The 57,671-nt window shown below is 40.0% G+C and carries 51 protein-coding genes and 3 pseudogenes (1 of these 54 running past the window's edge); 39 read left to right on the forward strand and 15 right to left on the reverse strand.

Annotation, left to right across the window (positions count from 1 at the left end):
* Nucleotides 1-229 (forward strand): hypothetical protein (locus SK629_RS03160; RefSeq protein ID WP_042900540.1); only part of this gene is annotated, 229 nt, incomplete at its 5' end.
* A complete protein-coding gene (locus SK629_RS03165) occupies nucleotides 219-569 on the forward strand; it encodes a type II toxin-antitoxin system RelE/ParE family toxin (RefSeq protein WP_042900542.1) in 351 nt (116 codons plus the stop codon). The genes SK629_RS03160 and SK629_RS03165, both read left to right, overlap by 11 nt.
* A gap of 61 nt (nucleotides 570-630) precedes the next feature.
* Here the strand turns inward: SK629_RS03165 and SK629_RS03170 are convergent, their stop codons facing one another.
* Nucleotides 631-1,482 carry a MurR/RpiR family transcriptional regulator gene (locus tag SK629_RS03170; protein ID WP_042900543.1) on the reverse strand — a complete coding sequence of 284 codons (852 nt, stop codon included), beginning with the start codon at nucleotides 1,480-1,482 and terminating at the stop codon, nucleotides 631-633.
* A gap of 192 nt (nucleotides 1,483-1,674) precedes the next feature.
* Here SK629_RS03170 and pbp2b point away from each other — a divergent pair, with 192 nt between their 5' ends.
* The 18 genes from pbp2b to SK629_RS03265 all read left to right on the forward strand — a co-directional run bounded on the left by pbp2b (nucleotide 1,675) and on the right by SK629_RS03265 (nucleotide 22,071).
* A complete protein-coding gene (gene pbp2b / locus SK629_RS03175; protein ID WP_080710192.1) occupies nucleotides 1,675-3,732 on the forward strand; it encodes a penicillin-binding protein PBP2B in 2,058 nt (685 codons plus the stop codon).
* A gap of 10 nt (nucleotides 3,733-3,742) precedes the next feature.
* Nucleotides 3,743-4,339, forward strand: coding sequence for a recombination mediator RecR (gene recR, locus SK629_RS03180; RefSeq protein WP_000966754.1), 597 nt, complete (start codon nucleotides 3,743-3,745; stop codon nucleotides 4,337-4,339).
* A gap of 177 nt (nucleotides 4,340-4,516) precedes the next feature.
* Entirely contained in the window at nucleotides 4,517-5,560 is a 1,044-nt protein-coding gene (locus SK629_RS03185; RefSeq protein WP_042900545.1) for a D-alanine--D-alanine ligase, read from the forward strand.
* An 84-nt stretch (nucleotides 5,561-5,644) separates the two neighbouring features.
* Nucleotides 5,645-7,018: a UDP-N-acetylmuramoyl-tripeptide--D-alanyl-D-alanine ligase gene (locus tag SK629_RS03190; RefSeq protein WP_042900546.1), complete on the forward strand. Its 1,374-nt coding sequence runs from the start codon at nucleotides 5,645-5,647 to the stop codon at nucleotides 7,016-7,018.
* Nucleotides 7,005-7,616, forward strand: coding sequence for an NUDIX hydrolase N-terminal domain-containing protein (locus SK629_RS03195; protein ID WP_042900547.1), 612 nt, complete (start codon nucleotides 7,005-7,007; stop codon nucleotides 7,614-7,616). The genes SK629_RS03190 and SK629_RS03195 overlap by 14 nt, the downstream gene beginning before the upstream one ends.
* Before the next feature lie 90 nt (nucleotides 7,617-7,706).
* Nucleotides 7,707-8,411 (forward strand): TIGR02206 family membrane protein, encoded by a 705-nt coding sequence (locus tag SK629_RS03200; RefSeq protein WP_042900548.1) that lies wholly within the window; start codon nucleotides 7,707-7,709, stop codon nucleotides 8,409-8,411.
* 214 nt (nucleotides 8,412-8,625) lie between these two features.
* On the forward strand, nucleotides 8,626-10,005 hold the full coding sequence (gene ftsA, locus SK629_RS03205; RefSeq protein ID WP_042900549.1) for a cell division protein FtsA: 1,380 nt from the start codon (nucleotides 8,626-8,628) through the stop codon (nucleotides 10,003-10,005).
* A gap of 17 nt (nucleotides 10,006-10,022) precedes the next feature.
* Nucleotides 10,023-11,276, forward strand: coding sequence for a cell division protein FtsZ (ftsZ, locus tag SK629_RS03210; protein ID WP_033683255.1), 1,254 nt, complete (start codon nucleotides 10,023-10,025; stop codon nucleotides 11,274-11,276).
* A gap of 4 nt (nucleotides 11,277-11,280) precedes the next feature.
* Nucleotides 11,281-11,952 (forward strand): YggS family pyridoxal phosphate-dependent enzyme, encoded by a 672-nt coding sequence (locus SK629_RS03215; protein WP_042900550.1) that lies wholly within the window; start codon nucleotides 11,281-11,283, stop codon nucleotides 11,950-11,952.
* A gap of 9 nt (nucleotides 11,953-11,961) precedes the next feature.
* On the forward strand, nucleotides 11,962-12,495 hold the full coding sequence (locus SK629_RS03220; protein WP_042900551.1) for a cell division protein SepF: 534 nt from the start codon (nucleotides 11,962-11,964) through the stop codon (nucleotides 12,493-12,495).
* Nucleotides 12,495-12,758: a YggT family protein gene (locus tag SK629_RS03225; protein ID WP_042900552.1), complete on the forward strand. Its 264-nt coding sequence runs from the start codon at nucleotides 12,495-12,497 to the stop codon at nucleotides 12,756-12,758. Before SK629_RS03220 ends, SK629_RS03225 begins: the two co-directional genes overlap by 1 nt.
* Nucleotides 12,755-13,540, forward strand: a complete 786-nt coding sequence (locus tag SK629_RS03230) for an RNA-binding protein (RefSeq protein WP_042900553.1) — start codon at nucleotides 12,755-12,757, stop codon at nucleotides 13,538-13,540. Before SK629_RS03225 ends, SK629_RS03230 begins: the two co-directional genes overlap by 4 nt.
* Nucleotides 13,541-13,548: 8 nt before the next feature.
* Complete coding sequence (locus tag SK629_RS03235; RefSeq protein WP_042900554.1) at nucleotides 13,549-14,424, forward strand: DivIVA domain-containing protein; 876 nt, start codon at nucleotides 13,549-13,551, stop codon at nucleotides 14,422-14,424.
* Between the two features lie 252 nt (nucleotides 14,425-14,676).
* Nucleotides 14,677-17,469: an isoleucine--tRNA ligase gene (gene ileS, locus SK629_RS03245; RefSeq protein WP_042900555.1), complete on the forward strand. Its 2,793-nt coding sequence runs from the start codon at nucleotides 14,677-14,679 to the stop codon at nucleotides 17,467-17,469.
* Between the two features lie 145 nt (nucleotides 17,470-17,614).
* Nucleotides 17,615-18,307, forward strand: coding sequence for a phosphoglycerate mutase (locus SK629_RS03250; protein WP_000240129.1), 693 nt, complete (start codon nucleotides 17,615-17,617; stop codon nucleotides 18,305-18,307).
* Between the two features lie 93 nt (nucleotides 18,308-18,400).
* The gene (locus SK629_RS12585) at nucleotides 18,401-18,658 is read left to right on the forward strand and encodes a hypothetical protein (protein WP_042900556.1); all 258 of its coding nucleotides are present in this window, start codon (nucleotides 18,401-18,403) and stop codon (nucleotides 18,656-18,658) included.
* A 1-nt stretch (nucleotide 18,659) separates the two neighbouring features.
* Nucleotides 18,660-19,361 carry an ABC transporter ATP-binding protein gene (locus SK629_RS03260; RefSeq protein ID WP_042900644.1) on the forward strand — a complete coding sequence of 234 codons (702 nt, stop codon included), beginning with the start codon at nucleotides 18,660-18,662 and terminating at the stop codon, nucleotides 19,359-19,361.
* A gap of 1 nt (nucleotide 19,362) precedes the next feature.
* Nucleotides 19,363-22,071, forward strand: coding sequence for an FtsX-like permease family protein (locus SK629_RS03265; RefSeq protein ID WP_042900557.1), 2,709 nt, complete (start codon nucleotides 19,363-19,365; stop codon nucleotides 22,069-22,071).
* Nucleotides 22,072-22,485: 414 nt separating this feature from the next.
* On the opposite strand, the pseudogene SK629_RS03270 reads toward SK629_RS03265, so the two are convergent.
* A pseudogene (locus SK629_RS03270) lies at nucleotides 22,486-23,352 on the reverse strand (helix-turn-helix domain-containing protein).
* A 154-nt stretch (nucleotides 23,353-23,506) separates the two neighbouring features.
* On the opposite strand from SK629_RS03270, the pseudogene SK629_RS12815 reads away from it, so the two are divergent.
* The 4 genes and pseudogenes from SK629_RS12815 to SK629_RS03290 all read left to right on the forward strand — a co-directional run.
* A pseudogene (locus SK629_RS12815) lies at nucleotides 23,507-23,676 on the forward strand (PhrA family quorum-sensing system peptide).
* A 356-nt stretch (nucleotides 23,677-24,032) separates the two neighbouring features.
* Nucleotides 24,033-26,048 (forward strand): bacteriocin-associated integral membrane family protein, encoded by a 2,016-nt coding sequence (locus SK629_RS03280; RefSeq protein WP_042900558.1) that lies wholly within the window; start codon nucleotides 24,033-24,035, stop codon nucleotides 26,046-26,048.
* A 1-nt stretch (nucleotide 26,049) separates the two neighbouring features.
* Nucleotides 26,050-26,682 carry an ABC transporter ATP-binding protein gene (locus tag SK629_RS03285; protein ID WP_042900559.1) on the forward strand — a complete coding sequence of 211 codons (633 nt, stop codon included), beginning with the start codon at nucleotides 26,050-26,052 and terminating at the stop codon, nucleotides 26,680-26,682.
* A 140-nt stretch (nucleotides 26,683-26,822) separates the two neighbouring features.
* A pseudogene (locus SK629_RS03290) lies at nucleotides 26,823-26,981 on the forward strand (competence protein ComA); the annotation flags it as partial.
* Between the two features lie 181 nt (nucleotides 26,982-27,162).
* Here SK629_RS03290 and tpx read toward each other — a convergent pair.
* The 4 genes from tpx to SK629_RS03310 form a co-directional block, all read right to left on the reverse strand.
* On the reverse strand, nucleotides 27,163-27,654 hold the full coding sequence (gene tpx, locus SK629_RS03295) for a thiol peroxidase (RefSeq protein ID WP_042900560.1): 492 nt from the start codon (nucleotides 27,652-27,654) through the stop codon (nucleotides 27,163-27,165).
* Nucleotides 27,655-27,776: 122 nt separating this feature from the next.
* Entirely contained in the window at nucleotides 27,777-28,706 is a 930-nt protein-coding gene (gene psaA, locus SK629_RS03300) for a metal ABC transporter substrate-binding lipoprotein/adhesin PsaA (protein WP_042900561.1), read from the reverse strand.
* 31 nt (nucleotides 28,707-28,737) lie between these two features.
* Nucleotides 28,738-29,586 carry a metal ABC transporter permease gene (locus tag SK629_RS03305; RefSeq protein WP_000559786.1) on the reverse strand — a complete coding sequence of 283 codons (849 nt, stop codon included), beginning with the start codon at nucleotides 29,584-29,586 and terminating at the stop codon, nucleotides 28,738-28,740.
* A complete protein-coding gene (locus SK629_RS03310; RefSeq protein ID WP_042900562.1) occupies nucleotides 29,583-30,305 on the reverse strand; it encodes a metal ABC transporter ATP-binding protein in 723 nt (240 codons plus the stop codon). Before SK629_RS03310 ends, SK629_RS03305 begins: the two co-directional genes overlap by 4 nt.
* Before the next feature lie 179 nt (nucleotides 30,306-30,484).
* On the opposite strand from SK629_RS03310, the gene pepO reads away from it, so the two are divergent.
* From pepO to SK629_RS12335, 3 genes are all read left to right on the forward strand, one after another.
* On the forward strand, nucleotides 30,485-32,377 hold the full coding sequence (gene pepO / locus SK629_RS03315) for an endopeptidase PepO (RefSeq protein WP_042900563.1): 1,893 nt from the start codon (nucleotides 30,485-30,487) through the stop codon (nucleotides 32,375-32,377).
* Nucleotides 32,378-32,559: 182 nt separating this feature from the next.
* The gene (locus SK629_RS03320) at nucleotides 32,560-33,201 is read left to right on the forward strand and encodes a recombinase family protein (RefSeq protein ID WP_000078992.1); all 642 of its coding nucleotides are present in this window, start codon (nucleotides 32,560-32,562) and stop codon (nucleotides 33,199-33,201) included.
* Nucleotides 33,202-33,611: 410 nt separating this feature from the next.
* Nucleotides 33,612-37,199 (forward strand): LPXTG cell wall anchor domain-containing protein, encoded by a 3,588-nt coding sequence (locus SK629_RS12335; RefSeq protein WP_050492342.1) that lies wholly within the window; start codon nucleotides 33,612-33,614, stop codon nucleotides 37,197-37,199.
* 138 nt (nucleotides 37,200-37,337) lie between these two features.
* Here SK629_RS12335 and SK629_RS12590 read toward each other — a convergent pair whose 3' ends face one another.
* The 3 genes from SK629_RS12590 to SK629_RS03345 form a co-directional block, all read right to left on the reverse strand.
* Complete coding sequence (locus SK629_RS12590; RefSeq protein WP_042900564.1) at nucleotides 37,338-37,529, reverse strand: hypothetical protein; 192 nt, start codon at nucleotides 37,527-37,529, stop codon at nucleotides 37,338-37,340.
* 37 nt (nucleotides 37,530-37,566) lie between these two features.
* Nucleotides 37,567-38,196, reverse strand: a complete 630-nt coding sequence (locus SK629_RS03340) for an MBL fold metallo-hydrolase (RefSeq protein ID WP_042900566.1) — start codon at nucleotides 38,194-38,196, stop codon at nucleotides 37,567-37,569.
* 143 nt (nucleotides 38,197-38,339) lie between these two features.
* A complete protein-coding gene (locus tag SK629_RS03345) occupies nucleotides 38,340-39,725 on the reverse strand; it encodes an N-acetylmuramoyl-L-alanine amidase (RefSeq protein ID WP_042900567.1) in 1,386 nt (461 codons plus the stop codon).
* 326 nt (nucleotides 39,726-40,051) lie between these two features.
* On the opposite strand from SK629_RS03345, the gene SK629_RS03350 reads away from it, so the two are divergent.
* Both SK629_RS03350 and dtd read left to right on the forward strand, forming a co-directional pair.
* Complete coding sequence (locus SK629_RS03350; RefSeq protein WP_042900568.1) at nucleotides 40,052-42,274, forward strand: RelA/SpoT family protein; 2,223 nt, start codon at nucleotides 40,052-40,054, stop codon at nucleotides 42,272-42,274.
* A 29-nt stretch (nucleotides 42,275-42,303) separates the two neighbouring features.
* Nucleotides 42,304-42,747, forward strand: coding sequence for a D-aminoacyl-tRNA deacylase (gene dtd, locus SK629_RS03355; RefSeq protein ID WP_042900569.1), 444 nt, complete (start codon nucleotides 42,304-42,306; stop codon nucleotides 42,745-42,747).
* Nucleotides 42,748-42,785: 38 nt separating this feature from the next.
* Here dtd and SK629_RS11275 read toward each other — a convergent pair whose 3' ends face one another.
* The 4 genes from SK629_RS11275 to SK629_RS03385 all read right to left on the reverse strand — a co-directional run bounded on the left by SK629_RS11275 (nucleotide 42,786) and on the right by SK629_RS03385 (nucleotide 45,229).
* Entirely contained in the window at nucleotides 42,786-43,199 is a 414-nt protein-coding gene (locus SK629_RS11275) for a hypothetical protein (RefSeq protein WP_080710193.1), read from the reverse strand.
* Nucleotides 43,200-43,217: 18 nt separating this feature from the next.
* Complete coding sequence (locus SK629_RS03370) at nucleotides 43,218-43,631, reverse strand: hypothetical protein (protein WP_042900570.1); 414 nt, start codon at nucleotides 43,629-43,631, stop codon at nucleotides 43,218-43,220.
* A 119-nt stretch (nucleotides 43,632-43,750) separates the two neighbouring features.
* The gene (locus SK629_RS03375; protein ID WP_042900572.1) at nucleotides 43,751-44,401 is read right to left on the reverse strand and encodes a nicotinamide mononucleotide transporter; all 651 of its coding nucleotides are present in this window, start codon (nucleotides 44,399-44,401) and stop codon (nucleotides 43,751-43,753) included.
* A gap of 177 nt (nucleotides 44,402-44,578) precedes the next feature.
* Complete coding sequence (locus SK629_RS03385) at nucleotides 44,579-45,229, reverse strand: metal-dependent transcriptional regulator (RefSeq protein ID WP_042900573.1); 651 nt, start codon at nucleotides 45,227-45,229, stop codon at nucleotides 44,579-44,581.
* 111 nt (nucleotides 45,230-45,340) lie between these two features.
* On the opposite strand from SK629_RS03385, the gene SK629_RS03390 reads away from it, so the two are divergent.
* Nucleotides 45,341-46,183 carry a metallophosphoesterase family protein gene (locus tag SK629_RS03390; protein ID WP_042900575.1) on the forward strand — a complete coding sequence of 281 codons (843 nt, stop codon included), beginning with the start codon at nucleotides 45,341-45,343 and terminating at the stop codon, nucleotides 46,181-46,183.
* Nucleotides 46,184-46,258: 75 nt separating this feature from the next.
* Entirely contained in the window at nucleotides 46,259-46,696 is a 438-nt protein-coding gene (locus SK629_RS03395) for an Rrf2 family transcriptional regulator (RefSeq protein ID WP_042900576.1), read from the forward strand.
* A 55-nt stretch (nucleotides 46,697-46,751) separates the two neighbouring features.
* Here SK629_RS03395 and SK629_RS03400 read toward each other — a convergent pair whose 3' ends face one another.
* Nucleotides 46,752-47,825 (reverse strand): DUF2974 domain-containing protein, encoded by a 1,074-nt coding sequence (locus SK629_RS03400; protein WP_042900578.1) that lies wholly within the window; start codon nucleotides 47,823-47,825, stop codon nucleotides 46,752-46,754.
* A 155-nt stretch (nucleotides 47,826-47,980) separates the two neighbouring features.
* Between SK629_RS03400 and SK629_RS03405 the strand changes: the two genes are divergently transcribed.
* The 8 genes from SK629_RS03405 (at nucleotide 47,981) to SK629_RS03435 (ending at nucleotide 55,538) form a co-directional block, all read left to right on the forward strand.
* Nucleotides 47,981-48,658, forward strand: coding sequence for a response regulator transcription factor (locus SK629_RS03405; protein ID WP_000548991.1), 678 nt, complete (start codon nucleotides 47,981-47,983; stop codon nucleotides 48,656-48,658).
* On the forward strand, nucleotides 48,651-49,625 hold the full coding sequence (locus SK629_RS03410) for a sensor histidine kinase (protein ID WP_042900579.1): 975 nt from the start codon (nucleotides 48,651-48,653) through the stop codon (nucleotides 49,623-49,625). Before SK629_RS03405 ends, SK629_RS03410 begins: the two co-directional genes overlap by 8 nt.
* Before the next feature lie 796 nt (nucleotides 49,626-50,421).
* Nucleotides 50,422-51,933 carry an ATP-binding cassette domain-containing protein gene (locus tag SK629_RS03415; RefSeq protein WP_042900580.1) on the forward strand — a complete coding sequence of 504 codons (1,512 nt, stop codon included), beginning with the start codon at nucleotides 50,422-50,424 and terminating at the stop codon, nucleotides 51,931-51,933.
* A gap of 290 nt (nucleotides 51,934-52,223) precedes the next feature.
* A complete protein-coding gene (locus tag SK629_RS03420) occupies nucleotides 52,224-53,273 on the forward strand; it encodes a DUF389 domain-containing protein (protein WP_000147503.1) in 1,050 nt (349 codons plus the stop codon).
* Nucleotides 53,274-53,586: 313 nt separating this feature from the next.
* The gene (locus tag SK629_RS11280; protein WP_004240734.1) at nucleotides 53,587-53,889 is read left to right on the forward strand and encodes a TMEM175 family protein; all 303 of its coding nucleotides are present in this window, start codon (nucleotides 53,587-53,589) and stop codon (nucleotides 53,887-53,889) included.
* On the forward strand, nucleotides 53,814-54,155 hold the full coding sequence (locus SK629_RS03425) for a hypothetical protein (RefSeq protein ID WP_000397556.1): 342 nt from the start codon (nucleotides 53,814-53,816) through the stop codon (nucleotides 54,153-54,155). The genes SK629_RS11280 and SK629_RS03425 overlap by 76 nt, the downstream gene beginning before the upstream one ends.
* 13 nt (nucleotides 54,156-54,168) lie before the next feature.
* Entirely contained in the window at nucleotides 54,169-54,492 is a 324-nt protein-coding gene (locus SK629_RS03430; protein ID WP_001253404.1) for a potassium channel family protein, read from the forward strand.
* Nucleotides 54,489-55,538 (forward strand): DUF389 domain-containing protein, encoded by a 1,050-nt coding sequence (locus tag SK629_RS03435; protein ID WP_000126416.1) that lies wholly within the window; start codon nucleotides 54,489-54,491, stop codon nucleotides 55,536-55,538. Before SK629_RS03430 ends, SK629_RS03435 begins: the two co-directional genes overlap by 4 nt.
* 239 nt (nucleotides 55,539-55,777) lie before the next feature.
* Here the strand turns inward: SK629_RS03435 and thrS are convergent, their stop codons facing one another.
* Nucleotides 55,778-57,671: the 3' portion of a threonine--tRNA ligase gene (gene thrS, locus SK629_RS03440; RefSeq protein ID WP_042900582.1), read on the reverse strand. 50 nt of this gene lie beyond the right edge of the window; 1,894 of the gene's 1,944 nt are visible here — the last part of the coding sequence; the start codon falls outside the window, past its right edge; it ends in the stop codon at nucleotides 55,778-55,780.

The following is a 57,671-nucleotide window of genomic DNA, read 5'->3' on the forward strand; positions in this document are numbered from 1 at the left end:
TGATGCTATGGAAGTGTTAAAAGAACAAAATCTCTCTCTTTCATCAGCACTCAGATTATTTTTAAAGAATGTTGTCGTAACAAATGAAGTAGATTTACTAAGTGAAGAGGAATTAGAGAAGGAGTATTTGTTTAGACAATTACAAGCAGAAGTTCAAGAAAGTTATGCCAAGATTGAGGCTGGAAATTACTTGACAGATGAGGATGTCGTGACACGCTATGGATTATAAAAAATATAGGATTTTGTATTCCCCTAGAGTGATTGATAGTCTGGATAAAATATATCAGTATATAGCAGAGGAAATTGGTTCTGTAGAGGCTGCGAGACGAAAAGTAGCGAATATTAGAAAAGATATTAATCGGCTGGAAATTTTCCCCCAAGCTGGATTCGATGCCGATGAAAAATTTGGGAAGAGATTAGATCCTCACTACCAAACGAGAGGATTGACCTTGAGTAAGGATTACATCGTATTCTATACAATTGTTGATGATACTGTCAGGCTTGCTTATCTACTCCCTTCAAAAAGTGATTACATGAAATTATTTAAGACCGAGTCAAGATATGACTGACTTAGAATCTAGATGAGTTATATTTAGTGACGAATAAAAATCCTAGTTTGGCATTGCCAAACTAGGATTTTCTAATTCTTCTTTGTCTTCGATAGCCGTTGAGTTTTTTATTTTCCCAGTAGCTATTGAATATTCTCTCTTTATTTTCTCGATTGATTTCTAAAAAGTAAGCATAAATTAAATCAATCCAAAAAAGCATTGGAAGTTGAGAGGAGATACGCTGAATATAGGATGATTGATTGTGACTAGCAACTAGTACAGTTTCAGTATACAGTTGGTTTTCTTTGTTTGGTACACTGGTAAAGAGAACTGTTTTTGCTCCCATTTCTTTAGCATCTAACAAGCTGTCCAGAATAGATTGAGTAGATCCAGATAGTGAAAAGCCTAGAACCAAGCAATTGTCATCCATGATACTAGTAGTCCAAGCAAAGCCATCTTGATCGGTTATGGCTTCACAGACAACTCCTAAACGCATAAAGCGTAATTTCATCTCACGAGCGACAAGGCCAGAGCTTCCAGTGCCAAAAAAATAGACTCTTTCAGCATCTTCTATCATATTAGCTATTCGTTCTATTTGATTTTCATTAATTAATTCTTGAGTTTGTTCTCGCATATTGCTATAGCTTCTGAGAACACCTTGGATAAGAGGATTATGGGTCGATAGCTGAAGATTTTGGTTATCAATTTGATGTTGGTATTGGAAAATAAATTCTCTATAGCCAGTAAAACCACACTTTTTAGCAAAACGGGTTAGAGCCGCCTGGGAAATATGAAGTTTCTGAGCAACGTTTTGTGATGATAAATCATCCTGTATCGTATCGACCTGTAAGAAATAGCGAGCAATTTCTTGCTCTAATTCAGTTAATTCATCAAAGTGGAGATCAATAATAGAGGGAATATCTTGATTGTTCATGGGATTCCTTTGTATGATTTATATTAAATTGAAAGTCAAAAATTTTCTATTGTTTGATATTATTATACCATATAAAATAATGATAATTAAATAAAAAAGAAAAGCTCTTTTAAAAATCAAATAAAGTGTTCCCATTTTCCATAATTTTCTTCTCAATTTGTGGTACAATGAAGAATGAGACTTTAAATAGAAATGAGACTGACTTGTATGAGAAAATTTGATAGCCATTCGATTCCGATTCGGCTTAATTTATTGTTTTCAATTGTTATTTTGCTCTTTATGACCATCATTGGTCGCCTGCTTTACATGCAGGTTTTGAACGAAGATTTTTATGAGACAAAACTAGCATCGGCAAGTAAAACAAAGGTGACAACTAGTTCGGCTCGTGGACAAATCTACGATGCAACAGGGAAACCTCTCGTCGAAAACACCATCAAGCAAGTTGTATCTTTTACAAGGAACAACAAGATGACGGCTGCAGATTTAAAAGAAACAGCCAAGAAGTTGCTAGCCTATGTGGGAGTTTCTTCTCCAACATTGACTGATCGACAGTTAGCAGACTATTACCTAGCAGATCAAGATGTTTATAAGAAGGCAGTGGAAAGTTTACCACGTGAGAAACGCCTTGATTCTGATGGGAATCAATTATCTGAGTCTGAGCTTTACAATAACACAGTAGAAAGCATAGATCCAAGTCAATTTACCTACTCGGATGACGAAAAGAAAGAAATTTACCTCTTTAGCCAACTCAATGCAGTAGAAAATTTTGCGACAGGAACCGTTGCGACAGATTCCTTGACAGATACACAGATTGCCTTGATAGCTTCGGCCTCTAAGAATTTACCTGGTATCAGTATTTCGACTTCGTGGGATCGAAAGGTTCTAGATACCTCACTTTCGTCTATAGTAGGAAGTGTATCTAGTGAAAAAGCTGGTCTACCAGCTGAAGAAGCAGATGCTTATATCAAAAAGGGTTATTCTCTAAACGACCGTGTTGGAACCTCTTATCTAGAAAAACAATATGAAGAAACCTTGCAAGGGAAACGCTCGGTGAAAGAAATCCATCTAGACAAGTATGGCAATATGGAAAGTGTCGAAAATGTCGAAGATGGTACCAAAGGGAACAATATTAAACTGACCATCGATTTGGCCTTCCAAGATAGCGTGGACAATCTGCTTAAGAGTTATTTCAATTCCGAACTGGGAAATGGAGGAGCCAGATATTCTGAAGGTGTTTATGCAGTTGCTTTGAACCCAAAAACAGGTGCAGTTTTGTCTATGTCAGGGCTAAAACATGACTTGAAAACGGGAGATTTAACGCCTGATTCCTTGGGAACAGTGACCAATGTCTTTGTCCCAGGTTCGGTTGTCAAGGCCGCAACCATCAGCTCTGGTTGGGAGAATGGAGTCTTGTCAGGGAACCAGACCTTGACAGACCAACCGATTGTCTTCCAAGGTTCAGCTCCGATTAATTCTTGGTACACTCAGGCCTACGGTTCATTTCCGATTACAGCTGTAGAAGCCTTGGAGTATTCATCTAATACCTACATGGTTCAAACGGCTTTGGGCATCATGGGTCAGACCTATCAACCCAATATGTTTGTTTTAACTAACAATTTAGAATCCGCTATGGGGAAACTTCGTTCGACATTTGCTGAATATGGTCTTGGAGCCTCAACAGGCATTGACCTTCCAGATGAGTCAACTGGTTTTATACCAAAAGAGTATAATTTTGCTAATTACATTACCAATGCATTTGGTCAGTTTGATAACTACACCCCAATGCAATTGGCCCAGTACGTTGGAACTATTGCCAACAACGGTGTTCGGATTGCACCTCACATTGTCGAGGGGATTTATGGAAACAACGAACAAGGTGGTTTAGGAAACTTAATCCAATATGTTGAAACCAAGGAAATGAATAAAATTAATATTTCTGAGTCTGATGTTTCCATCCTCCAACAAGGATTTTATCAAGTTTCACATGGTGGGAGTACTCTGACGACAGGTCGTGCCTTTTCCAATGGTGCAGCTGTATCCATTAGTGGGAAAACAGGTACCGCCGAAAGTTATGTTGCGGGAGGTCAAAAAGCCGACAACACCAACGCCGTGGCCTATGCCCCATCAGATAATCCTCAAATCGCTGTAGCTGTTGTCTTTCCACATAACACCAATCTTACAAATGGTGTCGGACCTTCCATTGCGCGCGACATTATCAACCTCTATAACCAATATCATCCAATGAATTAGAAAGGAATATATGCTTTATCCAACACCTATTGCCAAGCTAATTGATAGTTATTCCAAGTTACCGGGTATCGGGATTAAGACGGCTACCCGTCTGGCCTTCTATACTATTGGAATGTCTGATGACGATGTCAATGAATTTGCCAAAAATCTCCTTTCTGCGAAGAGAGAGCTGACCTACTGTTCCATCTGCGGTCGCCTGACTGATGACGATCCTTGCTCTATCTGTACTGATCCGACTCGTGACCAGACAACGATTTTAGTTCTCGAGGATAGTCGTGATGTGGCAGCTATGGAGAACATCCAAGAATACCATGGACTCTATCATGTCCTGCATGGCCTCATTTCCCCCATGAATGGCATCAGTCCAGATGATATCAATCTCAAGAGCCTTATGACTCGTCTGATGGATAGCGAGGTTTCAGAAGTGATTGTGGCCACAAATGCTACGGCAGATGGGGAAGCGACTTCCATGTATCTTTCACGCTTGCTCAAGCCAGCTGGGATCAAGGTTACGCGCCTGGCGAGAGGTCTCGCTGTGGGTGCGGATATCGAGTATGCGGACGAAGTCACACTCTTACGAGCCATTGAAAATCGAACAGAGTTGTAAGCAGAGACAAATTAACGAACTCAATTCATTTATATAAAAAATCAAGGAGGCTGAAAATCGTTCCTATCGGCCTCTTTTTGTATAGTGTGATGAGTAGAATCAGGTTCAAGTTTCAAAAAAAGAAGCAAATATGATATACTAAAGAACGAGTATTCTAGTAGAATTGGAACAAGTAATATGAAACAAACGATTATTCTTTTATATGGTGGGCGTAGTGCAGAGCGTGAAGTCTCTGTTCTTTCAGCTGAGAGTGTCATGCGTGCGGTCAACTACGATCGTTTCACAGTCAAGACTTTCTTTATCAGCCAGTCAGGTGACTTTATTAAAACGCAAGAATTTAGCCAGACTCCTGGTCAAGAGGACCGTCTCATGACCAATGAAACTATTGATTGGGATAAGAAAGTTGCTCCAAGTGCTATCTATGAAGAAGGGGCAGTGATCTTTCCAGTCCTTCACGGTCCGATGGGAGAGGATGGCTCTGTTCAAGGATTCTTGGAAGTTTTGAAAATGCCTTACGTTGGTTGCAACATCTTGTCATCTAGCCTTGCCATGGACAAAATCACCACCAAGCGTGTGTTGGAATCTGCTGGTATTGCCCAAGTTCCTTATGTGGCCATCGTTGAAGGGGATGATGTGATTGCTAAAATCGCTGAAGTGGAAGAAAAATTGACTTATCCAGTTTTCACAAAACCATCAAACATGGGTTCTAGTGTCGGTATTTCTAAGTCTGAAAATCAAGAGGAACTTCGCCAAGCTTTGGAACTTGCCTTCCGATATGACAGTCGTGTCTTGATTGAGCAAGGGGTGAATGCCCGTGAAATCGAGGTTGGTCTCTTGGGTAACTATGATGTCAAGAGCACGTTGCCAGGAGAAGTTGTCAAGGATGTTGCCTTCTACGACTATGATGCCAAGTATATTGATAACAAGATTACTATGGACATCCCAGCCAAAATCAGTGATGATGTGGTAGCTGTCATGCGTCAAAATGCAGAAACAGCCTTCCGTGCCATTGGTGGCCTCGGTCTCTCTCGTTGCGATTTCTTCTATACAGACAAGGGAGAGATTTTCCTAAACGAGCTTAATACCATGCCAGGTTTCACCCAGTGGTCTATGTACCCACTACTTTGGGACAATATGGGAATCAGCTATCCAGAACTAATCGAGCGTTTGGTTGACCTTGCTCAGGAAAGCTTTGACAAGCGCGAAGCGCATTTGCTATAAAAATGAAAGAGAGGGTAGGAGCCAGAACCATCACTGCAAGGTGACTAGAGTTCTCGAGCTTCGACCCTTTTTAAAGGAGTAGAAATGAAATTAACTATCCACGAAGTTGCCCAAGCTGTTGGAGCTAAAAATGATATCAGCATTTTTGAGGATACCCAGTTAGAGAAAGCTGAGTTTGACAGTCGTTTGATTGCGACAGGAGATCTATTTGTCCCCCTCAAGGGTGCGCGTGATGGCCATGACTTTATCGAAACAGCCTTTGAAAATGGTGCTGCTGTAACCCTGTCTGAGAAAGAAATCGCAAATCATCCTTATATTTTAGTAGATGATGTTTTGATTGCCTTTCAAACTCTAGCAGCCTACTATCTTGAGAAAACGGCTGTTGATGTCTTTGCAGTTACAGGTTCAAATGGCAAGACAACGACTAAGGATATGTTGGCGCACTTGCTATCGACAACCTACAAGACCTACAAAACACAAGGAAACTACAATAATGAGATTGGTCTTCCCTACACAGTTCTCCATATGCCTGAAGGAACAGAAAAGTTAGTCTTGGAGATGGGGCAGGACCACTTGGGAGATATTCATCTCTTGTCTGAGTTGGCTCATCCAAAAACAGCCATTGTGACCCTGGTTGGAGAGGCTCATTTGGCCTTTTTCAAAGACCGTTCAGAGATTGCTAAAGGAAAAATGCAAATTGCAGACGGGATGTCTTCGAATTCCTTGCTCTTGGCACCAGCCGACTCCATTGTAGAGGCCTACTTGCCAACGGATAAAAAGGTGGTCCGTTTTGGGCAAGGAGCAGAGCTGGAAATTACAGACTTGGTTGAGCGTAAGGATAGTCTGACCTTTAAGGCTAATTTTTTGGGACAAGTTCTCGATTTGCCAGTGACTGGTAAGTACAATGCCACCAATGCTATGATTGCATCCTATGTTGCCCTACAAGAAGGAGTTTCAGAGGAGCAAATTCGTTTGGCCTTCCAACATCTTGAATTGACGCGTAATCGTACTGAGTGGAAGAAAGCAGCCAATGGAGCAGATATTCTGTCTGACGTATACAATGCCAATCCAACTGCTATGAAGTTGATTTTAGAGACTTTCTCTGCCATTCCAGCCAATGAAGGTGGCAAGAAAATTGCGGTTTTAGCGGACATGAAGGAACTCGGTGACCAGTCTGTTCAGCTTCATAATCAGATGATCTTGAGCCTTTCGCCAGATGTGCTGGATACCGTTATTTTTTATGGAGAAGATATCGCAGAATTGGCTCAACTCGCCAGTCAAATGTTCCCAATCGGCCACGTTTACTACTTCAAAAAAACAGCCGACGAGGACCAATTTGAGGCTATGACTAAGCAGGTCAAGGAAAGCCTTGGAGTCCATGACCAAATCCTACTAAAAGGATCCAACTCTATGAATTTAGCCAAGTTGGTAGAAAGTTTAGAACATGAAGACAAGTGATTTTGTCAAGTATTTGCAAAGAATGATTGCCATTACAGATACTGGCTTAACCTTTACAAAGGATCCTTTTGACCGTGAGCGTTATGAGGACTTGCGGGTCCTTTTATCTGAAATGCTGAATCAGGGATTAGATATAGATTCAGAAGAAGTGGCAGAAGTTATGAAACCAACTTCCGCTTATGCAACTCCTCTGATGGACGTCCGTGCTTGGATTGTTGAGGACGAAAAGATTTGTCTGGTTAGGGGACAAGGGGAAGATAGTTGGGCTTTGCCAGGTGGCTTTGGTGAGGTTGGCTATTCTCCAACTGAAAATATTCTCAAGGAAATTGAAGAAGAAACTGGCTCTGAAGCTAAAGTTGAAAGACTGCTAGCTGTTTTTGATACCAATCGTTTCCAACTACAGAGCAAACAATATGCAAAGTTTGTTTTTGAATGTAAGCTTCTTGATGGACAATTCCAAGAAAATCAAGAAATCGCTGATCTTCAATTTTTTGCCATTGATCAACTGCCAGCCTTATCTGAAAAACGCATTACCAAGGAGCAAATAGAGATTCTTTGGCAGGTTTATCAAGGTCAGAGGGAGCAATATCTTGACTAAGAAGATGATTATCGTATTTCTAAATCCATTTTTGACAAATAGCATGGTATAATAATATGCAGGAAAATTTTGAATCATGAGGAAGACTAGATGAATTTATGGGACATTTTCTTTACGACTCAGGCAACAGAGCCACCTAAGTTTGATCTTTTTTGGTATGTTAGCCTCTTTACTCTCTTAGCCTTAACTTTTTATACAGCCTATCGCTATCGTGAAAAGAAGGTTTACCAACGATTTTTCCAAATCTTGCAAGCTGTTCAGTTGATCCTACTTTATGGCTGGTATTGGGTTAATCATATGCCACTATCAGAAAGCTTACCCTTTTACCATTGCCGTATGGCTATGTTTGTGGTGCTCTTGCTTCCTGGTCAGTCCAAATATAGGCAGTATTTTGCATTATTGGGAACATTTGGGACATTAGCAGCCTTTGTTTATCCAGTGCCAGATGCCTATCCATTCCCCCATATTGCGATTTTATCCTTTATCTTTGGGCACTTAGCTCTCTTGGGAAACTCACTCGTTTATCTCTTGAGACAGTATGATGCAAAAATGCTAGATGTGAAGGGAATTTTTCTCATGACCTTTGCCCTAAATGCCTTGATTTTTGTGGTCAATTTGGTAACAGGTGGAGATTACGGATTCTTGACAAAACCGCCATTGGTTGGGGATCATGGCTTAGTAGCTAATTATTTGATCGTGTCAGTAGCCTTGTCTGCCGCGATTACCTTGACAAAGAAAATCTTGGAACTATTTTTAGCACAAGAAGCAGAAAAAATGATTGCAAAGAAAGCTTAGAAATGAGCTTTCTTTTTTCATAAATCTGATTTTTTATAATTTGTTTGGAAAATAAAAAGCTGATGAGCAAAAGTGAAAAAATAGCAAGTAAATTTAGGAAAAAACTAAGCACGATTGGATTTTTTGTGTTATAATATTTTGTGAATAGCTATGCCCTATTTTAGCTATATTGAATAGAAGTTAGAAACTTGGAAGATAGAGAGGATGCGATGTAATGGCTAGAGATGGTTTTTTTACAGGCTTAGATATTGGAACCAATTCGATTAAGGTATTGGTTGCTGAGCTTAGAAATGGTGAACTAAACGTAATTGGTGTAAGTAATGCCAAGAGTAAAGGTGTAAAAGATGGGATTATCGTTGATATTGAAGCAGCAGCAACTGCTATTAAGTCGGCTATTTCCCAGGCAGAGGAAAAAGCAGGCATTTCAATCAAATCAGTGAATGTTGGTTTGCCTGGAAATCTTTTGCAAGTAGAACCAACTCAAGGAATGATTCCAGTGACATCTGATACAAAAGAAATTACAAATCAAGATGTCGAGAATGTTGTCAAATCAGCCTTGACAAAGAGTATGACACCGGATCGTGAAGTCATTACTTTTATTCCAGAAGAATTTATCGTAGATGGTTTCCAAGGTATTCGTGACCCGCGTGGAATGATGGGGGTGCGTCTTGAAATGCGTGGTTTGCTTTACACAGGGCCACGTACTATTCTTCACAATTTACGCAAGACAGTTGAGCGTTCAGGTGTACAAGTTGAAAATATTATTATTTCACCATTGGCTTTGGTTCGTTCAGTCTTGAACGAAGGCGAGCGTGAATTTGGAGCTACTGTGATTGATATGGGAGCAGGTCAAACAACTGTTGCTACAATCCGTAACCAAGAACTTCAGTTTACAAATATTCTTCAAGAAGGTGGAGATTATGTCACAAAAGATATCTCTAAAGTCTTGAAGACTTCACAGAAATTAGCTGAAGGATTGAAATTGAACTATGGGGAAGCCTACCCATCACTTGCCAGCAATGAAACTTTCCAAGTTGAAGTGATTGGTGAAGTAGAGCCTGTAGAAGTTACAGAAAGCTACTTGGCAGAGATTATTTCAGCTCGCATTAAACACATTTTTGAACAGATTAAACAAGAGTTGGAAAGAAGACATTTGTTGGATCTTCCAGGTGGAATTGTTCTGATTGGTGGAAATGCTATTTTACCAGGTATTGTAGAACTTGCACAGGAAGTCTTTGGTGTTGGTGTCAAACTTTACGTTCCAAATCAAGTTGGAATCCGTAACCCTGCCTTTGCTCATGTGATTAGCTTGTCTGAATTTGCGGGACAATTGACAGAAGTACATCTCTTGGCTCAACGAGCAGTTAAGGGTGAGGATACTTTGCGTCACCAACCAATCAATTTTGGTGGGATGATTCAACGTGTCACCCAGGTGTCACAACCTACCCCGATTCAATCAGCTTCAAATACAGAGGTGGAACCATCAGCTTCTACTAACGTAGTTGCTCCGAAAGAGGATAAAGTATCTTCTCAAAATAAACCAAAAATCGCAGATCGCTTCCGTGGCTTAATCGGAAGCATGTTTGATGAATAAAAGAGGAAAAATAAACTATGACATTTTCATTTGATACAGCGGCTGCTCAAGGTGCAGTTATTAAAGTAATCGGTGTTGGTGGAGGTGGCGGTAACGCTATTAACCGCATGGTTGACGAAGGTGTTACGGGCGTAGAATTTATCGCAGCAAACACAGATGTACAAGCTTTGAGTAGTACTAAAGCAGAGACAGTAATTCAATTGGGTCCTAAATTGACTCGTGGCTTGGGTGCTGGAGGTCAACCTGAAGTTGGTCGAAAAGCTGCTGAAGAGAGCGAAGAAACATTAACAGCTGCTATTAGCGGAGCGGATATGGTCTTCATTACTGCGGGTATGGGTGGTGGATCAGGCACTGGTGCAGCTCCTGTTATTGCTCGTATTGCTAAAGATTTAGGTGCTCTTACAGTTGGTGTTGTGACACGTCCTTTCGGTTTTGAAGGAAGCAAACGTGGTCAATTTGCTGTTGAAGGAATCAACCAACTTCGCGAACATGTAGATACCCTATTGATTATTTCAAACAACAACTTGCTTGAAATTGTTGATAAGAAAACTCCACTTCTTGAAGCACTCAGCGAAGCTGATAACGTACTTCGCCAAGGTGTTCAAGGGATTACAGATTTGATTACAAATCCTGGTTTGATTAACCTTGACTTTGCCGATGTGAAAACAGTTATGGCAAATAAAGGGAATGCTTTAATGGGTATCGGTATCGGTAGTGGAGAAGAACGTGTGGTAGAAGCAGCTCGTAAGGCAATCTACTCACCACTTCTTGAAACAACTATTGACGGTGCTGAAGATGTTATCGTCAACGTTACTGGTGGACTTGACTTAACTTTGATTGAAGCAGAAGAAGCATCAGAAATCGTTAACCAAGCAGCTGGTCAAGGAGTGAACATCTGGTTGGGAACATCTATTGATGAAAGCATGCGTGATGAAATTCGCGTAACAGTTGTTGCAACAGGTGTTCGTCAAGATCGTGTTGAAAAAGTTGTTGGACATGCACCAAAACAAGTTGTTCGTCATGAACAAGTGAGTCCAAGTCATACACGTAACTATGACCGTCACTATGACATGGCTGAAACTGCAGAAATTCCAAGTCCAGCACCTCGCCGTACAGAAACTTCTAAAACATCAGCATTTGGTGATTGGGATTTGCGTCGTGAGACGATTGTTCGTCCAACTGATTCAGTTGTATCGCCAGTTGAACGTTTCGAAGCACCATCTTTAGAAGAGGATGAATTAGAAACTCCTCCATTTTTCAAAAATCGTTAAGTAAATGAATTTGAAAGAAAATACAGAACGTGTTTTTCAACAAATAAAGGATGCAAGTCAGCAGGCAGGAAGAGAAGATAATTCTGTTTCAGTTGTTGCTGTTACAAAATATGTAGACGTACCGACAGCGGAGGCTTTGCTTCCGCTAGGTGTGCATCATATTGGTGAAAATCGTGTAGATAAGTTCCTTGAGAAATATCAAGCTTTAAAAGACCAAGATATTAGTTGGCATTTGATTGGCACTTTGCAAAGACGTAAGGTTAAGGATGTTATTCAATATGTTGATTATTTCCATGCTTTGGATTCATTAAAGCTAGCAGAGGAAATTCAAAAGAGAAGTGACCGAGTTATTAAGTGTTTCTTACAAGTGAATATCTCAAGGGAAGAGAGCAAACATGGTTTTTCAAAGGAAGAACTATTGGAACTCTTGCCAGAGTTGGCAACCTTAGATAAAATTGAATATGTAGGCTTGATGACAATGGCTCCTTTTGAAGCTAGTAGTGATGAGTTGAAAGAGATTTTTAAAGCTACACAGGATTTGCAACTAGAAATTAGAGAAAAACAAATTCCCAATATGCCAATGATGGACTTGAGTATGGGGATGAGTCGTGACTACAAGGAAGCGATTGAATTTGGCTCAACATTTGTCAGAATTGGCACAGCATTTTTTAAATAGGAAAGAAAGATGTCTTTAAAAGATAGATTTGATAGATTTATAGATTATTTTACAGAAGATGGAGAAGATGTTGCTACTACTTATCAGCCTAAAGCTGAGGAACCGATTGTGGCTCCAGTTCCTTCTGTAAAAGAGTTGCCTCAACAAGTTGCGACCACACCATCTAAAGAAAAAAATATTACTCGTCTTCATGCCCGTCAACAAGAGTTGGCTATGCAAAGTCAACGTTCTACTGATAAGGTGACAATTGATGTTCGTTATCCACGTAAATACGAAGATGCTACAGCTATTGTTGATTTATTAGCTGGTAACGAAAGTATTTTGATTGATTTCCAATATATGACAGAAGTTCAAGCTCGTCGTTGTTTGGACTATCTGGATGGGGCACGTCATGTTTTAGCTGGTAACATGAAAAAGGTAGCATCTACTATGTACCTACTGACGCCAGTTGATGTTGTCGTCAATATTGAAGATATCAAAATTCCAGATGAATCACAAAATGGTGAATTTGGTTTTGATATGAAACGTACGAGAGTGAAATAATGCTCTTTCTCATTCGTTTTATTCAAAATGCAGTGGATATCTATTCACTGATTTTAGTCGTTTTTGCTCTGATGTCTTGGTTCCCCAATGCTTATGAATCGCGTCTAGGTCGCTTGATTATTAGCTTAGTGAAACCGATAATAGCTCCTTTACAACGTTTACCCCTTCAGATTGCAGGACTTGACTTGTCTGTCTGGATTGCGGTTTTATTAGTGCATTTTTTAGGGAACCAATTGATTCGACTTTTAGTGATGTTTCTATGAACAAGATGATCTATCAGCACTTTTCTAAGAATGATTCGTCTTTTATTGATAAGGGAGCAGAATGGATAAAAAAGGTAGAAGACTCTTATTCTCCATTTTTAACACCTTTTGTAAATCCTCATCAGGAAAAGATTTTAAAAGTTCTAGCCTCAACGAACGGCATCTCCTACATGAGCAGTCGGCAGTTTCTTGAAACTGAATACGTGCGGATACTCCTGTATCCTGATTATTTTGAACCCAAATTCTCTGATTTTGAACTATCCTTGCAAGAAATAGTTTATTCTAATAAGTTTGAACGTTTAACGCATGCAAAAATATTAGGGACTGTTTTAAATCAGTTGGGAATCGATAGGAAGCTGTTTGGTGATATCTTAGTCAATGAAGAGAGAGCACAGATTATCATTAATCGACAGTTTACTCTCCTTTTCCAAGACGGCATTACGAAAATTGCCCGTCTACCTGTTCGTCTAGAAGAACGGGATTTTACTGAGAAAATTGCTACAGTAGAAGATTATCAAGAATTGGATATTTGTATCGCTAGTTCTAGATTAGATGTTTTCCTAGCGGGGGTCTTCAAACTGTCAAGAAATCAGGCAAATCAGTTAATTGAAAAGCAGGCAGTTCAAGTTAATTACCATTTAGTTGAAAAATCAGATTATACAGTTCAAGTTGGTGACTTGATTAGTGTAAGGAAATTCGGTCGATTGAAACTCGTTAGAGATAATGGGCAAACAAAAAAAGATAAAAAGAAATTAACGGTCCAATTGTTATTAAGTAAGTGAGGAAAAATATGCCAATTACATCGTTAGAAATCAAAGATAAAACCTTTAACACACGCTTCAGAGGCTTTGATCAAGAAGAAGTAGATGAATTTTTAGATATTGTAGTCCGTGATTATGAGGATTTAGTTCGCTCTAATCATGATAAGGATTTACATATTAAGAGTTTGGAAGAGCGTTTGTCTTACTTTGATGAGATGAAAGATTCATTAAGCCAGTCTGTATTGATTGCACAAGATACAGCTGAACGAGTAAAACAAGCTGCAGCTGAACGTTCAAATAATATTATCCATCAAGCAGAGCAAGATGCGCAACGTTTGTTGGAAGAAGCTAAATACAAGGCTAATGAAATTCTTCGTCACGCAACGGATAATGCTAAGAAAGTTGCAGTTGAAACAGAAGAATTGAAGAACAAGAGCCGTGTCTTCCACCAACGTCTCAAATCAACAATTGAGAGCCAGTTAGCAATTGTTGAATCATCAGATTGGGAAGACATTCTTCGCCCAACAGCGACTTATCTACAAACAAGTGATGAGGCCTTTAAAGAAGTGGTTAGCGAAGTTTTAGGTGACTCTGTCTTACAACAACATTCAGAGGAAGAACCAATTGATATTACTCGCCAGTTTTCTCCTGAGGAAATGGCAGAGTTACAGGCTCGTATCGAAGCAGCTAATAAGGAACTTGCAGAAGTTGAAGCAAGAGCTACACAAGAACAGGTTGTTTCACCAGTTCAGGCTGTTGAGGAAAGTCCAGCTCATCCAGTTGGTCCGATGTATGAAGAGCCAGAAGTAGCCCCAAGTCATTACTCAGGCCCAACACCAGCTACTGAAGCTGTAAACTCAGAACCAGGATTTGTGGCACCGCAAGAATCTGTTACAATTTTATAAGAAATGATCTGAGAACAATATCTTATCCTTATATTTCCAGCGAGCAGGAGATGGTGTGAGTCCTGTAATCCCTATTGATAAGATTATCCTCTCAAAAACTCAAGTCTGAAGCTAGTAAGATTTGACGTTTCCCACGTTACGGGATAAGAGGGAGAAAGACTAAATCTTTTTCCGAACAAAGGTGGTACCACGATTTTCGTCCTTTTTGGCAGTCGTGGTTTTTAATTTGTTATTATTTATAAAGGAGATACCATGAAACTCAAAGATACCCTTAATCTTGGGAAAACAGCTTTCCCAATGCGTGCAGGTCTTCCTACTAAAGAGCCAGTTTGGCAAAAGGAATGGGAAGATGCAAAACTTTACCAACGTCGTCAAGAATTGAACCAAGGAAAACCTCATTTCACCTTGCATGATGGCCCTCCATATGCAAACGGAAATATCCACGTTGGACACGCTATGAACAAGATTTCAAAAGATATCATTGTTCGATCAAAATCTATGTCAGGTTTTTACGCACCATTTATCCCAGGTTGGGATACTCATGGTCTGCCAATCGAGCAAGTTTTGGCAAAACAAGGTGTCAAACGTAAAGAAATGGATTTGGTTGAGTACTTGAAACTTTGCCGTGAATATGCTCTTTCTCAAGTAGATAAACAACGCGAAGACTTTAAACGTTTGGGTGTTTCTGGTGACTGGGAAAATCCATATGTGACCTTGACTCCTGATTATGAAGCAGCACAAATCCGTGTCTTCGGTGAAATGGCTAACAAGGGTTATATCTACCGTGGTGCTAAGCCAGTTTACTGGTCTTGGTCATCAGAGTCTGCCCTTGCTGAAGCAGAGATTGAATACCATGATTTGATTTCAACTTCCCTTTACTATGCCAATAAGGTGAAAGATGGCAAAGGTGTTCTAGATACAGATACTTACATCGTTGTCTGGACAACTACTCCATTTACCATCACAGCATCTCGTGGTTTGACGGTTGGAGCGGATATTGATTACGTTTTGGTTCAACCTGCTGGTGAAGCTCGTAAGTTTGTAGTAGCTGCAGAATTGTTGACTAGTTTGTCTGAAAAATTTGGTTGGTCTGATGTTCAAGTGTTGGCAACTTACCGTGGTCAAGAATTGAACCACATTGTAACAGAACACCCATGGGATACAGCTGTAGATGAGTTGGTGATCCTTGGTGACCACGTTACGACTGACTCTGGTACAGGTATTGTCCATACAGCTCCTGGTTTTGGTGAGGATGACTACAATGTCGGTATTGCTAATGGTCTTGAAGTCGCAGTGACTGTTGATGAACGTGGTATTATGATGGCTAATGCTGGTCCTGAGTTTGAAGGTCAGTTCTACGACAAGGTTGTTCCAACTGTTATCGAAAAACTTGGTAGCCTCCTTCTTGCTCAAGAAGAAATCTCTCACTCATACCCATTTGACTGGCGTACAAAGAAACCAATCATCTGGCGTGCAGTTCCACAATGGTTTGCATCAGTTTCTAAATTCCGCCAAGAAATCTTGGATGAAATTGAAAAAGTAAAATTCCACTCAGAATGGGGTAAAGTTCGTCTTTACAATATGATCCGTGACCGTGGCGACTGGGTTATCTCTCGTCAACGTGCTTGGGGTGTTCCACTTCCTATCTTCTACGCTGAAGATGGTACAGCTATCATGACTGCTGAAACGATTGAACATGTGGCTCAGCTCTTTGAAGCACATGGTTCAAGCATTTGGTGGGAACGTGATGCTAAGGACCTCTTGCCAGAAGGATTTACTCATCCAGGTTCACCAAATGGTGAGTTCAAGAAAGAAACAGATATCATGGACGTATGGTTTGACTCAGGTTCATCATGGAATGGGGTTGTAGTAAACCGTCCTGAGTTGACTTACCCAGCAGACCTTTACCTAGAAGGTTCTGACCAATACCGTGGTTGGTTCAACTCATCACTCATCACATCTGTTGCCAACCATGGTGTAGCACCTTACAAGCAAATCTTGTCACAAGGTTTTGCCCTTGACGGTAAAGGTGAGAAGATGTCTAAATCTCTTGGAAATACCATTGCTCCAAGTGATGTTGAAAAACAATTTGGTGCAGAAATCTTGCGTCTCTGGGTAACAAGTGTTGACTCAAGCAACGATGTGCGTATCTCTATGGATATCTTGAGCCAAGTCTCTGAAACTTACCGTAAGATTCGTAACACCCTTCGTTTCTTGATTGCCAATACATCTGACTTTAACCCAACTCAAGATACAGTAGCTTACGATGAGCTTCGTTCAGTTGATAAGTACATGACTATTCGCTTTAACCAGCTTGTCAAGACCATTCGTGACGCTTATGCAAACTTTGAATTCTTGACAATCTACAAGGCTTTGGTGAACTTTATCAACGTTGATTTGTCAGCCTTTTACCTTGATTTTGCCAAAGATGTTGTTTATATCGAAGGTGCTAAATCATTGGAACGCCGTCAAATGCAGACTGTCTTCTATGACATTCTTGTCAAAATCACCAAACTTTTGACACCGATCCTTCCTCACACTGCGGAAGAAATCTGGTCATACCTTGAGTTTGAAGTAGAAGACTTCGTTCAATTGTCAGAATTGCCAGAAGCAGAGACATTTGCTAATCAAGAAGAAATCTTGGATACATGGGCTGCCTTCATGGACTTCCGTGGACAAGCTCAAAAAGCCTTGGAAGAAGCTCGTAATGCAAAAGTAATCGGTAAATCACTTGAAGCACACTTGACAGTTTATCCAAACGAAATTGTGAAAACTCTACTCGAAGCAGTAAACAGCAATGTAGCTCAACTTTTGATTGTGTCTGAATTGACCATCGCAGAAGGACCAGCTCCAGAAGCTGCCGTTAGCTTCGAAGATGTAGCCTTTACAGTTGAACGCGCTGCAGGTGAAGTGTGTGACCGTTGCCGTCGCATCGACCCAACAACCGCAGAACGCAGCTACCAGGCAGTTATCTGTGACCACTGTGCAAGCATCGTAGAAGAAAACTTTGCGGACGCTGTCGCAGAAGGATTTGAAGAGAAATAAGGTTGTTGTATGATACTAAGAAGGAAAAGGATTGCCAAACAGTCCTTTCCTTTTTGGTTTTGACTAGCTTTTTTGTGAAAAATTGTGTAAAATAGAATAGATAAACGAGGGGAAACCTCGGAAAATTTAAAGGAGAATCCATCTAATGGTAAAATTGGTTTTTGCTCGCCACGGTGAGTCTGAATGGAACAAAGCTAACCTTTTCACTGGTTGGGCTGATGTTGATTTGTCTGAAAAAGGTACACAACAAGCGATTGACGCTGGTAAATTGATCAAAGAAGCTGGTATCGAATTTGATCAAGCTTACACTTCAGTATTGAAACGTGCTATCAAAACAACTAACTTGGCTCTTGAAGCTTCTGACCAATTGTGGGTTCCAGTTGAAAAATCATGGCGCTTGAACGAACGTCACTACGGTGGTTTGACTGGTAAAAACAAGGCTGAAGCTGCTGAGCAATTTGGTGATGAGCAAGTTCACATCTGGCGTCGTTCATACGATGTATTGCCTCCAAACATGGACCGTGATGATGAGCACTCAGCTCACACAGACCGTCGTTATGCTTCACTTGACGACTCAGTTATCCCAGATGCTGAAAACTTGAAAGTGACTTTGGAACGTGCTCTTCCATTCTGGGAAGATAAAATCGCTCCAGCTCTTAAAGATGGTAAAAACGTATTCGTAGGAGCTCACGGTAACTCAATCCGTGCCCTTGTAAAACACATCAAAGGTTTGTCAGATGACGAAATCATGGACGTAGAAATCCCTAACTTCCCACCATTGGTATTCGAATTCGACGAAAAATTGAACGTAGTTTCTGAATACTACCTTGGAAAATAAAAAATTGTAAGTCTAGAATTGATTTCTAGGCTTTTTGTTTTTGTTCCCAGTTTTCAACTATTTGAAAAAGCGATATAATGATATTAATACTCAATGAAAATCAAAGAGCAAACTAGGAAGCTAGGGGTAGGCTGCTCAAAACACTGTTTTGAGGTTGTGGATAGAACTGACGAAGTCAGCTCAAAACACTGTTTTGAGGTTGTAGATAAGACTGACGAAGTCAGCTCAAAACACTGTTTTGAGGTTGTAGATAAGACTGACGAAGTCAGTAACCATACCTACGGCAAGGTGAAGTTGATGTGGTTTGAAGAGATTTTCGAAGAGTATAAATATGAAAGAAAGAGAAAATGATATGGCTTATATTGAGATGAAACACTGTTACAAGCGTTATCAGGTTGGGGACACGGAGATTGTGGCCAATCGTGATGTGAATTTTGAGATTGAAAAGGGTGAATTGGTTATCATTCTAGGAGCGTCTGGTGCAGGCAAGTCAACAGTTCTTAACCTTCTTGGGGGAATGGATACCAATGACGAGGGGGAAATCTGGATTGATGGTGTCAATATTGCAGACTATAGTTCCTACCAGCGCACCAATTACCGCCGTAATGATGTGGGGTTTGTTTTTCAGTTTTACAATCTAGTGTCCAATCTAACTGCTAAGGAAAATGTGGAACTGGCTTCTGAAATCGTGACGGATGCCTTGAATCCTGAACAGGTCTTGACAGATGTAGGTCTGGCTCATCGTCTCAATAACTTTCCAGCCCAGCTTTCTGGAGGGGAGCAACAGCGAGTCTCCATTGCACGCGCGGTAGCCAAAAATCCTAAAATCCTCCTTTGTGATGAACCGACTGGAGCCTTGGATTATCAGACGGGCAAGCAGGTTTTGAAAATTCTCCAAGACATGTCTCGTCAAAAGGGAGCGACGGTAATCATCGTGACTCACAATAGCTCGCTAGCTCCTATCGCAGATCGCGTGATTCATATGCATGATGCCAGTGTCAAGGATGTGGTGATCAACCAGCATCCTCAGGATATCGACAGTTTGGAGTACTAGCATGATCAAGCGAAAAACCTATTGGAAGGACTTAATTCAGTCCTTCACAGGCTCCAAGGGACGTTTTTTATCCATCTTGACTCTGATGATGTTGGGATCTCTAGCTCTAGTAGGTCTCAAAGTGACTAGCCCCAATATGGAGGCGATCGCCAATGCTTATTTAACCACTGCTCAAACCTTGGATTTGGCAGTCATGTCTAACTATGGCTTGGATCAAGCAGATCAAAAAGAACTAGAACAGATGCAGGGTGCAGAGGTTGAGTTTGGCTATTTGACAGATGTGACTATGGATAATGGGCAGGATGCCATTCGGCTGTACTCCAAACCAGAGCGAATTTCAACCTTTCAGCTAAGAGAGGGGCGACTTCCGCAGTCAGACCAGGAAATCGCTTTGGCAAGTCATCTGCAAGGCCAATACAGCGTGGGACAGGAGATTAGCTTTAAAGAAAAAGAAGAGGGTCATTCCTCTTTAAAAGACCATACTTATACCATTACTGGTTTTGTGGATTCGGCTGAAATCCTTTCCCAGCGAGATATGGGTTACGCAGGAAGTGGAAGTGGGACTCTGACAGCCTACGGGGTGATTTTACTTAGTCAGTTTGATCAGAAAGTCTACAATATAGCTCGTTTGAAATATCAAGATTTAGCAGGTTTAAATGCTTTTTCATCAGCTTATGAAGAAAAATCCAAGCAACATCAGGAAGATCTTGAACAAGCTTTGTCAGATAATGGCAAGACACGTCTGCAACTCTTGAAAAAAGAAGGACAAGAGTCTCTAGACAAAGGTCAAGAGACCCTTGACAAGGCTGAGACTAATTTGCAGGAAGGCAAGCGTCGTTTAGCAGCTGCTCAAGCTCGTTTACAGGCTCAGGAAAGTCAACTAGCCTTGCTTCCTCAAGCACAGAGAGAGCAGGCCAGTGCTCAACTTACCCAAGCCAAGCAGGAATTGAGCAAGGAAGAGGACAAACTAAAGCAGGCTGAACAAAATCTAGCACAAGAAAAGGAGAAACTGGAAAAACATCAGCAAGTCTTGGATGATTTGGCGGAGCCAAGGTATCAGGTCTATAATCGTCAGACCATACCAGGTGGTCAGGGATATCTCATGTACAGTAATGCTTCAGCCAGTATTCGGGCAGTGGGCAATATCTTTCCTGTGGTGCTTTATGCTGTTGCAGCTATGGTGACCTTCACAACTATGACCCGTTTTGTGGATGAAGAGCGAACTCATGCAGGAATTTTTAAGGCCTTGGGCTATCGCAGTAAGGATATTATCGCTAAGTTTCTCCTCTATGGTCTAGTAGCTGGGACTGTCGGAACTGCTCTAGGCAGTATACTTGGTCATTATTTGCTAGCCAGTGTGATTTCAAGTGTTATTACAAAAGGTATGGTGGTGGGAGGAACCCAGATTCAGTTCTATTGGACCTATAGCATACTAGCTCTTGGATTGAGTTGGTTGGCGAGTGTCTTACCAGCCTATCTGGTGGCTCGGAGGGAACTTCATGATGAAGCAGCTCAGCTTTTACTGCCTAAACCACCTGTCAAAGGAGCTAAAATCTTACTGGAGCGTATCGGTTTTATCTGGTACCGTCTCAGTTTTACTCATAAGGTAACAGCCCGCAATATCTTCCGTTATAAGCAGAGAATGTTGATGACAATCTTTGGTGTGGCAGGTTCTGTAGCTCTGCTCTTTGCAGGTTTGGGAATCCAATCCTCTGTAGCAGGAGTTCCGTCTAGACAGTTTCAACAAATCCAACAGTATCAGATGATTGTCTCTGAAAATCCTAGTGCGACCAATCAGGACAAGGCAGAGTTGGAAGAAGTGTTAAAAGGTCAAGATATCCAAGCCTACCAGAAAATCTATTCTAAAACGTTAGACAAGGATTTCAAAGGCAAGGCTGGTCTTCAGACCATTACCCTTATGATGACAGAGAAGGAAGATTTGACACCCTTTATCCATCTGCAAAATCATCAGCAGGAACTGACATTAAAAGATGGCGTCGTTATTACAGCTAAACTTGCCCAGCTGGCAGGTGTTAAGGTTGGACAGACTTTAGAAATTGAAGGTAAGGAGCTAAAGGTTGCTGCCATTACTGAGAACTATGTTGGTCACTTTATTTATATGAGTCAAACTAGCTATGATCAACTTTACGGACAGCTACCCCAAGCCAACACTTATCTGGTTTCGTTAAGGGATACCAGTGCTACTAGTATCGAAAGACAGGCCGGCTTACTTATGAATCAAGCTGCGGTGTCAAGCGTCGTCCAGAATGCTTCAGCCATTCGGCTCTTTGACTCGGTCGCAAGTTCACTCAATCAGACCATGACAATCTTGGTAATCGTATCGGTTCTATTGGCTATTGTTATCCTTTACAATCTGACCAATATCAACGTAGCTGAGAGAATCCGTGAACTCTCCACTATCAAGGTTCTTGGTTTTCATAATAATGAAGTCACCCTCTATATTTATCGTGAGACGATTGTGCTGTCCCTTGTGGGAATCGTACTTGGTCTGGTAGCTGGTTTCTATTTACACCAGTTTTTGATTCAAATGATTTCGCCAGCGACTATTCTCTTTTATCCGCAGGTAGGCTGGGAAGTCTATGTAATCCCAGTGGCAGCAGTAAGTACCATTTTGACCTTGCTAGGTTTCCTTGTTAATCGCCATCTGAGAAAGGTTGATATGCTTGAAGCCTTGAAATCTGTAGAGTAATACTCAATAAAAATCTCTTCAAATCACGTCAGCTATATCCACAACCTCAAAACAGTGTCTTGAGCAACCTACGGCTAGTTTCCTAGTTTGCTCTTTGATTTTCATTGAGTATAAGGTAGTTGTTTTTATCTGATTGAAATTATATTTACTCGTAAATCATGACCACCCGTCAAACGGATGGTTTGTCCCAGGGCTATAAGCCCAAATTACCAGCCAGCGCCTAAAGACGCTGGCTTTCACGTTGTTCAAGCCTCATTTCTCTTGACTCGTCACTTGCCTCTCAAAGAGGCTTTAGTATTACTTACCACTATCCCTAAAGGAATCTTCACATAATTATAAGGCTGATAGTATTAATTTCACTATCAGCCTTACAGGTTATTTAACGTTTCAGAAAAACTATAATGTCAAGATTAACTAAACAGTATCTAATTCCTTCAAATAATTTTCTATCTTCATCAACATTAAAGGATTGTTATAAATCTTACATAACTCTCTTGCTTCTATATAATAATTTTTGACTTGTTCTTTGTCTAGAAATTTGGCTCCAGCATTTCCTACAAGAATAAGTAGAGGAGCCAGTTGGTAGCTTGTCTGTCTTTGTTTACAGAGTTCAATCGTCTCAAGAGCTTCTTGGATAGCTTCGTTATATTTTTCCTTTGACACTAGGTAGTGAGCGTAGTTGTAACGAACTCTGATGTAGCCAAATAAAAACTCTTAATGCTCAAAATTTTTTGTCTGATATAACTCCATTAAATGAGAGTAGTTTGCCTCATATTCTTGTTCACGACCCACTAAGGAATAGAAATTAGATAGAGTATTCAATGCCTTTAAATAAATCAGAGTATTTGAGGAGACTTTTAATAATATATTTTCCAATGAAGAAATTGCCTCACACTTACTGTCATATTGATAGAAATCAATAATAGCTTTAATCCATTCAAGGTAAGTTCGGTCTTCTAGTGTTAGAAAAGTACTTCGTTCAATCTCTATTCTATAAATATATTCCAAATCGTCATAATTTCTATCATCTAATAGGCGAATAGATAATTGCTTGAAATTAGAGAGATTAGATTTAATTTCAATTTGTTCATTAAAAAAGTAATCTAATGGTACTTCAAGTCGTTGTGAGAGTTTGAACAAAAGGTCTGCGGAGGGAATGAAATGCCCTCTCTCAATTTTACTAATCTGGCTTTGTTCACAAATTCCTTCTGCAAGAGTTTGTTGGGAGAGTCTCAACTCTTTTCTTTTCAATCTAAATTTCTCTGCTTTGCTTAATTTCATTATAAAATTTTTAGTTCAAAATAGCAAGTTAAAGGGATGAATAATTCTATATAGTAATAAAAAAACAAAAAAGTCAAAATTACATAAAAATGCTTGCCTAAATAAAATATATCTGTTAAAATAAAAATAAGGAAACAGAAAAGGGTTTCATTGCATGAGAAAAAAACGTGGAATTCAGAAACTAGCTATATTAGCATTACTAGGTGTTTTTACGTTTAGTAACACAATTCCTTACCAACAGTTATTCAGAAGAATAAACGATTGGAGATTCGAGTACAATCACAAAAGAAGTCCAATAGTCTTGATGTTGGGAAGGCTGATTGATTTCGTATTACTTTAAAATTCAACTATTTAGAGAAAGGTATTCTGATGAGAGCTTGTAACAATACCAGATAGATATAAGAATGGAGATGTTTGATAAAATGCTTTCATAGCTAACCAACTGTTGAAAATTATGAGTTACAAAATCTAAAGTATTTAAGATTGGTTTATAAAATTAGGTCTCTGTCTGTAGAAAGGAACGTGTAGTTAGAAAGGAGGAAAAAATAGGATACTATAATTCAGACTGAGATTTCTAATTAAAAATTGAAGAAGATTCTTTTATCAATAGTTTAGTAAGCTTGTTAGTTTATAGAGGGCAGTGGTATTTCTGCCCTCTGTTTTAGAATAAGGAATGCCCTATGAAAAAATTATTTATACTCATATCCAACCTGCTTGCTAGTTTGTTCTTTGTTTGGGTATTTACCATTTGGACTGATACATATGTCTCCCATTATTACCCCAACGTTGTTGTACGTGATTCTTCCCCTGAAACAACTTTTCAGCATGTTGCTACACGCTTGGAAAAACTAGCAGAAGAAACGGATAGCTTTATTGCGATTCAACACCAAGATCCTAACTCAGAAGGTACTACAGTTTTTTCTTATACGACCTTTGGGGACGGAAAGTTGCCTGATGGGCTTCAGGAAAAAAATCTAGAAGATGCTCAAAGTAGTAGTGTTGAAACAAACTATTTTGTATTCGATGGAAACCTAGATATTCACTTGCTAAGAGAGGAGCTAAGTCAACTTGGCTTGACTAATATGCACCTGACAATTCCATCTAAACTATCTACGTTAATGGCTATCTTTAGTAACGGATTTCAGTTAATCAGTCTATTGATTTTCATCTTAACCTTTGTAGCACTGACTTTAATTAGTCAAATTAGCCAATTACGGTCGTCGGGCATTCGCCTCATTTCAGGAGAGAAACGGTGGTCCATTTTCCTTAGACCAGTTGGTGAGGATTTGAAAGGGATAGCTGTTGGTTTCAGTTTAGCTGGCGTGCTCGCCATTCTTATGCAAAAAATTCTGTCGCTTCCAACGCAATCCCTAATGACCATAGGAGAAGGCTTGCTCAGTTATAATCTCATCTTGTTGTCGATCTCCCTGTTTTTCGCTCAACTCTTCGCAGTTGGGATAAAAAAGATACACCTGATGCAGATTATAAAAGGGCAAGTGCCTGTCAGAGGAATCATTAGTTTGATTTTAATCGGTCAACTATTAGCGATTATTATTGTAACGCTGGGAATAGGGAGTAGCTTAAAGTATTCCCAAGCCTGGCAACAGCATCGGATTGGACAAGAGGCTTGGAGCCAGGAAAGGCAACTGATTACCCTATCAATCAGCCGTGAAGGAACGAGTCCTGGTTTTGATGAACAAGCTCAAAGGAAACTCAGAACTTGGTATCAATTGATGGATCTGGCTGTTTCAGAACAAAAGGCTTTCTTATCTAGACACCAGTTAATTGACCGTACTTTGCAAAATGGCATGGCTTCCTCCAAAAACTTGGCAACCTCTACAGAATGGCACGATTACAGCCCGAATGGCAATGTCCTTATCGTCACACCGCAATACTTGGAGCGTCAAAACATTCCTGTAGATACAACTATTGAGCAAAAGATGAATCACCTTGATGTAGGGGAGTTTGTCTTATTGCTGCCTGAACACCTCCGTTCAGAGGAAGAACATTATAAATCTGTTTTTGAAGACGACTTAAGCAGTCGCATATCTAGTCAAGATGAACGACAGCAAATGACTGCTACGGTAGGTTATTTGGAATCAGGTCAGGATCGTTTTGTGTATAATACGACCCCTATTTCTTACCAGCAGTTTTTGAAAGATCCAATCATCATTGTTATAACACCCCAATCAACTGGTCCACAGTCCATTGTGTTTTGGGTAGACGCAGTACAGAACTACGTTCTCTTTAATCAATTGTCTGATGCCCAGGAGCTTATCCAGAGACAAGGCATTGAAAATTGGGTCTCAGAAATGCAAACAGGTTACCACAACTACATCACATTATTGGATAATATCCAGAGGGAACGTTGGGTAATGCTAGCAGGAGCTGTGCTTGGGATTGCAACTTCAATCTTGTTGTTTAACACTATGAATAGGCTCTACTTTGAAGAATTTAGACGTGCCATTTTTATCAAACGCATTGCAGGTCTCAGGTTCTTAGAAATCCATCGCACTTATCTCTTTGCTCAACTGGGTGTATTTTTACTGGGATTTGTTGCGAGTGTATTTCTTATGGTAGAGATAGGAGTTGCTTTCTTAGTCTCGTTACTCTTTACTGGTCTATCTCTTTTACAGTTACATGTCCAAATGCAGAAAGAAAACAAGATGTCCATGCTTGTTTTGAAGGGAGGTTAATATGATTGAACTTAAACAGGTGAGTAAATCTTTTGGAGAACGAGAGTTATTTTCGAATCTTTCAATAACATTTGAGGCTGGAAAAGTCTATGCCTTAATTGGTTCAAGTGGTAGCGGAAAAACAACCTTGATGAACATGATTGGGAAATTAGAATCTTATGATGGCACGATTTTTTATCGAGGTAAAGACTTGGCCAATTATAAATCGAGTGATTTTTTCCGTCACGAATTGGGCTACCTCTTCCAGAACTTTGGCTTAATTGAAAACCAAAGTATTGAAGAAAACCTTAAGCTAGGTCTCATTGGTCAAAAGTTGAGTCGGTCGGAACAGCGGTTGAGGCAGAAGCAGGCTTTAGAACAGGTCGGCCTGGCTTATCTTGACCTAGATAAGCGCATCTTTGAGTTATCGGGCGGAGAATCGCAACGGGTTGCCTTGGCAAAAGTTATCTTAAAGAATCCACCCTTTATTCTGGCAGATGAGCCAACAGCTTCAATAGACCCAGCAACCTCTCAGTTGATTATGGAGATTTTGCTATCTCTTCGAGATGATAATAGGCTAATCATTATCGCAACACATAATCCGGCAATTTGGGAGATGGCTGATGAAGTGTTCACGATGGATCGTCTGAAATAAAAATCCTTGTTTTTAATTGCACGATGAGTTACTGAAATATTATCATGAATCAATAATTGGAGTTAATTTAGAATTGTACTTTATTAATATTGAGGTAACTTTTTCTTGATAAAGGAAGAAATAGTGGAGAGGAAGTTAGATTGAAAAAATTCGACAATTATATTATTGATAAGCCTTGCGATTCTAATTCAGATAAACTGTAAAAAATCTTAATAATTGAAAGTTTGGTAGATGATATTTTGCAATTTTCTCTCAGAATCAATAATAGTGTAGGAGAGATTTTCCTCCTACAACCGTTTCAAAAGAAATATTTACCCATTGGGAGAAGATGTTGCAGTGGATAATGTGTTACTCACTGAAAAATATAATTTTCAACTAAAAGATTTTGAAGGATTCATTTCAAAATAAACAATAATTAAAGAATAAGAAAAATCCTCCGTTTCAAAGAGTAGGGAACTCTTTGAAACGGAGGATTTTTTTCTATAGGGCTTTAGCTGCTGCAATTGCGGCTTCGAAGTTGGGTTCAGAGTTGATATTGTCCACGTATTCAACGTAGCGAATAGTGTTGTCGGTATCGAGGACAAAGACTGTGCGTGCCAATAGGTGCCATTCATTAATTAAGAGAGCGTAATCACGTCCAAAGGAATGGTCGAAATAGTCTGAGAGCATGATGGCATTTTCAATTCCCTCAGCACCGCACCAACGTTTTTGGGCAAAGGGTAGGTCCATGGAAACAGTTAATACGACCGTATTGTCCAGTCCAGCCAGTTCTTCATTAAAGCGACGCGTTTGAGTTGAGCAGATACCTGTATCGATAGAAGGCACGACACTCAAGACTTTTTTCTTGCCATCAAAATCAGCCAGAGATTTTTTAGAAAGGTCAGTTGTAGTGAGTGAAAAATCAAGCGCCTTGTCGCCGACTTGTAGTTGTTTACCTGTAAAGCTCACAGGATTTCCGAGAAAAGTTACCATAAGATACTCCAATCTTTTTTCTTCCATTGTAGCTGAAACAGTAAGAATTTTCCAATGATTTGACCGAAAATATGGGCATAGAAAAAACGCCAATTCGGGAAAAAATGACGTTTTTCAGAGTATTATTTTGCCAATCCTTCAGCAATCTTGTCAAGGTTGTATTTCATCATGTTGTAGTAGCTGTCGCCTTCTTTACCTTGTTCTGCGATAGAGTCAGTAAAGATTTGAGCGTAGATTGGGATGTTTGTGTCTTGTGAAACAGTCTTCATTGGACGGTCATCCACACTAGATTCTACAAAGAGTGAAGGAGTTTTTGTTTGGCGAAGTTTTTCAACCAAGGTCTTGATTTGGTCAGGAGTTCCTTCTTCTTCAGTATTGATTTCCCAGATGTAGGCACTTGGGACACCATAGGCTTTAGAGAAGTATTTGAAGCATCCTTCGCTGGTTACGATCAATTTCTTCTCAGCAGGGATATTGTCGAATTTAGCTTTAGCTTCCTTGTCAAGTTTATCTAGCTTATCAGTATATTCTTTGAGATTTTTTTCGTAGAATTCCTTGTTGCTAGGGTCTTTAGCGCTCAATTGTTTTGCGATATTTTTAGCAAAAATCATCCCATTTTCAAGGTTAAGCCAAGCGTGTGGGTCTTCTTTACCTTTTTCGTTTTGTCCTTCAAGGTAGATAACATCAACGCCTTCACTGACTGCAAAGTAGTCTTTGTTTTCAGTTTTCTTAGCATTTTCTACCAATTTTGTAAACCAAGCATTGCCACCAGTTTCAAGGTTGATACCGTTATAGAAAATCAAATCAGCTTGAGAAGTTTTCTTAACGTCTTCAGGGAGTGGTTCGTATTCGTGTGGGTCTTGACCAACAGGAACGATACTGTGAAGATCAATCTTGTCACCAGCAATATTTTTAGTAATATCAGCGATGATTGAGTTTGTAGCAACAACTTTTAGTTTTTGACCAGAAGCTGCATCTTTTTTTCCGCTAGCACATGCTACAAGAGCAATGACGGAAAGAAAGAGAACGAGTAATGTACCTAATTTTTTCATTAGATCCTCCAATTTATTGGGGTTTTGCCCCTTATTTTAACAAATGTTTATTTTTCAGTTTCAAATATCGTTGTTTTGGAGCGATAAAGAAGCTAATGAGAAAGAAACTAGCGGCTGTGAGCACGATACTAGAACCTGCCGCAACGTTAAAGCTATAACCGATAAAGAGCCCCAAAACTGAAGCTGTCGCTCCAAAGGTTGAGGAAAGGAAAATCATACTTTTCAGACTATTAGCATACAGATAAGCAGTTGCAGCTGGGGTAATCAGCATGGCTACAATCAGGATAGTTCCGACACTTTGCATGGCTGTCACAGACACCAGAGTCAGGAGTACCATGAGAAGGTAGTGATAGAAATTGACAGGCATTCCCATGGCTTTAGCCAAGAGTTCATCAAAGGAAGTGATCAAGAGTTGCTTGAAGAAAATCCAGATTAACAAGAGAATGGCTGCCCCCACACCCATAGTAATAAACATATCCGTATCTTGGACGGCCAGAATATTACCAAAAAGGATATGGAAAAGGTCAGTTGAACTTTTAGCGACACTAATCAAGATGATACCGAGGGCTAAGAAAGAAGAAAAGGTAATGCCGATGGCGGTATCGCTTTTGATAATCGAGTTCCCCTTGATATAGGTAATGATGATAGCAGCTAGCAATCCAAAGACAATGGCTCCGATAAAGAAATCAAGGCCCAAGATAAAGGAGAGGGCTACACCTGGTAAGACAGCATGTGAAATAGCATCTCCCATGAGTGACATCCCGCGTAGGATGATGAAACATCCCACAGCTCCAGCTACGACCCCGACGACAATGGCTGTTATCAAGGCATTTTGTAGGAAATGGAATTTTTGCAATCCATCAATAAATTCTGCAATCATAGGTCACCTCCATTGAAAAAGAGTCGATTACCGTAAGCTTCTTTTAGATTGGTTTCGGTAAAGGTTTCTTTGGTCGGACCAAAGGCGATCACTTCTCGATTAACAAGTAAGACTTGATCGAAGTAGTGGGGAACCTTGCTGAGGTCATGGTGGACGATGAGAACCGTCTTACCAGCCTTTTTCAGATCTCTCAGCGTATTCATGATGATTTCCTCACTGACTGAGTCAATCCCAACAAAAGGTTCATCCAAGAGGATATAGTCGGCTTCCTGCACCAAACATCTGGCAATCAAGACCCGCTGGAACTGACCTCCAGACAGTTGACTGATTTGCCGCTCAGCATAGTCAGCTAGGCCGACGATTTCAAGGGCTTCCTCTACTTTTTTCCAATGTTTAGCATTTAAACTGCGAAAGAGAGGAATAGAGGGAAATAGTCCTAGCGAGACACATTCCTTGACCTTGATGGGAAAGTTGTAGTCGATATTGATTTTTTGTTCGACATAGGCAATTCGGTGTAAGGATTTTTTAACTTCCTTGTCATCGAGAAATGCCTGACCTTGATGTGGGATAATTCCCAGCATACCTTTTAATAATGTTGATTTTCCAGCACCGTTTGGACCAATGATTCCGGTAATTGTTGGTCCTTGGAGCACTAGTGAAATATCCTTAAGTGCCAACGTTTCTTTATAGGAGACACTGAGGTTTTCGATACGTATCATAAACTTATATTCCTCCTGACTCTTAATATACATTAAAAAAAAATTAAGTCAAGTTAATTTTTCAAAAAATTAAAATATTAACAGTAAAACATTTAAGTTTCTTTAATCTTGTATTTTAATTGCATTCCCAGGTAATTTTTGTTAAGCTAAAAACAAGTACAAATGAAAGCGAGAACAAGATGACACGTTATCAAGATGATTTTTATGATGCAATCAATGGAGAATGGCAGAAGACTGCTGAAATCCCAGCAGATAAGTCTCAAACTGGAGGTTTTGTTGATTTAGATCAGGAAATTGAAGACCTGATGCTGGCGACAACAGACAAGTGGTTGGCAGGAGAAGAAGTGCCTGAGGATGCTATCTTGGCAAACTTTGTCAAATACCACCGCCTAGTTCGTGATTTTGACAAGAGAGAAGCTGACGATATCACACCTGTTTTGCCTCTCCTTAAAGAATTCCAAGAATTGGAGACTTTTGCAGATTTTACAGCTAAACTAGCAGAGTTTGAGCTTGCAGGAAAACCTAATTTCCTTCCTTTTGGTGTATCGCCAGACTTTATGGATGCCAGAATCAATGTTCTATGGGCAAGTGCTCCAAGCACGATCCTGCCAGATACGACCTACTATGCAGAAGACCATCCTCAACGCGAAGAGCTCTTGACTCTTTGGAAAGAAAGCAGCGCAAATCTTCTCAAGGCTTATGATTTCTCTGATGAAGAAATTGAAGACTTGCTAGAAAAAAGACTAGAATTGGATCGTCGAGTTGCGGCAGTGGTTCTCTCTAATGAAGAAAGTTCAGAATATGCCAAACTCTACCATCCATATGCTTACGAAGATTTCAAGAAATTCGCGCCTGCCCTACCTTTGGATGACTTTTTCCAAGTCGTTCTTGGACAAGTACCAGACAAGGTTATTGTAGACGAGGAACGTTTCTGGCAAGCAGCAGACCAATTCTATAGTGAAGAAGCTTGGCCTCTCCTCAAGGCAACCTTAATTTTAAGTGTTGTCAATCTTTCAACTAGCTATTTAACAGAAGAAATCCGTGTCTTGTCAGGTGCTTACAGCCGTGCGCTTTCTGGAGTTCCAGAAGCCAAAGATAAGGTCAAGGCAGCTTATCAACTAGCACAAGGTCCTTTCAAACAAGCCTTGGGGCTCTGGTATGCCCATGAAAAATTCTCTCCAGAGGCCAAGGCAGATGTGGAGAAAAAAGTGGCAACCATGATTGATGTCTATAAGGAACGCTTGGCCAAGAATGACTGGCTGACTCCAGAAACTCGTGACAAGGCTATCGTCAAACTCAATGTCATCAAGCCTTATATTGGTTACCCAGAAGAATTGCCAGAACGTTATAAGGACAAGGTAGTGGATGAAATGGCTAGCCTTTTTGACAATGCTCTAGCCTTTGCGCGTGTGGAAATCAAGCACAGTTGGAGTAAGTGGAACCAGCCTGTGGACTACAAGGAATGGGGCATGCCTGCTCATATGGTCAATGCTTACTACAATCCACAGAAGAACCTGATTGTCTTCCCAGCGGCCATTTTACAAGCACCTTTCTATGACTTGCATCAGTCATCTTCTGCTAATTACGGTGGTATTGGGGCAGTTATTGCCCATGAAATTTCCCACGCTTTTGATACCAATGGAGCTTCCTTTGATGAAAATGGTAGCCTCAAGGATTGGTGGACAGAGAGCGACTATGCTGCCTTCAAGGAGAAAACACAAAAAGTTATTGACCAATTTGATGGACAAGATTCTTATGGAGCAACCATTAACGGTAAATTGACTGTGTCAGAAAACGTGGCTGACTTGGGAGGAATCGCTGCAGCGCTTGAAGCAGCTAGGAGAGAACCAGACTTCTCAGCAGAAGAATTCTTCTACAACTTTGGTCGCATCTGGCGCATGAAAGGTCGTCCAGAATTTATGAAACTCTTGGCTAGCGTCGATGTGCACGCACCAGCCAAACTCCGTGTCAATGTACAAGTACCAAACTTCGATGATTTCTTTACAACCTATGATGTCAAAGAAGGAGACGGTATGTGGCGTTCACCAGAAGAGCGCGTGATTATTTGGTAATGCAAATAAGCAAGTAAAACTCCTATCATTATACCTTCCCTATCTATGTACACCCTAAAAAGTTAGATAGAATAATCTAGCTTTTAGGGTGTAGTTCATAGGGATTATGAAATTGAAGTCTTTTCTTATTTTAAAATTCATAGTAAAATATCCCTCTGTATCAAGATAACAGGAGGATTTTTATGTCTCAAAAGACTATCAACATAGGCTACGCCCGTGTATCTACTCATAAGCAAGACCTAGGATTGAAAGTGCAAATCGAAGCTCTCAAACATTGCGATAAACTTTTTATAGAAAAGGAATCTGGTGCAAATAACACTCGTCCTGAACTTACAAAAGCCTTAAAACTGGCCTCTGACTTTTCGAAAGATGGCAAGCAGGTTACTTTCACTATCTATAAGTTAGATAGATTGACTCGATCTATGTTTAAGCTACTAGAACTTATTGAACTATTTAATGAATCTAATATTCACCTAGTCAGTTTGCATGAAAAACTAGAGACAGGTTCTCTTATTGGCAGGTTACTTTGCATCATTTTAGGCTTTGTGGCAGAAAATGAGCTGGAAAATCTGAGGTTTCGCACAAAAGAGGGACTTCGAAAAGCTAAGGAAAATGGTGTTAGATTAGGAGCAAAACGGATTTCAAAAGAAAAGGAGGAGCGCATACTTAACAAATATCTACATTCAAATATAAGCATACGTAATATTGCAAAAGCTGAACAAATTTCTACATCAACCCTATATAAAGTGTTAGAACGTAATAAAGTGGCGAACAATCGTCAAAAAAAACGGAAAATCATTGCTAAAAACAGGGAAAAATGGTAGAATGAAGCCGTAAATTTGTTTCGATTAACGACCGTTTGATAAAACAGTCAAAACAACAATATGAATATTTTAAAAAATGCGAGTTTAACAGTGTTTTTAACCTGTATTAGACTGGTATTTTTTTGTGTATCGTTTAACGGTCGTTACGCGATACACTTAGTTCCCTATCTCTAAAGGAGGTAGCTAGTTTTTGGCAACAAAAAATTTAAAAATTATTAAGATATGTAATAGTATGATAGCTGTATTGTTCAGTTAATGGATGAAGGTTCATTTAAGGCTTCTATCAAGAACATTAAATGTTTAGAGAATGAGTTGGCTCAAAATTTTGCTTTTGTGGTCTTGAAAGGAAGTTGATTTTGTCATTTTATAAGCCTAAAAAGGCAATTTTATATTCCTGAGGAGGAAAAATTATGAATAAACTCACTAAACTAGGTATTGTTACCTTTTCTGCTGTCACTCTTAGTGCTGTAGTGCCAACTTTGGTGCATGCCGAGGAAAACGTTGCGCCGCAACCAAATGCTGCCGCGAGACCAACTATTCAACCAACACTCACACCAAAACCCAATAATAACTGGGTTGATTATAGTATGCTCGACCCAATTGCTAAACCAAAACCAAAGCCAGGCAAAGAAGTTTCGAAACCTGCTGAAAAGCCAGTAGAAGAGCCCGCGCCTGTCGAAAAACCTTCAACCGAGGGCAACATTCTTGCAAACGGAACAGATGAAGCCATCGCAGAGGACAAGAAAAATGCTGAGATCGAGAAAAAATACAACGTCGATCCAACCAATCAGCTACCCGAGCCAGGACTGCCAATCATAACGCCTGAACCAGAACAACCTATAACAGATTCTGAAGAGATGAAGAAGATGGTGGCGGAAGATTTGGCATACAAAGCTGGCGCAGTCATGTCTATGACTAAAGAAGAGAACGACAAGATTGTATCTGAAGCAAATCAAAAGCTTTACGCTCTTTCTGGAATAGATGCTGATAAACTTCTAAACACGCCAATTCCCGGAACAAATGGGCAAGGCTTTCCTACTTTAGCAGACTGGACTTATCGAGAATACGAAGTCCAAGCAGATTTCTTGGATGCTGATCGTGTCCAAAAATATGGATACACTACTGAATCCAGGATTGATAGTCCAGAACACGCAACAGTTAGATCATTACGGTTCGATACCGATAAAGATGATGCAGATGGAATACTAACAGCAAAAAAATTTTCCGACTACACTTTTAGCCACGTCGTAAAAGCAACTACAGACCATCCAGATATCGACCCAGATCCAAAAGTTGTCAGAGTTAGTTATGATGCAGCCTATGCTTTGCGTGGTTCTGGTTACAAAAATGGTAAAGGAGATAATCTTTTTCGCTACTATTTTATTTACACTAAAAATAAACCAGTAGAAGAAAAACCAACAACGAAAGATCCGCAACCAGCGGAAACGGAAAAACCTGCTGAAATTTCGAAACCAGCGGAGACAGTTGAACCAACTGTGCAGCCGAAACCAGTTGAGAAGAAGCCGGTTGAAAATAAACCAGCTGAAACACCCGTTCCATCTCCAAAACCAGCAGAAAACCCTCAACCAGAGGTTAAACCAGTAGAGCAACCACAACCCGCTAAACCAGTGGAACCAGCTAAAAATGCTGGATTGCAAAAGATTCCTTATAGAACTGACCAGCCAAAACGTTGGTTTAATAACGGAACAGGTCGCCCTACTCTAACAACCAACGACCTTGCGGCTCCACTTCCTGCTGAAAATGTAGAAAAAACATCTTACGGTTGGTGGACAGCTGAACCAGACTTGCTTCATGCAGGCTCTCATATAAAAGTAAATACTTTTAATTCGAATTTCAATAATCCGATGTTTGAAAACGGTAAAGAGATAAAATTTGAAGGTAGCGGATTTGGAGATATGGACAGTAGGTTTAAACCTGCTCTTGTTCGAGTAAAAGTTCCAGAGTTGGAAGGAATGAACTACGAAGCTTATACAATCTTCTATGAAGTTCCTAATAAAAATGGAAAACCAACTTACGGAACAAATCGAACTCTCCAAGGTGGTGGTATCTCTTTGAGTATCAAATCGAAAGAGAAGAAAGAAGATATCCAGGTTTATACACTGACTAAGGATAAAAAACTAGAAGAACTTTATTATCCAGGATTCCCAAGTGAAGAAACAAATCGCTATGATGAGAAAACTAAAACTCATTCATACAATCTATTTGGTGAGACCTACGATACTTACGTTTTCTTGTTTAAGAACCCTGCTGAAAAACTAGCTGAGCAAGTAAAACCTGAAGTTAAGCCAAGCGAGCAACCTAAGCCAGACAAGCAACCAAGTGTTCCTACTGTTCCAGCTGATCAACCACAACCTGCTAAGCCAGAGAAACCAGCAGAGAAGCCAAGCGAACAGCCTAAGCCAGACAAGCAACCAAGTGTTCCTACTGTTCCAGCTGATCAACCACATCCTACTAAACCAGAGAAACCAGCAGAGAAGCCAAGCGAGAATCCAAGTGCTTCTGAAAACCCAGTTAACCCAGCTAACCCAGCAAAACCAGAAGTGAAACCTGCAGAACAACCGCAGGAAAATAACATAAAATCGGTGAGAAAATGGCGACTAGCTGACGGAAGCTTTCATGAACACCCTATTCTTACTTACGCAGATATTGTAGCACCACTCCCTATCAGTGATATGAAGCAAACTCCTATCAATGGAATATGGACTGCTGAAAAAGATTTTGTCAATAACAAACCACGATTAACTCTGTTTTGGGGCAGTGGGAATAGGTATTTCGAAGAAAATGGGAAGGAATTTTCTCGTGAAGAATTGATGAAAAGCACTATGTATATGTATCCGATTCGAGTGAAAATTCCAGAATTGGAAGGTAGAAACTATGAAGCGTATACAATTTATACAGGTATTTTGGATGGAAAAACAAGAAAGGTTGAACTAAACAAAAACACTAACATCACAGGTGAAGGTTACATGGTTTTCCGCACTAAAAAAGAAGACAATGACGTGGAAGTCTATCAATTTTCGAAAAATAGGCAGTTAGCACCACTTTATAGCAGCCGTCAGCTAAATGAGAGAGGAAGAAGCGTGGGAGAGTTTAGTTTATCTGCAGAAGTTTATCAAACTTACGTTTTCTTGTTTAAGAACCCTGCTGAAAAACCAGCTGAGCAAGTAAAACCTGAAGTTAAGCCAAGCGAGCAGCCTAAGCCAGACAAGCAACCAAGTGTTCCTACTATTCCAGCTGATCAACCACAAACTACTAAACCAGTGGAACCAGCAGAGAAGCCAAGTGAACAGCCTGTAAATCCAGTTACACCAGTTGCTCCAATAACACCGACAACTCCCGTAACGCCTACGCTTAATCCAGCCATCCCAAACAATACTCGTGTTCTTTCGAACAAAGCTGGAAGCGTTCGAGTACATGGTTCAGAAGTAACACTCAAAAATGTCAGCTATATCAAGGTAGAAGAAACCAAGTCGACTTCACTTGAATCAAAAGACTATAAGGCCTTCGACATTCATTTATATGACGCAAATGGTAAAGCTATCCAGCCAAACGGCATGGTTCTAGTAAGTCTTTCTGCCGATAAGCCAGTTGAAAATGTCTATTATGTTGCTCCAGACGGTACTTTACAAGCATTGAAGTTCAAACAAGATACAGATAAGGTGACTTTTGAAACCAATCACTTTAGTATCTATGCTATGACTTTTAAAGTTGCCGCAAGCCGTGATAACGGAGGTAGTACAACTCCTGTTCCAGTTGTAAATAGTAGTAATACTCCAACAACCACAGAACAAAAAGGAAATGACGTAAATAGTACAAAAACTCAAGCTGAGCCGTTAGCAACTAAGACTGAAACTATTTCGAAACAAGTAGCTAAGACTTTGCCAAATACTGGAGAAAATAACTCAATTCTCGCCACCCTATTTGGAATGTTAACTCTAACTGCTGGATTATTTAGCTTTCGTAAGAAGTCAGAATAACCCAAATTCATAGTTTATATATCAATTATTTTAGACTGTGAAAAAATCAATTTGAGGAGATGATTTAGAAAATCTTTTCATGATAAAACGCATAATATCAAACTTTTCTACACTTGATATTATGCGTTTTTTATAATTCTAATACTCTTCGAAAATCTCTTCAAACCAGGTCAGCTTCGCCTTGCTGTAGATATGGTTAATGACTTCGTCAGTTCTATCCACAACCTCAAAACAGTGTTTTGAGCTGACCACGTCAGTTTTATCTGCAACCTCAAAGCTGTGCTTTGAGCAACCTGCGGCTAGCTTCCTAGTTTGCTCTTTGATTTTCATTGAGTATTAAATTACGATATCTATTGTCATCATCTTTCTAGAAAAAAGGATTGAAAGTTTTTTCGTGAGCGATGGTTGTAGCTGGACCATGTCCTGGATAGACATCGTAGTTTGGTAGGGTGAAGAGTTGGGTCTGGATACTGTGAAGAAGTTGCTCCATACTACCAGTCGGAAGATCGGTTCGTCCGATGGTTTCACGGAAAAGAGCATCTCCTGTCAAGACTAGGTGAGCATCAGGAAAGACGATAGAAACGCCGCCGATAGAGTGACCTGGTGTTGGCAAGACGGTGAAACGAAATTCCTCCAGTTGATATTCCTTATGAAAGACAAAGGTGTGTTCAGCAGGTTCTGCGACCACATCTGCCATATCATCATGACGAGGGAGACCAGAGAGGTTATCGACAGGAGTATAGAGCCAGCTAGCTTCGCTCTCTGCGATATAGACAGGAGGATTGCCAAAAGTTTCGCGAACCAAGTCCAGACTCATGATATGGTCGTAATGGGCATGGGTCAAGAGGATAGCGCAGATCGGTTTATTGATCTTCTCGATTGTCTGACGAATGGCTTCCCAATGGCTGCCAGGATCTACTACGATGAGGTGCTTTTCTCCTTCTAGGTAATAGGTGTTTTCATAGGCAACAGGATTCACAGTTTTATGGATTTTCATATTGGCTCCAATCTCAAAGAATGTACTAAATTAAGTATAGCACAGTTGGGGAGAATAAGCTTAAAAAGGAAATAATTCTAGAAAGAAGAAGACGTTTTGGATAAGAAAAATAAGCCTCGAGTGAGTTTGAGGCTTAAACTACTTTAATTGCCAGCGTAATATTTTTGGATTCCCTTGACAATCCCTTCAACCAGTTTATCTTGGTAGTCACTACTACGGATTTTTTGGTTTTCTTCTGGATTATCCATATATCCCATCTCTAGCAAAACAGCTGGTTTGGCTGTTTCGCGAAGAACAGCAAAGGTAGCTTGCAAGAGCCCAGCATCCCTAGCTCCAGTTTCAGCTAGCAGTGAAGAATGGATATCAGCTGCGAGACGATTACTTTCACTCATCCGTTCAGGATTGTTGTGCCAATCCTTGTTAATCTTGCTAGGGAAACCAGATTCTTCCTTGTAAGAATAGGTCTGGATACCTAGATTAACAGTTGTATCATTCCCTTTTGCGTTGAAATGAAGGCTGATGAAAAAGTCAGCATTGGTCTTGTTAACCATGCGAGAACGTTCGGTAATAAAATCAACGTCTATATCGCTATCTCGAGAAGTGAGAACGGTGTAGCCGAGTCCTTCTAGTCGTTTACGTAGCTTACGATAAACTTGTAGGTTCAAGTCTTTTTCAGCTATGCCATAGTAATAAGCCCCGCGGTCCTTGCCACCGTGTCCTGGATCTAGAAAAATAGTTTTAGAGTAATGTCCTTTTTGAAAACCTTGTGCTAATTCACGAACCCATTTTCCATTCCCTTGGAAGAGTTGGTTTTTACCATCCACTGCATAGGTTCCTGTGACATACACACCATCGTCCTTAAGATAGTACCAAGCTTGATAGTCTGGGTCGTAGATCCATTCCTTGTGGGCCATGTAGCCACCAGATTTGAGGTAGTAGGAACCAATCCATTGTTTTTGGGCGTAGCGTCCGCCAGATTTGAGGTAAAACCAACTAGAGTAGTTTTGGTCGTAGACCCATTCCTTATCTGCCATAGCACCGCTAGATTTGAGGTAGTAATCGTCTTTCCAGACATTGGCCAACATTCTACCGTAGTCATCAAAAGCATACCAATTACCATTGATTTGGCTCCATTTGTCGGATAAATATTTACCTGAACCATTGATATAGTACCAATTACTTCCCATCTGGTACCAGCCGTTTTCGAGCAAATATCCATTACTATCAAAGAGATAACCATCATAGAGAGTATCTGTAAACTTGACCCCAGTTTGACTATAAAAAGTCCATTTGCTCCCTTCTTTTACCCAGCCAGTCTGTATAGGTTGATTGGGTTTGCTTTCTTGCTCACTTGAACTAGCTGTACTTGTCGAAGTTTCTCTACTAGCTTGAGAATTGCTAGCAGAAGTAGTTGTAGAACTACTAATATGGTTACTAATAGAATGACTCGTATCATCAGCCGAAACGACTTGGTTTGATAAGCCAAGAACAGCCAAAGCTAAAAGTGTCAGTCTTTTTTGTGATTTCATGTTGTTTACCTTTCTAGAAAGATGAAAATTCAGTAATGATCGTAAAAAACTGTTTATATTACCATTATACACTAAAAAAGTTAGAAAATTACTAGAATATAAAATCTTTTCTTATTGAAAAAGAAGAATATAATTTCATTTCACTAACTTTTAACGTAGTTAATACTAAAATAAAGTTAGATGAAAATCAGATGGTTTTATTATTTTGGTGTAAATCTTATTTCATCTTCCTTCCCAACAAATTGAATAAGGATTATAATCCTCTTTTTCTAGTTTTCATATTCTTAAAAAAGTGATAAAATGGTAGGAAGAATTGGAGAGTAGAGATGCCAAAAGAAGTTAATTTAACAGGCGAAGAAGTTGTCGCTTTAACCAAAGAATATTTAACGGAAGAGGATGTCCATTTTGTCTATAAGGCCTTGGTCTATGCGGTGGAATGCCATAGTGGTCAATACCGCAAATCAGGCGAGCCTTATATCATTCACCCTATCCAAGTGGCGGGTATTTTAGCCAAACTTAAGCTAGATGCCGTAACGGTAGCTTGTGGTTTCTTGCATGACGTGGTGGAAGATACTGATGCGACCTTGGACGATTTGGAAAGAGAGTTTGGTTCTGATGTGCGCGTGATTGTCGATGGGGTTACCAAGCTTGGTAAGGTCAAATACAAGTCTCACGAGGAGCAATTAGCTGAAAATCATCGCAAAATGCTCATGGCCATGTCTGAGGACATCCGTGTTATCTTGGTCAAACTGTCTGACCGCTTGCACAATATGCGGACCCTGAAACATCTTCGAAAAGATAAGCAGGAGCGCATTTCCAAAGAAACCATGGAAATCTATGCCCCGCTTGCCCATCGTTTGGGGATTTCCAGTGTCAAATGGGAATTGGAAGACCTGTCTTTCCGTTATCTCAATCCTACGGAGTTTTACAAGATTACCCATATGATGAAGGAAAAGCGCAGAGAGCGTGAGGCCTTGGTGGATGAGGTAGTTACGAAGCTAGAAGACTATACGACAGATCGTCACCTAAAAGGGAAAATTTACGGTCGTCCCAAGCATATTTACTCGATTTTCCGCAAAATGCAGGATAAGAGAAAACGGTTTGAGGAAATCTATGACCTGATTGCCATTCGTTGTATTTTGGATACCCAAAGTGATGTTTATGCCATGCTTGGTTACGTGCATGAGCTTTGGAAACCGATGCCAGGTCGCTTCAAAGACTATATCGCCAACCGCAAGGCCAATGGTTACCAGTCTATCCATACGACTGTTTATGGACCAAAAGGGCCAATCGAATTCCAAATTCGAACTAAAGCCATGCACGAGGTGGCTGAGTACGGGGTTGCGGCTCACTGGGCTTATAAGAAAGGCATTAAGGGGCAGGTTAACAGCAAGGAATCAGCTATTGGGATGAACTGGATTAAGGAGATGATGGAGCTCCAAGACCAGGCTGATGATGCTAAGGAATTTGTGGACTCTGTCAAGGAAAACTATCTGGCTGAGGAGATTTACGTCTTTACCCCAGATGGAGCTGTTCGTTCCCTTCCAAAAGATTCAGGACCGATTGACTTTGCCTATGAAATCCATACCAAAGTCGGTGAAAAAGCAACTGGTGCTAAGGTCAATGGTCGCATGGTTCCACTGACAACCAAGCTCAAGACAGGGGATCAGGTTGAAATTGTCACCAACCCCAACTCCTTTGGACCTAGCCGTGACTGGCTTAACATGGTCAAGACCAGCAAAGCGCGCAACAAGATTCGTCAGTTCTTTAAAAACCAAGATAAGGAATTGTCTGTCAACAAGGGTCGTGAAATGCTGATGGCTCAGTTCCAAGAAAACGGCTATGTGGCCAATAAATTCATGGACAAGCGTCATATGGACCAAGTTCTGCAAAAGACCAGCTACAAGACAGAAGAATCCCTCTTTGCGGCCATTGGTTTTGGAGAAATCGGTGCTATTACCGTCTTTAACCGTCTGACTGAAAAGGAACGTCGTGAGGAAGAACGTGCCAAGGCCAAGGCGGAGGCGGAAGAACTTGTCAAAGGTGGCGAGGTCAAGGTTGAAAATAAAGAAACCCTCAAGGTCAAGCATGAGGGTGGTGTGGTCATTGAAGGTGCTTCTGGACTCCTTGTGCGGATTGCCAAGTGCTGTAATCCAGTTCCTGGTGATGATATTGTTGGCTACATTACCAAGGGGCGGGGTGTGGCTATTCACCGTGTGGACTGTATGAACCTGCGTGCTCAAGAAAACTATGAGCAACGTCTCCTTGATGTGGAATGGGAAGACCAGTACTCTAGCTCAAATAAGGAGTATATGGCTCATATCGATATCTACGGCCTCAACCGTACAGGACTGTTGAATGATGTACTGCAAGTTCTTTCAAACACAACCAAGAATATCTCAACAGTCAATGCTCAACCAACCAAGGATATGAAGTTTGCTAATATCCATGTGTCCTTTGGCATTGCCAACCTCTCTACACTGACTTCGGTTGTGGACAAGATTAAGAGTGTGCCAGAAGTCTATTCTGTCAAACGGACCAACGGCTAATTGCCCTTGCTCTTACTAGAAAGGCTATTATGAAAATCATTATCCAACGGGTTAAAAAAGCCCAAGTCAGTATTCAAGGTCAGGTGCAGGGGAAAATCAATCAGGGACTCTTATTGCTGGTTGGTGTTGGACCAGAGGACCAAGAGGAAGATTTGGACTATGCTGTGAGAAAGCTTGTCAACATGCGGATTTTTTCAGACGCAGAAGGCAAGATGAACCTATCTGTCAAAGATATTGAAGGAGAAATCCTTTCTATTTCTCAGTTTACCCTCTTTGCGGATACCAAGAAAGGCAATCGTCCAGCCTTTACAGGCGCAGCCAAACCTGATATGGCATCGGACTTCTATGATGCTTTCAATCAAAAATTAGCGCAAGAAGTACCCGTTCAGACAGGTATCTTTGGAGCGGATATGCAGGTTGAGCTGGTCAATGATGGACCAGTTACTATTATTCTTGATACTAAAAATAGATAAGAAAGACCAAGCCCAGTAAGCTTGGTTTTTCTCATCTATCATAACATACTCCAAAATGGAATCGGTTCTTGATAGGCTTGGGGAAAGTCTCTTTTCAGGCTTTGGCTTATGCGGTAGGAAGGGATGAGATGTCCTAGGATGAGGAGACTTCCCTGAAGAAAAAGTGGAATACCGCTTAAAAAAATCAAGGAGAGAATCATCAGACTATCCCATAGGAGGATTTGTAAGGCAAAACGCCAGAGCTTCGGTCTAATCTGGGAATAGAGTTGACTAAAGTGGTCACAAAGTTGGTTGGAAAGATAGGTCAATAGCACAGGATGAAAGAAAATGAGCCAACCGCTATAAATCAAAATCCAATCCCAAGTAAGCCCCTCTTTAAATGTCAAAAATACCAGCATGATTCCATCAATGACAAGGAGTTGAGTTGTTTTGATGAAGATGATTTTTTTCATGCTAAAGCCTCCTTTTCCTTAGAGACACTCCCATAAAGAGATGTGTTTGTCGTAAAAGTCTAGATAGTTTTCTCTTAGGTAGTCCGCCGTCCTATAATATAAAGTAGAATGACAAGCAGTGATGATTGGCATAAGAGATAAAAAACGATGAGAACTAACGAAGGTTAAAAGGACAAAAAATAGAAAATCAATGGAGAGAACTCCTAAATAGTAGAAGCGAATCTTTTTATTGATTTGAGGATAAATCTCAGCGAATTGATGTTTGAGTCGGACAACCAAGCGAAATAGCAGGAGTCCCTGAGCAAGGAGGAAAATAAAACCAGTGAGCAAGAGCCAGTCGAAAACTGTCTCGTGTCTAGTACCAAAAAATGTAAATAGTAGCAAATCAATGACTGCAATTGCTACAAAATGGATTCTAAAGAGTTTTTTCATGACAAGACCTCCCTCTTTTATCTATCTTCATTCTACTCCAAAAGAATGGGAGTTACAAGTAAAATGATAAAAAATTTTAGTAAGGAGATTCTATTAGATTTCTTTATTTGATTTCCTTCTTATTGTTCCACCTCTTCATCATTCCAGACAAACAAAGCTCCGATTGCATTGAGGATATAAAAGATGTATTTACCGATATTGGCGAAATTCCCTTGAATACCAGCCTTTGTCAGCTGAACGAAATTGTAAATCAACCAAAAGCCCCACTGAGTTGTCAGTTTCAATGCGTTCAAAGCATTGGCAATGAGGGATAGTGCAAAGGCAATAGTTGTTACGTAGGCGAGGAGATTCATCTTGCCCCCATAGCCGATATAGTTGGTCACAAAGGCAAAGAGGAAGGCGATGATTGAAATGATGATGGCTGCCAATTTTAGCTGTTTTTGGCTCATTTGGTTGGGTCTGCCTTCTTGCGAAGCTTCCCATTTCTTTATAGCAAAGGTATAAATGAGGAAAGTGACAGGATATGTGATAATGGCCGCCTTATTTCCAAGGATATAATCAATGGTGCCAGACAAAATCGTATTGACAATGCCAAAGTAATTTCCCCATTTGCTTAATTTTCCCGTGAAACGAGTGGACAACATGGAAATCCCAACGTTGGTTACGGAAATCAATCCAAAAGGAACAAGAGCAGTCCATGGTCCCCAGTCTACAAATTTGTCGAGACGTGAGTTGAGGTAACCAGATGCAATCGCAATCCCAACGACCAAAGCAACCCCGAAGAGGTCAAACCATTTGGATGTCGCAAAAATTTTTAGTGATTTTTCATATATTAAAATATCTTTCTTTTTTTACAAATATTCTACAACTAAATGAAAGTAAAATCAAATGATAGAAATAAAACCCTGAAAATAAAACTTTCAGGGTTGGTTGGGATACTTGAGAAATTAGTCGATTTTCTCGACGTAGAGTTGTTTGGCAATGTCCATACTTACTTGTAAATCCTCTTCTTTACTGAGGATAGTGAAAGTATTGCTGAAGCCATCAAACTGCTGGACTTGGAGCTGGTCGCCGATGTGAAGTGAGTGCTTATCCAGATAATGGAGAATGTCAAAACTATCGTGAACCCGAGTCAGGCGGTAGGCGCCAGCCTCCTTGATATCAGCTAGTGGGAGGTTGTTGATTTCAACCAGGAGTTCTCCCTTGGCAGGAATAGTTCCTCCGTGGGGGCAGGTCTTGGGGAATCCAAGCAATTTTTCTAGTCTCTCCACGAATAGATCAGAGACAGTATGTTCCAAGACCTCAGCTTCCTCGTGAATCTGGTCACTCGTATAGTCTAAATGATGGACTAGAAAAACTTCAATCAAGCGATGTTTACGGTAGAGCTCAGAGACCAATTTGAGGCCGATGTCAGTCAGTAGATAGCCACATTCCTTGTCCTTGAGGATGAGATTTTCGCTCTTCATCCGTTTAATCATTTCAGTTACGGCAGGGGGAGAGACTTGCATACGAGCCGCAATTTCCTTGTTGGTAATCTTATGCAAATCTGTGCCAATTTCATAAATACATTTTAGATAATCTTCTTTATTCGGGGTCATTCGTTTCCTCTTGTCTAATCTCTTTATCTAGTATATCAAAAAAAGCTAGATTTCTCTAGCTGTGACTTTTTATGTTATACTTATTGCAAGAGAAAAAACGAGGAGATGAATATGACAAAAATAGCTCTTCTTTCAGATATTCATGGAAATACTACAGCCTTGGAGGCTGTTTTGGCAGATACTCGGCAGCTAGGAGTGGATGAATACTGGCTTTTGGGAGATATTCTCATGCCAGGGACAGGGCGTAGAAGGATTTTGGACTTGTTGGCTCAACTACCGATTACAGCTAGAGTTTTGGGAAACTGGGAAGATAGTCTGTGGCATGGTGTCCGCAAGGAACTAGATAGTACTCGTCCCAGCCAACGCTATCTCTTGCGCCAGTGCCAGTATGTTTTAGAGGAAATTTCCCTAGAAGAAATTGAACTGCTTCACAATCAACCCCTCCAGATTCATCGTCAGTTTGGGGATTTGACGGTAGGAATTAGCCATCATCTGCCTGATAAGAACTGGGGACGAGAGTTGATTCATACTGGAGCGCAAGAAGATTTCGACCGCTTGGTGACCAATCCGCCTTGTGATATTGCTGTTTATGGTCATATTCACCAGCAGTTGCTTCGTTACGGGACTGGTGGGCAATTGATTGTCAATCCGGGTTCGATTGGGCAACCTTTCTTTCTAGATGCTCAGTTGCGGAAGGACTTGCGGGCCCAGTATATGATTTTGGAGTTTGATGACAAGGGCTTGGTGGATATGGACTTCCGACGGGTGGACTACGATGTGGCAGCCGAATTGCAGCTAGCTAAAGACCTGAAACTTCCCTATTTTGAGGTTTATTATGAAAGTCTGGTCAATGGGATCCACCATACTCATCATCAGGAATTTCTGAGAGAATTGGCCCAGAAAGAGGGCTATGATAGGGAATTAGATGCTTGGTTAAAAAGTGGTAATGATTGACATTACAACTAAAAAGGGTATAATAATAGAAAAAGAAGAGTAGAGGCAGGGTAGCCTCGTAAAAAGGAGAAGAGCATGCAAATTCCAAGTAGATTTACCATTGCGACTCATATGCTGATTATTATCGCTCTCAAGGGGAAGGAAAGAAAGGTGACCAGTGATTTTCTGGCTGCTAGTGTCGGGGTCAATCCTGTCATTATCAGAAAGACCTTGTCCCAGTTGAAGAAGGCAGAGCTGATTTCAGTAGCGCGTGGAACAGGTGGAACAGAGATTGTCAAGGATCTCAGGGACATTAGTCTTTTAGATGTTTATCAGGCGGTTGAGTGTCTTGGTAAGACAGGTCAACTCTTTAGTTTTCATGACAATCCAAATCCAAATTGTCCAGTTGGAGCTCATATTCATGATGTTTTGGATCAAAAATTGGAGAGAATCCAGCTGGCTATGGAGGCTGAACTTGGTCAGACTAGTTTAGAGCAAGTTGTGGCTGATGCAGAGAGTCAGATGAAGGAGTGAATTCTTCTTTAAAGCAAAAAGCTTATGAAAAGGCAAAAACCTTATCATAAGCTTTTTATCTATTCTTCCAGGCTTGGTAACGGGTATCAATCAATAATTGAGTGAGGCGTCCCATGGTTTCCCTTTCTTCTGGAGTGAGGGATTGCGCTTGGATAAAGAGATGATGAATGTGTTCAAGTGCCTTGAAGGAAGATAGGTCATTGATAGAAGTAATACCAGAATCAAGAATGGTGCCAAAGAAGAGGTCTAAGTAGAGCTGGAGTTCCTCGTCAGGGACTGTGGCCACCCACTCCTTGAAGGTTGTGTCTACTTGTTGACTATCACTGTTGGTCTTATCCAGTTGAACGAAGTGCTTGTCCTCAATTTGCCAACTAAAGGTATCGTGCTGGGCGATACCACCTAAGGCAGTACTGTGCACGATGATTTGCTGGTTAGGGATTTCCAGCATCATACCGATAATGGAACCTTGTGGGATGAAGACCTTGGTTCTATCCATTATCCTTTGATAGCCCTCGGTTTGTGTCAGTTCTTTATGGAGACCAGGCGCATCAAAGGTATAAACTGCTGTGATTTGATTTTGCAAGCTTTGCTCAATTTGACTAGCAGCATAGATGGCTAGATTTCCTCCCTTGGAATGCCCGGCCAGAATGACCTTCTGCTTAGGATGGTGGGCAAAAAAGTTCTTTAAATAGCGAAGGGCGTGCTTTTGAGCAGGAATTTCCTTCATATAGGTCAGGTGGAAATCTTCCTTCCAACCAATGATACTATCATCTGTCCCACGAAAGACAATCAGATAGGTATCGAGAGTGAGGCGGTAGGTCATAGCCGCAAATTGTTTTTGCAGTTCAGGGTCGATGTCGTTGATAAAATGGGAGAGTTTGCAATTTTTGAAGCGTTTGTGTCGAGCTAATTCATCCAATAATTGGAGCCGATTTTTACTGGTCAACATGTTCGATTCTCTTGGAACCTGAGGTGCTAGGTCTAAAAGTCGCATAGGAGTTGTGGAGACCAAATTATCAAAGGAGAGATAGGTGATTTCTGTTAAGGCTAGAATATCTAATTCATTCAAAGGAAGGTCGTAAAAGGAATCGTGTGCGACATCTTTCAGATAATCAAAAATATTGGCCATAAGAACTCCTTTCTGTTTATTTATCTTATCAGATTTCCCTCAAATTAGCTAGTAGGATTGCCTCACTATGTTGGCTAAAAACAAGCTATGTCAAATTCAGTTTCAGACCTTCGAGCATGGAAAAATCTGTTATAATAATAGAAAAGGAGGAGCGCATGCACAAGATTTTACTAGTAGAAGATGATCAAGTTATTCGTCAACAGGTCGGAAAAATGCTCTCTGAATGGGGATTTGAAGTGGTCTTGGTAGAAGACTTTATGGAAGTTTTGAGTTTATTTGTTCAGTCGGAGCCTCATCTGGTCCTCATGGATATTGGCCTGCCCTTGTTTAATGGTTATCACTGGTGTCAGGAAATTCGCAAGATTTCCAAGGTGCCTATCATGTTTCTGTCTTCCAGAGACCAGGCTATGGATATTGTCATGGCAATCAATATGGGGGCGGATGATTTTGTGACCAAGCCTTTTGACCAGCAGGTTCTTTTAGCCAAGGTTCAGGGCTTGTTGCGTCGTTCCTATGAGTTTGGGCGTGACGAAAGTTTACTGGAATATGCTGGTGTTATCCTTAATACTAAATCCATGGATTTACATTATCAAGGGCAAGTCTTGAATTTGACCAAGAATGAGTTTCAGATTTTACGCGTTTTGTTTGAGCATGCAGGCAACATCGTAGCGCGTGATGACCTGATGCGAGAACTTTGGAACAGTGACTTTTTCATTGATGATAATACCCTCTCAGTTAATGTGGCTCGTTTGCGCAAAAAATTAGAAGAGCAGGGTTTGGTGGGATTTATCGAGACCAAGAAAGGGATAGGGTACGGACTGAAGCATGCTTGATTGGAAACCATTTTTTCTAGCCTATCTGCGTTCCCGTAGTCGTCTGTTTGTTTATCTGCTTGCTTTAGCATTTCTAGTTTTGCTTTTTCAGTTTTTATTTGCAAGTTTAGGAACTTACTTTCTCTACTTTTTCCTCTTATGTTGCTTTGTAACCATCTTATTTTTCACTTGGGACATATTGGTGGAGATGCAGGTTTATCGTCAGGAAATTCTCTACGAGGAGAGAGAAGCCCAGTCTCCTTTGGAAGTAGCTTTAGCAGAAAAATTAGAAGCGCGTGAGATGGAACTCTATCAGCAAAGGTCAGATGCCGAAAGAAAACTGACGGATTTGCTGGATTACTATACCTTGTGGGCCCATCAGATTAAGACTCCAATTGCAGCCGGTCAACTCTTAGTTGCAGAAGTAGCCGACCGTCAATTGAAGCAGCAACTGGAACAGGAAATTTTCAAGATTGACTCCTATACAAACTTGGTTTTACAGTATCTGCGTTTAGAAAGTTTCCATGATGATTTGGTCTTAAAGCAGGTTCAAATCGAGGATTTGGTTAAGGAAATAATTCGTAAATATGCTCTTTTCTTTATTCAAAAAGGCTTAAATGTCAATCTACATGACCTTGATAAAGAAATCGTGACGGATAAAAAGTGGCTGCTAGTGGTTATTGAGCAAATTATCTCAAATAGTCTCAAGTACACCAAGGAAGGTGGTCTGGAGATTTATATGGAAGGCCAGGAACTCTGTATCAAGGATACGGGAATCGGGATAAAAAACAGTGATGTCCTCCGAGTCTTTGAACGTGGTTTCTCAGGATATAATGGACGCCTAACCCAGCAGTCATCTGGACTTGGACTTTACCTATCCAAGAAAATTTCTGAAGAACTGGGGCACCAGATTCGTATTGAGTCTGAGGTCGGGACAGGAACGATAGTGCGGATTCAGTTTGCTCAAGTGAACCTAGTCCTTGAGTGAGAAGAGACAATGAGTTTTTACCCAATCTCTTTTTGCTATATTTCAGGATATTTGAAGACTGTTTTTTACAAAACCAATAATAGAATTTTTAATACGGAATATAGTATAAATACTGGTTCAAAGTGAAGTTTTGTATGCTTTATACTTTTGTTGAGTATAAAATCTATAAACTAAAGGTGAATTACAAAAATTAATTTGAGATGAAGTGAATTGTAGACTTGGGAAATGTCTCCTATTCGATTTAAGAATGAATCGTTGATACAGGATTAAAAGAACTGCAGCTTTCTTTTTATTTTGAATGAGATAGGTGTATATAGATTTGTGTAACTGGTGTAGAACTATTTCCAAGAATTTATTGAATGTATCGAATACACACATTCTATTGATTTTGAACCAGTTTTTAATTTCTAAATGTTATAATAGTTTTATCAAGTAAAAGGAGACTGCCATGATTGGAGACAATATAAAATTCTTACGAAAATCACATAATCTGATATAACCAGAATTTTCACGGATTGTGGGTGTGTCACGCAATAGCCTAAATCGTTAGAAAAACTGAAAAAGCTTACTTTCAATAGAAGTATTGGAAATATTCATTTTACATCTATCAAAGAAACATGGGATAGACCTATATTTTACAAAATAGCAAATTATATTTTGAATGATAGTAAAAACGGCAGTACTTGTGTGATTTACAATTATTGCACTCAATGTCTGAGTATCGCACTATCTGAAATAGGGAATAGTAGAGATTGTTCTTCGATATGTAAAAAAGTATTAGTAAGGAGTATCGTATATGCTACCATATTTTAAAACTATTAGATGGTATCTCCTCTTTAATTTTCTTTTTGGTGCAATATCGAATATCTGCACTGCTTTGTTACCGTATTTCACGCAGGCATTAATCAAAGGGGATTATCATGTAGCTCTATATGGCTATTCTATGGCAGTAGCAGGCTATTTGAGTTGTAACTATATCCAAATGATACTTGATTGGAAGCAGGGGATTATCTTTTCAACTACTTTGAAAAATGAATGGTTTCAATCACTTTTGGGACTCAGTCACCACGATTTTAAGCAGAAAACAGTAGCAGAGTACATTTCCTATCAATCTAATGACCTAGATTCGTTGGAAAAGGATTACCTCCCTCCATTGATGAGTTTTATCAAACAAATTTTACGTATTATCATTTATGCTTTCATTATTAGCAGAACAATTAATCCTATTGTATCACTGATTTTAATCTTTTCCACTGGAATTAGTATTCAAATTCCTAAAATCGTTGGGAAGTTGACTGCTAATCGTAGACAGGTTTACTTGAAAAAACAAGGCGATTACTATCGAACTTTGGAGGATTTGCTCATGGGACATCATTTGGTAAATAAACTAACTGTGTCGCATTTTTTGAATCAACAAAAGAGTTCTCTAAAGAATTTGCAGGATAAGTATTTTAAGTATGGTTTGACAAAAATTACAGGCATCTTATTGACAGGTGTTTCTTTTGAATTCATTAGTCTTGTTCTGTTTATTTATTTAGCCTACTCTCTATCTCACCAGCAACTCGGTATTCCTGAGGTGGTGGCGAGTTTCGGATATATTAATGCTTTTTCTGAACCAATACAGGAAATCCTTTATGATTTACAAATGTTAGAGTCCGTAAAGCCTGTAATCAAGAGTTTTCAAAACATTGTTGGGAGACCCGTTTCAGTTCAAGCACCTCAACATTCTTTTGATACGATTACTTTGAAAAACATTTCCAAACAACTGGGAGAATCAAAATTAATAATTACTTCCGCTACGATTCAAAAAGGGGATAAAATTGCGCTTATTGGTAAGAATGGGTCTGGAAAAAGTAGTCTTCTCAACATTTTAAATGGAACAGATGAAGATTTTGAAGGACAAATTGTGCTAGATGGGCTTGTTTTGGACCATCTTTGGGGAAGATTCGGTATGATTCTGCAACAAGAACATACATTTATTTCGAGTTATGAAAATAATGTAACGCTATTCAATAGTTTCAATGAAAAATTCATAGAAGAAGATTTTGAAAAAATTCCACCACAATCCCTGTCAGGTGGTCAGCAACAACGAATGTATTTAAATCGTGAGAAAAATCGTAAAAATCCATTGCTTATCCTAGACGAACCTTTCTCTGCCTTGGATACTAATCAGTTTAAAATGGAATTGGAAAGAGTTCTGGAACTACCAAGTGCCGTCATTGTTACTTTACATCGCCAAAACGAATTATTAAGTAAGTTTGACCAAGTTTGGGAAATTAAGAATGGAGAACTTGTAATTTTGAAATAGCTAAATTATAAAGAATAAAACGCATAGTATCAAGGTTCAGGAGATATCGTTTTTCCTTCTTCGGATAAGGAAACAAAAATTTCTTGCTTCATCTATCTGTTAAATTGAGAGATTTCCTCAGAGAAAGACTGTAAAATTTTTGATATAATGTTAAGGATGGACTGACGGATATTTAAAAGATAATGTTCAAAAGAATAACAGGTGAGAAGAAAAATATGTAAGATTGGACAGAAGTATCTCTACCATCATCCATGCAGAAACAAGATTATATGAAATAAAAGGAGTAACTAATGACCGGAAACTATTCAACACGTGAATACCGTGAGAAATTATATGATGATCTTCATGTTCGATTAAGAGATACAGTGATTTTGATGTGTGCGATTTTTATTGCCTCTATCGGCCTAAATATGAATTCAACGGCTGTCATTATTGGAGCCATGCTGATTTCCCCTCTTATGACACCGATTGTTGGACTGGGGTTTGGTTTAGCTATTTTTGATACGCGTTTAATCAAGCAATCTCTAGAGGTTTTATTTACCCAAGTATTGGTTAGCTTGCTTGTCTCGGCTCTGTATTTCTGGATTTCTCCCTTATCTTATGAAAGTAGCGAATTGATTGCACGAACCTCTCCAACAATTTGGGATGTGCTCATTGCTATTGCTGGTGGGATAGCAGGTTTCATTGGTTCAAGGAAAAAAGAAGCAAACAATATCGTACCAGGAGTAGCCATTGCAACAGCTCTGATGCCACCTATCTGCACTGCAGGTTACGGTTTAGCTAATGGAAATGTACGATTTTTATTTGGAGCTCTTTATCTTTTCTTGATCAACTGTGTCTTTATCATGCTAATCAACATTGTTGGAACAAGAATTATGATGAGAAAATCTCCCTTAAGTTCATTTAAAGAGCTAAACATTAAAATGAGAATTGGGTTGATATCCTTGATTGTATTATTGATTCTTCCGGCTAGTTATTCAGCAATTACTTTGACGATAGATCAAGCGCGAAAAGAAGGAATCAAACAGTTTGTAGGAAAAGAGTTCGCCAATCACACGGTCATTAATCAAGTCTACAAATCAAGAAACAATGAGTTGGTCTTGACGGTTGTTGGAGATCCGATTTCAGAAGAAGAATTAGAAACGCTCCACCAAAAACAAGCCTCTTACGGTATTCAATCTGTTCAATTGAAAGTCAATCAAGTTCATAATTCGACAAAATTAGACAGTGATTCGACCAAGGAATTTTATGAAACCATTAACAAGTATATCGATCAAAAACTCTCTGAAAAGGATTCACAAAAAGATCTCGTAAAAGAAAATGAAGCAGACAAGGATTGAGGACAATGAACTGAATCGGTTTTTACGCCGTGTTTTTCTTGTATCTTCCTCTTTCTTACTTATAGCAGGTTGTTTTTGATAAATCTAAGCAACACTAAATGATGAAGTGAAAGGGGATGAATCTTTGATAGTATTCATTTATTGTGAAATATGATATATTTATTAATTAGATGGATGAATACTTCTAGAGTTAAATATAGCATAATAGGGACAGACTTTTTGGTTTATTTTTGTTTGTAGTCGGATTATGAAAGAATATCCAATATTATGCGATAAGATAGAATGTTACAAAAAAGAAAGGGGATGCAATCCGATGAAGAAAGACAGATTAATTGTATTGACAGATGCTGTTCTAGCAATTATTATGACCATCTTGATTTTAGAGTTAGAAAAACCAACAACACCAAGTCTTGAAGCTTTTTGGGATTTACGGCAAAATTTCTTTGCTTGTTTTCTTTCCTTTTTCTGGTTGGGATCGTTATGGATGGCACTAAACACATTATGGGAAAAGGTTGAGAAAATTTCCTCAGAAATTATTTGGTGGAATTTGTTTCTACTCTTGGAGCGGCAGGAGTTCTCTTTGGAGAATTTCATGCCATCCAAGATACCAGTCTGAATGATGTGGTGGACCGGATCTATATAAATGTCAAGGATTTACCGTTTCAGTCCTTGGGAGCTTTAGCTAATATCCTGTCTGATGTTAAGAAGGGACTGATTCAAGACAGTCATATCTGGTCTTTCTTCCAGTCATTTTTCAAACAATATCAGTTGATAATCAGCTTAAATCAGATCTATCAGTTTGTCTATCTTTCTCTGATGGAGATCATGTCCTATCTTCACTTTGATTATTGGAAAAAACGGCTCGGTCAGGAGCTAGTATGAATAAGGAGAACAAATGAGACGTTTAAAAATGTTATGGCATATTATACAGGTTACGGGTTTTACTCGGTTTGCTCTGAGTTTTGTGACCTTTGTTTTTGGGTCAGGAGGCGTGCTTTTCCTAGTTGAACCTGCTATCACAAATTACGGAGACGGTCTTTGGTATGCTTTTGTGACTTCGACGACTGTCGGCTACGGGGATCTCCTAGCTGTGACCTTGATTGGAAGGATTACCAGTGTCTTCTTGACGATTTATGGGCTCATATTTTTTGGCTGTTTATCAGCTGTTATTATTAATTATTATACCGATTTAAATAAGGAAAGAGGAGAGGACAAATGACTGCCAATTATTCAACACGGGAATACCGTGAGAAATTATACGATGACCTTCATGTTCGATTGAGAGATACAGCGATTTTGATGTGTGCAATTTTTATTGCCTCTATCGGTCTAAATATGAATTCAACAGCTGTTATTATTGGAGCCATGTTAATTTCACCTCTCATGACACCGATTGTTGGACTGGGATTCGGTTTAGCTATTTTTGATACGCGTTTAATCAAGCAATCTCTAGAGGTTTTATTGACTCAAGTGTTGGTCAGTTTGCTTGTCTCGACTCTGTATTTCTGGATTTCTCCCTTGTCTTATGCAAGTAGCGAGTTGATCGCACGAACCTCTCCAACCATTTGGGATGTTCTCATTGCTATTGCTGGTGGGATTGCTGGTGTGATCGGTTCAAGGAAAAAAGAAGCAAACAATATCGTGCCAGGAGTAGCCATTGCTACAGCTTTGATGCCGCCTATCTGTACTGCTGGCTATGGTTTAGCTAATGGGAATGTACGATTTTTATTGGGGGCTCTCTATCTTTTCTTGATCAACTGTGTCTTTATCATGCTAGCCAACATTGTTGGAACAAGAATTTTGATGAGAAAATCTCCTTTAACTTCATTTAAAGAGCTGAGCATTAAAATGAGAATTGGCTTGATTTCTTTGATTGTATTGTTGATTCTTCCAGCTAGCTATTCGGCAGTTACTCTGACAATAGAACAAGCGCGCAAAGAAGGGATCAAACAGTTTGTAGGAAAAGAGTTCGCCAATTATACGGTTATTAATCAAGTCTACAAGTCAAGTAACAATGAATTGGTCTTGACGGTTGTTGGAGATCCGATTTCAGAAGAAGAATTAGAAACACTCCACCAAAAACAAGCCTCTTACGGTATTCAATCTGTTCAATTGAAAGTGAATCAAGTTCAGAACTCGCCAACATTAGATAGTGAAGCGACCAAGGAATTTTATGAAAACATTGACAAGTATATTGATCAAAAACTCTCTGAAAAAGATTCACAAAACGATCTCGTAAAAGAAAATGAAGCAGACAAGGATTGAGGATACTGACTTTATCTAACTCATGAAAGTAAATCTTGTGTGGTGGTTTGGTCAATCACTACTAGCTCGGATTAAATAATACTCTTCGAAAATCAAATTCAAACCACGTCAGCGTCGCCTTACCGTACTCAAGTACAGCTTGCGGCTAGCTTCCTAGTTTGCTTTTTGATTTTCATTGAGTAAAAATATAAAAAGCAACAGCTGAAATAGTTGTTGCTTTTTAGCTAGGATTTTATCTCTTATTTCTCAACGCGTGATTTGTTGGCAATATCAGCTAGGATAGCTTGAACAAAGTCATCAACTGAGACAGTTTGTGTTTCTTTTTGTCCGTAGCGACGAACGTTGACTGTTCCGTCTTCCATTTCCTTGTCTCCAACAATCAATTGGTAAGGAATCTTGCTGGTTTGTGAAGCACGGATCTTGAACTGCATTTTTTCATTGCGCTCATCTACATCTGCACGGACACCACGGTCACGGAGTTTCTTAGCTACTTCCCAAGCGTAGTCTACGTGTTTTTCGTTAGATACTGGGATGAGGGTTACTTGGTGAGGTGCAAGCCATGTTGGGAAGGCTCCCTTGTAGTTCTCAATCAAGATAGCTGTGAAGCGCTCCATAGTAGAGATTACACCACGGTGAATCATGACTGGACGGTGTTCTTCGCCATCAGCTCCGATGTATTTAAGGTCGAAGCGCTCTGGAAGCAAGAAGTCAAGCTGGATAGTAGAAAGAGTTTCTTCTTTTCCAAGAGCGGTCTTAACTTGAATATCCAATTTTGGTCCGTAGAAGGCTGCTTCACCTTCGGCTTCAAAGTAGTCCACGCCCATTTCATCAAGGGCTGCACGAAGCATGGTTTGAGCATTTTCCCACATCTCATCGTTGTCAAAGTACTTGTGAGTATCTTGAGGGTCACGAAGAGAGAGACGGAAGCGGTACTCATTCAAGTTGAAGTCTCCGTAAACATCTATAATCAACTGAAGGGCGCGTTGGAATTCTTCTTGGATTTGTTCTGGAGTAACGAAGAGGTGACCGTCGTTAAGAGACATTTCACGTACACGTTGAAGACCAGTAAGGGCACCAGATTTTTCATAGCGGTGCATCATCCCGATTTCAGCGATACGGATTGGCAACTCACGGTAAGAGTGAACATGATGTTTGAAGACTTGGATGTGGTGTGGGCAGTTCATTGGACGAAGGACAAATTCTTCCCCGTCACCCATGTCCATAGTTGGGAACATGTCTTCTTGGTAATGATCCCAGTGACCAGAAGTCTTGTAAAGCTCAACTGAAGCAAGTGGTGGAGTGTAGACGTGTTGGTAGCCTGAAGCCAACTCCTTGTCAACGATATAGCGTTCCAATTCACGACGAATAGTCGCACCATTTGGCAACCAGAAAGGCAAACCTTGTCCGACTTCTTGAGAAATCATGAAGAGGTCCAGTTCTTTACCGAGTTTGCGGTGGTCACGTTCCTTAGCTTCTTCACGCATTTGAAGGTAGTTTTTCAAGTCTTTCTTGTCAAACCAAGCTGTACCGTAGATACGTTGCATCATAGCGTTGTCGCTATTTCCACGCCAGTAAGCACCTGCTACATGGAGAAGGTGGAAGATTTGGATGCGGCCTGTTGATGGGACGTGAGGGCCACGGCAAAGGTCTACATATTCACCCTGACGGTAGATGGTCAAACCACCTTCGTCTTCTGAGTGTTCTTCAATCAATTCCAACTTGTAAGGGTCATTTTTGAAGATTTCACGTGCCTCGTCTTTAGTCACTTCTTCACGAATTGATGGGAAGTTTTCTTTGACGATTTTTTGCATTTCTTCTTCGATACGAGGAAGGTCTTCGTTAGAGATTTGACCAGCAGTGTTGTCAGTATCATAGTAGAAACCATCTTCGATAGCTGGACCAACTCCCAAGTGAATGTCTGGGAACAGACGACGAGCTGCTTGGGCAAATAAGTGAGCAGCTGAGTGACGCAAGATTGGAAGGGCATCTTCGTGGTCAGGTGTCACAATTTCGATGCTTCCATCTTCAGTGATAGCACGAGTAGTGTCGATGAGTTTGCCGTTGAATTTACCAGCCAAGGCTTTTTTAGCTAGGGAATTGCTGATAGATTGGGCAATTTCAAAAGTTGTAACG

This window comes from Streptococcus mitis (assembly GCF_000722695.1).
Taxonomy (GTDB): domain Bacteria; phylum Bacillota; class Bacilli; order Lactobacillales; family Streptococcaceae; genus Streptococcus; species Streptococcus mitis_O.

Bases quoted from the DNA above. Each gene is read 5' to 3' on its own strand.
- SK629_RS03395 (WP_042900576.1), top strand. From the start codon at position 46,259: ATGCAAATTCCAAGTAGATTTACCATTGCGACTCATATGCTGATTATT.
- dtd (WP_042900569.1), top strand. From the start codon at position 42,304: ATGAAAATCATTATCCAACGGGTTAAAAAAGCCCAAGTCAGTATTCAA.
- SK629_RS03260 (WP_042900644.1), top strand. From the start codon at position 18,660: ATGGCTTATATTGAGATGAAACACTGTTACAAGCGTTATCAGGTTGGG.
- SK629_RS03410 (WP_042900579.1), top strand. From the start codon at position 48,651: ATGCTTGATTGGAAACCATTTTTTCTAGCCTATCTGCGTTCCCGTAGT.
- SK629_RS11280 (WP_004240734.1), top strand. From the start codon at position 53,587: ATGAAGAAAGACAGATTAATTGTATTGACAGATGCTGTTCTAGCAATT.
- SK629_RS03285 (WP_042900559.1), top strand. From the start codon at position 26,050: ATGATTGAACTTAAACAGGTGAGTAAATCTTTTGGAGAACGAGAGTTA.
- SK629_RS03400 (WP_042900578.1), bottom strand. From the start codon at position 47,825: ATGGCCAATATTTTTGATTATCTGAAAGATGTCGCACACGATTCCTTT.
- SK629_RS03165 (WP_042900542.1), top strand. From the start codon at position 219: ATGGATTATAAAAAATATAGGATTTTGTATTCCCCTAGAGTGATTGAT.
- SK629_RS03415 (WP_042900580.1), top strand. From the start codon at position 50,422: ATGCTACCATATTTTAAAACTATTAGATGGTATCTCCTCTTTAATTTT.
- SK629_RS03215 (WP_042900550.1), top strand. From the start codon at position 11,281: ATGAATTTGAAAGAAAATACAGAACGTGTTTTTCAACAAATAAAGGAT.
- SK629_RS03220 (WP_042900551.1), top strand. From the start codon at position 11,962: ATGTCTTTAAAAGATAGATTTGATAGATTTATAGATTATTTTACAGAA.
- recR (WP_000966754.1), top strand. From the start codon at position 3,743: ATGCTTTATCCAACACCTATTGCCAAGCTAATTGATAGTTATTCCAAG.
- SK629_RS03200 (WP_042900548.1), top strand. From the start codon at position 7,707: ATGAATTTATGGGACATTTTCTTTACGACTCAGGCAACAGAGCCACCT.
- SK629_RS03435 (WP_000126416.1), top strand. From the start codon at position 54,489: ATGACTGCCAATTATTCAACACGGGAATACCGTGAGAAATTATACGAT.
- SK629_RS03265 (WP_042900557.1), top strand. From the start codon at position 19,363: ATGATCAAGCGAAAAACCTATTGGAAGGACTTAATTCAGTCCTTCACA.
- SK629_RS03170 (WP_042900543.1), bottom strand. From the start codon at position 1,482: ATGAACAATCAAGATATTCCCTCTATTATTGATCTCCACTTTGATGAA.
- SK629_RS03390 (WP_042900575.1), top strand. From the start codon at position 45,341: ATGACAAAAATAGCTCTTCTTTCAGATATTCATGGAAATACTACAGCC.
- SK629_RS12335 (WP_050492342.1), top strand. From the start codon at position 33,612: ATGAATAAACTCACTAAACTAGGTATTGTTACCTTTTCTGCTGTCACT.
- SK629_RS03185 (WP_042900545.1), top strand. From the start codon at position 4,517: ATGAAACAAACGATTATTCTTTTATATGGTGGGCGTAGTGCAGAGCGT.
- tpx (WP_042900560.1), bottom strand. From the start codon at position 27,654: ATGGTAACTTTTCTCGGAAATCCTGTGAGCTTTACAGGTAAACAACTA.
- SK629_RS03420 (WP_000147503.1), top strand. From the start codon at position 52,224: ATGACCGGAAACTATTCAACACGTGAATACCGTGAGAAATTATATGAT.
- SK629_RS03370 (WP_042900570.1), bottom strand. From the start codon at position 43,631: ATGAAAAAACTCTTTAGAATCCATTTTGTAGCAATTGCAGTCATTGAT.
- pbp2b (WP_080710192.1), top strand. From the start codon at position 1,675: ATGAGACTGACTTGTATGAGAAAATTTGATAGCCATTCGATTCCGATT.
- SK629_RS03230 (WP_042900553.1), top strand. From the start codon at position 12,755: ATGAACAAGATGATCTATCAGCACTTTTCTAAGAATGATTCGTCTTTT.
- SK629_RS03430 (WP_001253404.1), top strand. From the start codon at position 54,169: ATGAGACGTTTAAAAATGTTATGGCATATTATACAGGTTACGGGTTTT.
- SK629_RS11275 (WP_080710193.1), bottom strand. From the start codon at position 43,199: ATGAAAAAAATCATCTTCATCAAAACAACTCAACTCCTTGTCATTGAT.
- SK629_RS03405 (WP_000548991.1), top strand. From the start codon at position 47,981: ATGCACAAGATTTTACTAGTAGAAGATGATCAAGTTATTCGTCAACAG.
- SK629_RS12585 (WP_042900556.1), top strand. From the start codon at position 18,401: ATGAAAATCAAAGAGCAAACTAGGAAGCTAGGGGTAGGCTGCTCAAAA.
- SK629_RS03195 (WP_042900547.1), top strand. From the start codon at position 7,005: ATGAAGACAAGTGATTTTGTCAAGTATTTGCAAAGAATGATTGCCATT.
- pepO (WP_042900563.1), top strand. From the start codon at position 30,485: ATGACACGTTATCAAGATGATTTTTATGATGCAATCAATGGAGAATGG.
- SK629_RS03320 (WP_000078992.1), top strand. From the start codon at position 32,560: ATGTCTCAAAAGACTATCAACATAGGCTACGCCCGTGTATCTACTCAT.
- SK629_RS03235 (WP_042900554.1), top strand. From the start codon at position 13,549: ATGCCAATTACATCGTTAGAAATCAAAGATAAAACCTTTAACACACGC.
- SK629_RS03280 (WP_042900558.1), top strand. From the start codon at position 24,033: ATGAAAAAATTATTTATACTCATATCCAACCTGCTTGCTAGTTTGTTC.
- SK629_RS03305 (WP_000559786.1), bottom strand. From the start codon at position 29,586: ATGATTGCAGAATTTATTGATGGATTGCAAAAATTCCATTTCCTACAA.
- ftsA (WP_042900549.1), top strand. From the start codon at position 8,626: ATGGCTAGAGATGGTTTTTTTACAGGCTTAGATATTGGAACCAATTCG.
- ftsZ (WP_033683255.1), top strand. From the start codon at position 10,023: ATGACATTTTCATTTGATACAGCGGCTGCTCAAGGTGCAGTTATTAAA.
- SK629_RS03340 (WP_042900566.1), bottom strand. From the start codon at position 38,196: ATGAAAATCCATAAAACTGTGAATCCTGTTGCCTATGAAAACACCTAT.
- SK629_RS03250 (WP_000240129.1), top strand. From the start codon at position 17,615: ATGGTAAAATTGGTTTTTGCTCGCCACGGTGAGTCTGAATGGAACAAA.
- SK629_RS03385 (WP_042900573.1), bottom strand. From the start codon at position 45,229: ATGACCCCGAATAAAGAAGATTATCTAAAATGTATTTATGAAATTGGC.
- SK629_RS03190 (WP_042900546.1), top strand. From the start codon at position 5,645: ATGAAATTAACTATCCACGAAGTTGCCCAAGCTGTTGGAGCTAAAAAT.
- SK629_RS03345 (WP_042900567.1), bottom strand. From the start codon at position 39,725: ATGAAATCACAAAAAAGACTGACACTTTTAGCTTTGGCTGTTCTTGGC.
- SK629_RS03310 (WP_042900562.1), bottom strand. From the start codon at position 30,305: ATGATACGTATCGAAAACCTCAGTGTCTCCTATAAAGAAACGTTGGCA.
- SK629_RS12590 (WP_042900564.1), bottom strand. From the start codon at position 37,529: ATGAAAATCAAAGAGCAAACTAGGAAGCTAGCCGCAGGTTGCTCAAAG.
- ileS (WP_042900555.1), top strand. From the start codon at position 14,677: ATGAAACTCAAAGATACCCTTAATCTTGGGAAAACAGCTTTCCCAATG.
- SK629_RS03225 (WP_042900552.1), top strand. From the start codon at position 12,495: ATGCTCTTTCTCATTCGTTTTATTCAAAATGCAGTGGATATCTATTCA.
- SK629_RS03350 (WP_042900568.1), top strand. From the start codon at position 40,052: ATGCCAAAAGAAGTTAATTTAACAGGCGAAGAAGTTGTCGCTTTAACC.
- psaA (WP_042900561.1), bottom strand. From the start codon at position 28,706: ATGAAAAAATTAGGTACATTACTCGTTCTCTTTCTTTCCGTCATTGCT.